Here is a 57,081-nt window from a genome sequence, read left to right on the forward strand (position 1 = left end):
TTTTAGTTATATGTATACATTACGCTTTGAAACTGTATGTTTCCAAGAAGTAATATGTTCATCGGCGCTTTTAGCCCTTCGGCATGAATTGGAACCTAAGGATCGAATGACGTCGGACGTTAAACCGCACCAGACTTCATCGTCCGTGAGCCAAAGCGCTGTGACCAACCCTCGGCCGGGTCGTGCGTGCTGCTACACTATCGATGAGGGTTATCTGCTGCCTACACTGCTGAGCGCGTTTCAACTTCGACGCGAACTCTCCGCGGGGGTCGCGGATGTCGTCATTCTTTGCTTCGGTTCGGCGAGCGACGCGACACGGGCCGCTGCGGAACTCTGCCAGACGCAGGGGGTAGCTTTTCGGCTCGTCCCTAGAGGTGTCCTCGAAGGCAATCCAATGACATGCGCACGGTTTTTTCTTTTTGAACTTTTGAACGGGGAATACCAGGATATACTTTATGTTGACGGTGACACCCAGGTTGCCGGCTCCCTGGAACCGCTTCTCACTTATCCCTTGGTCGATGGCCGTATCTTGGCTGTTCCCGATCCGATGGCGGTGATGATCGCAAGCTCCGAAGGGGTCTGGCCTGCCCGGCGTGCCTACTTCCGGAAGATCGGTATCTCCGACAGCGCACAGAAGCGATATTTCAACGCCGGGGTGATGCGGTTCCATATGTCTGATTGGGATGCGGTCAGCCGCGAAGGCATGGACCTGTACCGTCGCGAAGAAGCGTCTTTGATTTTCCGCGATCAGGATGCACTAAATCTTATTGTAGGCGATCGCTGCGATCTCGTTTCCTTCCGCTGGAACTTCCCGCCGTTCTTTCTGAATTTCGGAGCTGAGCGTTCGATCGGCCCGCGACTGTATCATTTCATGTCGAACCCGCGTCCTTGGCAGGGGGCCTTCCTACCGTGGGGATCCACTTGGCATACCCCCTATGCAACGCTTGCGGCGAGCCACCCCGATCTTGCCGGAACCCTGCGTCCGCTGCGCGGGGCTCGATATGGTCGATACGTAGTTCAGCAGCGCTTGAAGCGCTTTCAGGAATCCCGTGTCTGGGGCAGGCCCGAGGTTCGCGCAAGGATCGACGCCATGGAGGCACGCGCCGCCGTTTAAGGGTCGATAAAATAGGCGTTTGCTGCCCCGCCATTCTCTACCGGGATAGGCGGTAACCGGTAGTTTTGCGAGACCCGCCCTCATGTGTTCCCACCCAGACAGGTTCTGGATTTGCGCCATAGCTGCGGGTCTTTTTAAGATCATACATTCGGGCCACCCCCGTGAACAAATCGATGTGAAGCGTCGGTCCACCGCCGAGACTCTCTTTTTTACCCTTTCGCTTGTTCGATCCAATGCGTCGGGTTTGCGCCCGAGTTAGCCCAGATCGAAGACAGGGATTTCACCATGTCGCGTCTCGCTCTCGTTGCCACGTTGTCTTTCTTGGTCGCTGCTGCCTCGTCCGTGGCCGGGGGTGCGCAGGCCAATGAGTACCGGCTCGGCCCCCAGGACAAACTCGAAATTCGGGTTCACGATCTGCGAACTGGAACTGGCGAGGCTCACCAGTGGGGGGCGTTCGACGGTGAGTTCGTTGTCGACACTGCAGGGAACCTGTCGCTGCCCCTTCTTGGGGAGGTTCAGGCAGGGGGCGGGACGGTCGCCGACCTTGCCCGAGCCATCGCCGCCCGCGTTCAGTCGAAAGTCGGCTTGGCCCAGCTCCCCTCGGCCGCCGTCCAGGTGGTGAAATACCGGCCGTTCTACATCACGGGCGCCGTCGACAAGCCGGGGGAATACGAGTACCGCCCAGGGCTCACTGTGCTGCAGGCGGCCAGCATCGCGGGCGGTCTCATGCGCCCCCGTGACGGCGCCCTTCTGGGGTTCGAGCGCGACGCCCTCACCCAACGGGGCGATCTGCGAATGCTCGCGGCGGACCGGCAGGGATTGCTAATTCGACAAGCGCGCCTTTCCGCTGAGATCGCCGAGGCGGACACCGTCACCTACCCGGCCGAGACGCGGACGGCTGGCACCGGCCTCGACGCTGTCCGCGCCATCCGGGAGGAGACGTTGCTGTTCGAGGCGCGTCGCGCCGCATTGAAGGCGCAGGTCGGCGCATTCGCGAAGGCCAAAACGCTTCTGATGCAGGAACTGACATCCCTCGATAGCAAGGACGAAGCGCTGTCGCGGCAGATCGACCTGATCCGCAAGGAACTCACGCAGGTCACCGGTCTCGTCACCAAGGGTCTCGCGGTCGCCCCGCGCCAGTTCGCCGTTGAACAAAGTGTCGCGGCCTACGAGAGCAACCGCATTGACATCCAGGTCGGGCGTCTCCGGGCACAACAGGACTTATCCAGGATCGAGCGCGAGAGCCTCGATCTCCAAGCCAAACGCCGCAATGAAGCGCTGACCGAAGCGGGCGAGGTCCGCGCGAAGCTCGCCACGGTGAATGAGCGAATCGAGACGGCTACAAACCTGATCTATCAGGCTGAGGTGCGCTCACCCATGTCCGTCACCGATCTCGGCGGTGGTGAGCAGCCAATCTATGCGTTGACCCGGCGCGGCGGAGGCGAAATCGAGACGCGGATCGTCTCCGAGGGCGACACCGTCGACCCCGGTGACGTGGTGCGGATTACCGTGCCGCGCCGGGCCACCCCTCCCGCGGCCGGCAACGCACAGGCCGACGCCGAGATTCGGTGACGAATGCTGAAGAAGAGTGATCGTATGAGCGTTTTTCTGGCCTTTGGCCGCCATCTTCCGCGGGCCTCCGCGCTTGTGCTCGGTTGGATCCTTAGCACCGTCGCGGTTGGCGCAGCCCCCCTCGACCTGACGGATTTCGTCGTCACGTTCGAAGACGATTTTCGCTACCTCGACGTGTCGGCTGACGGGCCCGGCACACGCTGGACGGCGCACACACCCTGGAACGGGGATTTCGGCGACGCGCGCTTTGCTAATCCGGGCCCCCTCGGTCCGTTCGCGGCCGGTCCGGACGGATTGACGATCACGGCGCGAAAAGGAGAGGACGGTCGCTGGCATTCGGGTCTACTCTGTTCGGTCGATAAGGATGGCCCCAAGCAGACGGGGTTCTCGCAACAATACGGATACTTTGAAATCCGAACGCAGCTTCCGGATGGGCCGGGCGTATGGCCGGCCTTCTGGCTAGTCGGTAAGAACAAGGAAAAATCTTCCGCCGAGATTGACGTGTTCGAGTATTACGGCGCGTTTCCGAAGGGCTTCCACACCGTTCAGCATATTTGGGAGAACGGCAAGGATCGGCTCGGTCTCCAGCGCCTTACAGAGGTCGAGGCAGGCTTCTTTACGTCGAAGTTCAATACCTTCGGCGTGCTTATCGCACCTGACCGGACACGGTTTTATCTCAATCGTGAGGAAATCTGGGACACGCCAACCCAGCCAGAATACCACCAACCAATGTACGTCCTCCTCAACCTTGCGCTCGGTGGGGGCTGGCCGATAAAGGACCTCAAGTCACCCGCCGTCATGAAGGTCGACTACGTCCGTGTGTGGCGGGACAAGCGGTTGCCGCTTGGGCCGACATCGGGCCCCGAGCTCGCTCGGTGAAATTACGGCTCCCCACCGACGGACGCCGACTGTTCGCCTTGAACGCGGCGGCCGGGGGCGTTACGGGCCTGGCGAAAATCGGTATCCAGCTCGCCCTGCTGCCCATCATGGCGCGCCTGCTCGGACCGGAGGAGTACGGACTCTACGCCCTCGCCCTGCCGACAGTAGCGTTTTTTACGGTGCTGGCGGATGGCGGAATCGGGCTGTCCCTCGCCCGCGAGCGCGAAGCATCGACCCTTGTCTGGTCCACGGCGTTCTGGTTGCTGCTCGGAACCTGCAGCGTCATCGCCGCCATCGTCACGAGCCTTGGCTTCGTCCTTGGGGCCGTCTCGGACCAGCCGCGCCTTCCCGGCATTGTCGCGCTGCTGTCAGTAAGTTTTCTGCTCATGGCGATCTCCGCCCTGCCGGCGGCGCGGCTGGTGCGGCGGGGCAACCTTGTTCTCCACTCCATCGGGGATATCGTCTCGACGACGGTGGGCGCCGGGGTTGCGGTGGTACTCGCGGTGAAGGGTGCGGGCGCCTGGAGTCTCGCTGCCCAGTATCTCGTCGGCTTCGTCGTCCGGGCCGTGATCTTCAACGCCGCCGCCTTCGAGCGTCCGACCCTGGTCTTTGACTTCTCCGCGATTTGGCCGCACGTGACCACGGGCGGATCGGTCATCGGCAGCCGCCTAGCGGAGTTCGTCGGGCGTGCCATTGAGAACCTTCTTTACGGCCAGACCTTCGGCCCCGCCGCGTTGGGTGCCTATACTCTGGCCAACCAGATCCCCCGCTTCCTGTGCGAGGCCGCTGGTAACCCGATCTGGGGGGCGCTTTACGCGCATGCGGTGCGCGAGGACCCACGCGAGGTCGAGCCGATGCATGCACGGCTGACCCACCTGCTCGCGCTGATCCTTTTTCCGGCGGCGGCGCTGCTGACCGCTTCGGCACCCCAGGTGTTCCTCATTGCGTTCGGGCCCAAATGGATCGGCGCGACGGGTCTGATCCAGATCCTCCTGCCGTTCTACGCGCTCAATGCGGTGGCGTCGCAATGCGGCGCCGTTCTCCTAGCCAACGGCCGGGGGGGTGCGATGTTCTGGACCCTGAGCGGTCTCAGCGCCGGGCGCCTCCTCGCGGTGCTCGCCGGTCCGTGGATCGGTGTATATGCCGTGGCAGCCGGAGTGGGGGCTGCCAACGTCGCCTACGCCATCGCAATGTTCGTCGCCTTGGGCCGGACGACGGGTTCCAGTCCGATGCCGCTGCTAAAAAGCCTGATCGTTCCGATTCTCGCCAGTGTCGTCGCCGCCCTGGTCTATCTCGGGACGATCGACGGGCAATCCGTCTCCCTTGCGCGGACCGCCCTATCGCTGACGGCCGGAGCGGCCGCGTATCTCGCGGTGCTGCTGGCCCTCGAATACCGGGAGCTCAGGGCGATGGCCTCCACGCTGCGACGCCTGACCGCGCGCAAAACCTGAATTACCCCACGGGTCGGATCAAGTCGAAGCCGCATCGCCAGAACTAGGTGTACGGTCCCGGTATGAGGTGTGACGGATCGAGCCTGAAGCGATCGGGCTCTTTCGTCCAGGTGTTCAGGATGAACTCGGTGGGCGTCAAGCCGCGCAGCTTCTTGAGCCTGCGGGCATGGTTGTCGGCTTCGATGAACAGATGTAGATGCGTTCGCAGCTGAGCATGGCTGTAGTAGTGGTAGCGTTTGACCGTCGCGTCTTTGATCGTACGGTTCATTCGTTCGACTTGCCCGTTGGTCCAAAGGTGGTTCACCTTGGTCAGATGGTACTTAATGTCATGCTCGTCGCAAACACGATCGAAGATGTGCTGACTGTCGTAGATATCCCGCTGGCGTGACGTGAACTGAATGCCGTTGTCCGCGAGCACAGTGTGGATGCGGTAAGGCATCGTTTCGATGAAGTCGCGGAGGAACTGAGCGGCTTCCATCTTGCCGGCGCTCTCGACCAACCGCACGAAGACGGATTTTCTGATTCGGTCGATGGCCACGAACAGCCTGAGCTTGCCCTCAGCGGTGCTGACCTCGGCGAGGTCGATCTGGACGTAGCCGATGGCGCAACTCGCAAAGCGCTGCTTCTTGGGTTTGTCGCCGTCGATCTCGGGCAGGCGGCTGATACCGTGCCGTTCCAGACAGCGATGCAGCGAGGACAGGGTCAGGTGCGGGATCGTCGGTTGCAGACCATAGAGGCAGTCGTCGAGCGGGAGCAGCGCGTGCCGTCGGAAAGCGACGATGATCGCCTCCTCCTGAAGCGTGAGCACGGTGGAGCGCGGCTCTTTGGGTGCCATCCGGGCATCCGCCGTCGTCGCCCGTTTGCGCCACTTCTGCACCGTTGTCGGACTGACGCCTTAGCGCCGGGCCAGCGCCCTTACGCTCTCTTCACGGAGCCGGATCGCGCGACGGACTGCCTTCGTCGTGGTGGCGCTTCCATGGAGAATTTGGCCCATAGTGCGTCCCTCCACTCCGGCGTGTAGAGTGCCCCATCAAACCCTGGGATTAAACATCTAGCCAACCGAAAACGCCTAAATTGAGTCGCTTGACAGCTGCCTGCGGACGTAATGCCTGAACGTCTCGTGGTGCCTATCGCTGGCGTACGCGCGTGAGTACATCGAGCAATAGACGCGCCACTATAACTAAGATCGACCTCATACGGCTCCGGGCGAGCCTGACGCAACGAGCTTTTGCCAATCCAGCTGTCACAGACTGAGATTTTTGTAGCGCGTGAACCATAAAACAGGGTAAAATCAAGCTCAATCTTGTATTCATTTCGTACGCGTCCGGTGATGGCCGCGCTGGACGGCATCGCGGACTCGGCTGAAGCCTGACCTTAATGCTGGCGTTAAGGTCAGCGGGTTGGGGCAATGCGGGTCGAAGTGCTGGAGGGGGCCGAACGACGGCGGCGCTGGTCGTTCGAGGACAAGGTTCGGATCGTCGAAGACTCGTACGAGGCCGGGGTGTCGGTGTGTTCGGTGGCGCGCCGGCACGGAATCGCCCAGGGCCTGCTGTTCACGTGGCGACGCCAGGCTCGGCAAGGCCGTTTGGGCGGGGACGATCAGGCCCCGGTCTTCGTGCCCGTCGCGATCACCCCGGAGCCGTCGCCGGCAGTTCCGGCTCTACAGTTGGATGATCCTGGTGTTCAGGCCCAGCCCCGTCGAGCGCGGCGCAAGACCGGGATCATGGAGATCGATCTCGGCGGTGGTCGGCGTCTCAAGGTCGACCGGGATGTCGATGCCGCGGCGCTGCGACGAGTACTCGATGCCCTGGAGGGCCGATGATCCCGCTACCGGCCAACGTCCGGGTGTGGCTGGCAACCGGCGACACCGACATGCGCAAAGGCTTTTTCAGCTTGGGGATGATCGTCCAGGAGACGCTGAGGCGCGACCCTCATTGCGGGCACCTGTTCGTCTTCCGCGGCCGGCGCGGCGACCTGATTAAGGTGATCTGGCACGATGGCCAGGGCGCGTGCCTGTACACCAAACGGCTCGACCGCGGCCGTTTTCTGTGGCCGTCGGTGGCGGACGGAGCCGTGACGATCTCGACGGCGCAACTCGGCTATCTGCTCTCGGGCATCGACTGGCGGATGCCTCAGGAGAGCTGGCGTCCGAGCGCTGTCGGCTGAGGATAACGCGTTACAAAGGCTGAGCAATATTCTCTTCTACCAGGGTGCTGAACGCGCCCGAGCCGCCACCGCTTCCCACCGATCTCGCTGCCGCCCACGCCATGATCCTGGCTGAGCGGGCGGCGCGGCTCGTGTCCGAGATCGCGGTCGAACGGCTGAAGCTGGAGGTCGCCCGGCTGCGACGGGAGCGCTTCGGGGCCTCCTCGGAACGCAGCGCCCGGATCGACCAGCTCGAACTCGTCCTGGAGGATCTGGAGGAGACGCTGGCCGAAACGGACGCGCAGGCGACGAGTGAGCCTGAGGCGCGCACCACCCCGACGTCCTCCCGGGGCAAGCCCGCCCGCCGACCCCTGCCCGAGCATCTGTTGCGCGAGCGTATCGTCCATCCCGGCCCGACGACCTGCGCCTGCTGTGGCGGGGCACGCCTGCGCCCTCTCGGCGAAGACGTCACCGAGACCCTGGAGCGGATCCCGGCGCGCTGGGTGGTGATCCAGCACGTGCGCGAGCGCTTCTCCTGCAGCGACTGCGAGACCATCGCGCAGACCCCGGCTCCCTTCCACCCGATCCCGCGGGGCCGGGCCGGGCCGAACCTCCTGGCCGAGGTGATGATGGCCAAGTTCGGCCTTCACCTGCCGCTGCATCGCCAGAGCCAGCGCTTTGCCCATGAAGGCGTGCCGATCGACGTCTCGACCCTGACCGGCTGGGTCGGTGCCGTCACCACCGCCCTGTCGCCCCTGGTCGCCCGGATCGAGGCCCATGTCCGGCGAGCCGACCGCCTCCATCTCGACGACACGCCGGTGCCGGTCCTGGCCAAGGGCAAGACCCGCACGGGCCGGCTCTGGACGGTGGTACGCGATGACCGCCCCTTCGGCGGCCCCGAGCCGCCGGCCGCAGCCTACTTCTACTCCCCCGACCGCTCCGGCGCGCATGCCGAGACTTGGCTCGGCGACTTCCACGGCATCGTGCAGGCGGACGCCTTCTCGGGGTTCGGCCGGCTGTACGAGCCCGGTCGCAAGCCGGGCCCAATCCGCGAGGCGGCCTGCTGGGCCCATGCCCGACGCAAGTTCTTCGAGCTGGCCGAGCTGAGGAAGGCTCCGATCGCCATCGAGGCGGTTACGCGGATTGATGCGATCTTCGCCATCGAGCGCGCCGCTAACGGTCTTGCTCCCGATGAACGCCGCGCGCACCGCCGCACCCGCTCGGCTGCCCTCGTCACCGACCTGGAGGCGTGGTTGCGGGAGAACCGCGCCAAGCTCTCGGCCAAGGCTCCCACAGCAGCGGCGATCGACTACCTGCTCAAGCGCTGGACCGCCTTCGCCCGGTTCCTCGACGATGGACGCATCTGCCTGTCGAACAATGCCGCCGAACGCTCAATCCGTCCCATCGCGGTGGGCCGCCGCAATTGGACCTTCGCCGGATCGGACACGGGCGGCCATCGCGCCGCGGCGCTCTACACCTTGATCGAAACCGCCAAGCTCAACGGCATCGACCCGCAGGCGTGGCTCGCCGACGTACTCGCGCGGCTACCCGACCATCCCGCCCGGCGCATCGACGATCTGCTGCCGTGGAACTGGACCCCATCTCGGCTCCATCAGATCGCCGCCTGACACCCCGCCAGGACCACGACCGCGGCCTTCACCGAAGGCGTACTTCATTTCACCTTCGGAACAACATGTAAGGGCGGATCAACCCCTTCTGTCCCAAATTTCAGAATACCGGAAAAAATTAGTCCCGCCGTTTTCCATAAGGCCGGCGCCAAGGGTTCATTTCCTTTGCCATCCAGTAGCCGATGCGGACGTAGGCGCGGGCAATCATGAAGAGGCGGCAGATGCCGGTCGGTGGGCTGGTGTTGCTCATGGTTGACTCCTTAACGCGACTGCATCAAGCGCGAGCTAAAATATTGATACGAATCGATTCACCGATGACTTTTCGTTTGGCTCATCCACAGGACGCCGATTTTCCGTTTCTCGGATTCGAGGCAAGAACCATGCGAGTTGTTCCACAGTCGCACGTGCACGTCCAAAAGGGTGCCACCACGTGTTGTGTTGCCAGCCTGCTGCGCCACCATCCACAACCCGAAGCGCCGGCCCGAAAGACTAATAAGGTTCGGGTTTTTAGACATAGATTTAGGCAGAAGCACGATGGCGTCCTTTTGTACTTTGAAGAATTAATTACAAGTAGTCCAAGCTCCGTTCGATTGACTCGGTTTTGGGATTCCTGTTGGCCGGTGAACTTGCTCGGGTCTGTGGTTTGGAGGCGGACATGGCCCATATTGCTGATTTCCTGAGTGTCGCAGAACTGGGCCGGCGGGCTCGCACTTGGGAGGATGCCTGCGCCACCCTGCACTACCATGCGATCTGGCTTCTGACGCAGAGCAAACCCTTGGCCGAAGTCGCGGCCACGACCGGGTTCGTACCGCGGTGGCTGGAGCAACTGGCGCAGCGCTACAACCAGTTTGGGCCCGACGCGCAGGGTGATAGGCGTCGCCGCAACGGCACGGCCCCCGCGCCTGCCGACCCCCGAACTCCTGGACAAGCTGCGCGCCCGCCTCACCGAGCTGCGGCTCGATGGCGGAACTTAGAGTACTCCCAAGATCGCTCTGTGGATGGCGGCCGAACTCGGGGTGGTCTCGGTCTATCCGCAACGCGCCTGGGAAGCTTTGCGGGCGATCGGCTGGTCGTTCCAGGCGCCGCGCCCTAGGAACCCGGCTGTCGCCGGCCCCGAGGCACTTACCCATTTTCAAAAAAAACTCGCCGCGACCCTCGCTGAAGAAGAAGCCCGCCATCCCGGCCGATCGGTCGCGCATTTTTCACGGACGGGCACCGCATCGGGCTGAAGCCGGTGACACGCCGGGTTTGGGCCCCACGGGGACAGCGGCCCATCGCCCTCGGTCACCACCGCTACGAGTGGCTCTACGTCACCGCCTTCGTGGCAACTGCCACGGATGAGAGCCACTGGTATGTCGGCATCGGCGTATCCGAGCCGCTCTTCGAGGCTCCCCTGGCGCTGTTCGCCCGCGAGGCCGGCGCGGGCGAACGGTACCCGTGATCTTGCTTCTCGACAGCGCCGGCTGCCACACCGAGCCAGGATTGCGGGTGCGCGAGGGTATACGGTTGGTTTACATGCCGCCCTACACACCTGAGCTACAACCCGCCGAACATCTCTGGCGGCTCGTCGACGAACCCATCGTCAACCGGCACTTCGACCGTCTGAACGAAGTCCAGAAGCGCATCGAGCAACGCTGCCGAGACCTCGAAGCCGATTCCAAAACCGTGCGCGACAACACCCTCTTCCATTGATGGCCACAAATACGACTCCGAGCTAATCAATCAGAGATGGTATTATACCCTCTCCCTTTGAGTCGAGGCAAGAGATGGTCTGGAGATCGAATGGGCATGGGCAATCCACGACCTCACCAGTCAATCGCTGGTTTTGCGATCCATTCCAGCGTATGCCACCTGCTCTGGGGCTCGCAGCGGGAGGTGTTGTAGCGGATGCCATCGACCGTAGGTTGGGTATCCTCATCGTTAGTGCCAGTTACGTCAAAGTTAGTGCCAGTTAGGTCAAACGTAAAACGGTAGGACTTTTTCCCTACCGCTGCGTTGTGGCTGGTCCGCCCCAATACTAAGATCAAATAAGGTTCCATCCTGCCTCGATTTTTCCAACGAGGTGGATCTGCGCTTCTGAGCTCGCCGATATTTGAACAGCAACATCGGCGTACGACGCTCCGTGCTGTAGAGATTCCATCCAAAACTCCAAACCACTGACGTCGGGTGCTCGGCCTAGCGCGTTGCTGTAAAGGCTTGAAACAAATGTCGCATCGCTTACGCCCAAGAGTTTGACCTGCGCCTCGCGTGAGGCCAAAAATTGCTGCGCGATGCTGGTGAGAGAAGTGCCGTGCTGAACCTCGCTCGTCCATCCAACAAGGCCGGCAGCATCGGGTGCTCGGTCTAGGATGCCATAGTAAAGACGCGCTGCAGCGGCGGCATTCGCATCGGGCACGAACACGCCCGTGTCGAAAGCGCCTTGGATGTTGGCGAGGTGCTCAGGCGAGAGGGCAAAGCCTAACGCCACATCCGCTCGGGAGACTCCCTGAGCGAGCGTGTCTATCCAACTCTGCAAACCAGCTACGTCCGAATGCCGGTGCAGGCTCGCTTCGTACATGTGCTCGACGAATGCCGCATTGTCGAGTGTACCAACCCAAGCCTGTCCTTCCAGTGAGCTTAGGAATTGCCGAGCAACGTCTTTGAGTGTGAGTCCATGGCCCACAGCATTCGTCCACGCGGCAAGGCCAAGGGCGTCGGCTGGACGGCCTAGGAGGGCATCGTAGAGAGCGTAGACCTCGCCGGCTGCGCTGTGCACATCGTGCGTAACCGTTCCGAAATACGGACGGTTTTGAGACTGGTTTTGGGTATCAATGGGCACGGCTAAATTGTCCGTGCTAAAGCTGATGGATGTTGTTACAGACAGTAACGCTGGGATTGCGCTGGTGTCCTGAACGGTGAAGGCGTGGGCGCCGGTACTCATCAGCGAGATCTGGCTGCCGAAGACAGCTGCGTCGTTATAGGTGGCGCTATCGATGTAGAGGTTGCGGTCGGTGCTGGCGGTTCCGTCGTAGGCATCGTTGAGGAAGTTGATGCTAACCTCGTGGCTGCCTTTGGCCCAGTCGCCATTTATCGTGATCGTATCCGACTGGTTGGCCCCGTGGGAGGCATGAGCCGTCAGGGTGCCGCCGACCTGTTTGCCGTCTAACGAGACGGTGTACTGCGCGTCACCATGGTAAGCGTCCTCGCTAATTTTTAGCATCAGCTTGTCTGACCCAGAGCCAATGGTCAACGTGACCGGCGTCGAGACCGGGGTAGCAGGAGTTGCAGAGCCTGTACTGGTAGCGCCGTACAGCCCCGGATCGTGTCCGTCGGGAGCGGAGACGGCGCCCTGGGTCACGGCGACCGCGCCGGGGGCCTTGGAGTAAGCCCGAATGTAGTCGATCTTCATCGTGATTGGGACGCTGGCCGCGTCGGCATCTTCCTGTGTGGCCAGGTTGGCTAGAAGATACATCGGCCCAGTCATATCGCTCGGTGTCGCCTGCGAGCCAACGAACTGACCATCGACGAAGAAGCTGATCTTGTCCTTCTGCCAATCCATCCCGTAGGTGTGGTAGCCACTGGACTGGGCCGTCTCGCTGTAGACCTGCCGGTTCTGCTGCCAGGGTATGTTGGGGGTCTGGTCGGTGGTGTGAATCGTGCTGTAGACGCCATTGTTGTTGGCGCCGTAATGCTCGACCACGTCGAGTTCCTGCCAGCCCGGGAGCTTGTTGGGATTGGCGGCTGGCTTATCGGGCAGGAGCCAGAATGCGTCCCAGCCACCCTTCGCGTCGGCGAGATCGGCGCGCATTTCGAAGTACCCGTAGGTCTGCGAGAACTTACCCTGCGTGGTGATCAGCCCGGACTCCCAGCTGCCGGGATAGCCTGATGGAGTCTTGTCGGGGACGGCCGTGATGGCGAGCGCACCGCCCTGGACCCGGAACGGGTCGTAACCGGAGGCGGGGTCAACGAACGACGAACGCCCGAACCCGATGTCGGAGTTGGCGTCGAAGCGCCAGTTGGAGCGGATATCAGTCCAGGTCGTGCCAGCACCGGTTTGCGAGATGCTGCGCGCGTTAAATTCGTCGGTAAACGTCAACTTGTAGCCGGCCAGATCAAGCATTGCCAATTGCGCCCCAAATTTAGCGCGACAGTGGACGAAACGAGTTAAAATTCTTTGTACCTTTTAGAGCGTATCATCGCCTAAGAGCGCCTAACAAAACGGCATCGAGCGGGGTTTTCAGCTTTGGTTTGACAAGGCCAGACCGCTGCTCCCCGACGATCTCTAGAATGAGATCACTCCGCTCCTTCCGCCGCCTTGACCCGTCCGAATGACCCTGACCCACCAAATTGGTCCACGCTGTGCGCAAGTTTTTCGGGCATCAACCCTGAAAGAGGGTGGATGCCATGCCTCGCAAACGCTTCACGAACGAACAGATCGCCTTTGCCCTGCGGCAGGCGGAGAACGGCGCGACGGTGGACGAGGTCTGCCGGAAGATGGGCGTATCCGAGTCGACCTTTTATCGCTGGAAGAAGCAGTTCGTCGGCATGGGCGTGCCGGAGATCCGACGATCTCGAGCAATTTGAGGACGAGAACAGCAAGCTGAAGCGGCTGGTCGCCGACCTGACGCTGGACCGCTCCATGCTGCAGGACGTCCTCAAGCGAAAGTGGTGAGGCCCGCCGCTCGCCGTGAGGTCGCTGGTCACCTGCAGGTGGCCTACGGGATCAGCAAGCGTCGGGCCTGTCTGGCAACCGGCTTCGGCCGTTCGTCCCAGCGCTACAGTTCGAAGCCGAGCATTCTCAGTCTCAAGGCTCTTCATCCGTCGAACCTGATCTGACTTCAGCCCGCCAAACTCACGCCGCCACCGGTAGTATGTCACTGAACTGACGCCGAGCGCGCGGATCGCATCGGCCACGCTCTGGCCCTGTGAGATCAGCACATCCGCCTGCCGTAGCTTGGCAACGATCTCCTCGGGCTTCGGGTGCTTTGCCATCTTGTCCTTCCTCCAGGCTCAAAAGCCATACCAAAGGGCGGACCACCTCAATGGGGACGGACCAAGCTCGTGAAGGGCCATGCGGCCGCCCGCCTCGGTCAGACAGCAACCGGCATGCCCACGCTCGATCCGCTCCCATTCTAGCTGGTGAATTGGTTCGAGGGTCTCGACGGGGTGCGGCTCAGAAAGGTGGCGTCCGCCTCGATCCCGGTCTGTAGGACGGAGGAAAATCCAGCCACGGAGCGGAGTAAATCTAGGCCATTCGAGCTTCACCAAGCCCGCAGAACCCATCTTCAAAACCGTTTCCAGAGCAAACATTTACGCCGATGCCGCACTCGAAGTACGGCTTTCAAAGTCGACAAGCCTCGGGCGGTTTGGCGGCCTGGATTTGCACCGCCCTCTACAGAAAGGCGTGACGCTTCAACGCCGATCCACACCAACTGGTATGTGAGGCTGACTGCTCTTAGTTGCACGCAAGGATTGTACTTTTAGCAGGGCTTGTGCGTGTATTCAGAAGTGCATAACATCCTTTTGTCGGAGAACAGCTAAGTGATTGGAACTGCTGCGCTTGCTCGGCGGATTATCGAGTCCTGCCGGGCCCACCACCATTTCCCGACGAAATCGCCCCCACCGCACACCGCGCACCGCCCTTGGAACTCAAGGGATGTGCACCCCTCGCCCCCCGAGCGCGAGATGACGACGTACCCGGACACGACGGCACCCGCCTCCTGACTGAGACCCTGCCCACGCGTGCGGGAATGTTGGTGACGCGACTGGCCGCTTCCACGCCGACCGCCGTGTCGGGCCGCGGGCGGTTATCGCCGCGGCGGCCGCCCGATGCCGGGACCGGACAAGGGCCGGACCCGCTTGTCGGGAGCCGCCAAGGCGGTCCTTGGCAAGGCCTGCCTCGAGTCAGCGCCCGCCAGACCGACGACATCGGCGGTGCGTTCAGAAGTCGACCGTGGCGGAGACGAGGACGGTTCGGGGCGTGCCCTGGCTCAGGATGCCGCGGCCGGTGGACGCCCAGTAGTTGTTGCCGGTCACGTTCACGACGTTGGCCCGCAGGGTCAGGGGGCGGTCGCTCAGGGTCGTGGCGTAGCGCACGCCGAGGTCGAGGGTGGCCCAGTCGGGGATCTTCTGGCTGTTGGCGAGGTCGTAGTATTGCGAACTCGTGTAGATCACCCGGCCGGTCAGGCTGAGGCCCGGTGCGAGGGCGGGCGGCAGGTCGACCTCGCCGTAGAGGTTGAGTTGCATGCTCGGCACGCCGACGGCGACCTTGCCGACATTCGCGGGGGACTGGGCGGCGACCTGCACGCCGTCGAGGAGACTGACGCCGCCGAGGATGCGCACGCCCGGGACCGGTTCACCGAACACGGTGAGTTCGACGCCGTCGTTGCGCTGGCGCCCGTCCACGGAGAACACCAGGGTGCGCGGGTCGGTGAAGCCGAACGGCTGCTCGATGCGGAAGGCGGCGAAGCCCACGCCGACGGTGCCGAAATCGTACTTGGCGCCGATCTCGGTCTGGCGCGACACGGCGGCCGGGAAGGCGGCCGAGGCGTTGACCGCGTTAACCGGTGGGGCGGGGGAGGTCAGGCCCTCAATGTAGTTGCCGTAAACCGACAGGCGCTCGAGGGGTTTGACCACGAGGCCGAAGCCCGGCGAGAAGGCGCCGCTGTCGCTCGCTCCCGTCCGCAGGCCCGTGGTCGGGCTGATCGACTTCACGTCGATGTCCTGCCAGCGCCCGCCCAGGGTGAGGAGCACCCGGTCGTCGAAGAACGACAGGGTATCGGCGATGGCGAGGCTGCGGTTGATCCGCATGGCGGTGGTCGGGGTCAGGCGCGACAGGGCGGCGGGCGAGCGCGGCGCGGCGATCACCGGATCGTAGAGGTTCGACACGATGGTCGGGCCGACAGTGACGCCGGGAACCTGGGACAGGTCCTGCCAGAACCCCACGGCGGCGATGCCGAAGCTGTGCTTGACCGGGCCGGTCTCGACGGTGCCGCGCAGGCCCACCTCCGCCGTCTCGTTGGGGATGCGGAACGGGATGAAGGAAATCGGGTCGCGATAGTCGCCGCGCGCGTTGAAGATCTGCAGCACGCCGCCGAAATATTCCTGCCGGAAGTTCGCCATGCCGTAGGCGGCGTAGGCGGTCAGGTTCTCGGTCAGATCGTACTCGACTCGGAAGGCGGCCGACTTGTTGCTGCTGGTCCGGTACTCCCACGGCTGATGCTGGTTCAGGGTGAGGTCGGGCGCGCGGGGAATCGGGAAGCCCGACAGCACCGAGCGGTTGCGCAGGGGCGAGGTGAAATCGAGCTGCTGGTAGCCGAGATCGGCACTCGCCCGCAGGCGGTCGCCGCGATAGTCAAGGGCGAGGGCGGCGACGCCGAAGCGCAGGCTCTGGTTGTCGATGGGGGTGTCGCCGTTGTTGAGCGCGCCGTTGAAGCGGATGCCCCATTCCTTGTTGTCGCCGAAGCGCCGGCTGACATCGACGGCCTTGTAGATCTGTGCGTCGGACGAATAGCCAACGGTGACGCGGTTCAGGGGCTCGTCGCCCGCGCGCTTCGGGATCAGGTTGATCACGCCGCCGATGTTGCCGAAGGGCGGGATGCCCGAGAGCAGGGTCGAGGGTCCGCGCAGGACCTCGACGCGCTCGATGGGCTCGATGGCGGGATTGAAGGCGTCGGCCACGCCGAAGAGGCCGTTGAAGCCGATGTCCTGGGCGAAGACCGGGAAGCCCCGGATGAAGAAGCCGAGGATGCCGCTGAAGGCCGGGACGTTGGTGCGGATCGAGGGATCGTTGTTGACCACGTCTTGGACGTTGCGGGCCTGCTGATCCCGGATCAGCTTCTCCGTGTAGCTCGTGCTGCTGAACGGCTGGTCGAAGACGTTGCGGTTGCCGAGGAAGCCGAGCCGGGAGCCCGACGCCACCGCGCCGCCGGCATAGGGCGGCGGCGGCGGGCCGACGACGGCGTTGGGGTTCGCCGGCGCGCGGCCCCCGGTGCCGCTGCCCTGGACCGAGAGTTCGTCGAGCCGGACCGCCTCCTGGGCCGGCGCCATGCCGGGGGCGGCAACGACGGCGGCCGCGAACAGGCTGGCGGCGGCTCCGAACCGGCGTTCCGTACGGCGGGGTGCCGTTGAGATCTTTGGCATCGGACGACTCCGGCGGCGACGCGAACACGCTGCATTCCCTCGGAATGCGACCAGGAGGCGAGCATTCGAATGCCCCGCCTCCGCGGGTTTCATCGTCGAAGATCGACGCGGCGGCAAGGTCAGATCCGGCTGTATAGCTTCTTATGAAAAGCATCGTTGCTGGATCGGCACATCTATACATTATAATAATTCCAGGAATATGGGATATTTTATTCTTTGGTTCGGGTCGATCCGGCAAACTTATGCCAGCCCTCGCGGCGCGCCTTCGCGATCCGTCCCCTCCGGCGCCCTGAGATTCAGAATCGCCTCGGTGAAAATGGACCATCGAAGAGCGACCGATGAACGACGAACAAGAAATCGTAATTTTTGGTTCTGTTCTAAAACATTCACGGTGTTCATTTGAATTTTTCCAATGATATAGCTTTATAATTTTGAATTTTATCCGGGTATGATCTTGATAAGCGCCGCGGATGTCCTCAATCAGCGCCGATGCCGACCGGTCGGAGCGCACGAAGAGTCCGATCTCTTCACGCGCTCCCTCTCGGACACAGGACAGCAACGGAGCAGCAGCGATGATGCCGAATGCCGGACCGCCCGTCGGACAGACGCCGCTCGTGGCCCTGGATCGCCTGTTCCCGCCCGAGATCGTGCCGGTCTTCGCCAAGCTCGAGATGCTCAACCTCGGGGGCAGCGTGAAGGACCGCACCGCCAGCCACATGGTGGCCGAGGCCGTCGCGGCCGGTCGGATCACGGCCGGGAGCCATCTGGTCGAGAGTTCCTCGGGCAACCTCGCCGTCGCCCTGGCGATGATCTGCAGCCGCCATGGGCTGCCGTTCACCGCCGTGGTGGATCCCAAGATCGCGCCGGCCAACCGGCACCTCATCGAGGTCTTCGGCGGCCGGATCGACATGGTCACGCGAGCCGATGCCCAGGGCGGCTACCTCCAGACCCGGGTCCGGCGCGTCGCGGAACTGGTCGAGACCCTGCCCGGCGCGGTTTGGCTCAACCAGTACGCCAATCCCGACAACTGGCGGGCGCATTATCACGGGCTCGGCGCCGAGATCGTGCGGGAAATGCCGGCGGCCCCCACCCATGTGGTCGCGGCCGTGAGCACCTGCGGCACCCTCATGGGGCTGGCCCGGCGCCTGCGCGAGCGCTGGCCCGAGATCGAGGTCGTCGCCGTGGACATCGAGGGCTCGGTGATCTTCGGGGCCCAGGGCGGCTCCCGCGACATTCCGGGGATCGGCGCGAGCCGCGTGCCCGAGCAATTGTCCCTGCCCGAGGTCGACGCCGTGATCACCGCCACCGACTGGGAATCCACCCTCGGCTGCCGCCGTCTCGTGGCGAGCCAAGGCATCCTCGCCGGCGGCTCCTCGGGCACGGTGGTGGCGGCCATCGCCAAGCTGATTCCGACCCTGCCGGCCGGCTCGCGCATCGTCACCCTGCTGCCGGACCGGGGCGAGCGCTACCTCGACACGGTCTACGCCGAGGATTGGCCGGCCCCCGAGCGCCGCGTCACCCGGCCCTTCGCCGCCTCCTACCGCCGCCTCAGCCGGCGCGCCGCCGCCTGATCGCGCGGAGCGCATCCCCGGCCCGACGCCTCCGCCGGGACCGCCCGCCCACGCCCATCCCCGTCCCCCCGCAACGGAATGCTCCGATGGCAGCAGCGACCCTGCGCTACCTCTCGCGCTCCGACATCGCCGGCCTCGGCGGCGACCGGTCCGATCTCTACATGGAGGCCGTGGAGGCGGGGTTCCGCTTGCACGCCGCCGGCGATTTCGTGCAGCCGCTCAAGCCCTACCTGCGCAGCCCGCGCACGGACCACATCGCCGACCGCATCATCGCCATGCCGGCCTGGATCGGCGGCGCGCAGCCCATGGCCGGCCTGAAGTGGATCGGCTCGAAGCACGACAACCCGTCCGCCCGCGGCCTGCCGCGCGCCAGCGCGGTCATCGTGCTCAACGATCCCGAGACGAACTATCCCATCGCCGTGATGGAGGCCGGCCTGATCAGCGCCATGCGCACCGCCGCCGTGACCGGGCTCGCCATCCGCCACCTCGCGCGCGACGGTTTCACCGAGGCCGCCATCATCGGCTGCGGCCCCATCGGCGAGCGTCAGGCCGCGATGCTGGCCGAGCAGTTCCCGAGCCTGATGCGCCTGCGCCTGTTCGACCTGCGCCCGGAGGCCGCCGAGGACCTGTCGGCCCGCATCCGGGACCGGTTCCCGCACCTCGCCGTCACCCTCGCGCCGAGCGCCGAGGCCGCCGTGCGCGGGGCGCCCGTGGTGATCACCTGCACGGTGACGGACAAGCCCTACCTACCCTTCGCCTGGCTCGCGCGCGGCACGCTGCTCGCCAACGTCTCGATCATGGATGTCGAGCGCGCGGTCTTCCTCCAGGTCGACAAGGTGGTGGTCGACGATTGGGACCAGTCGAACCGCGAGAAGAAGATCATCAACCTCCTCGTGGAGGCGGGCGAGTTCTCCCGCGAACGCCTGCATGCCGAGCTCGGCGAGATCGTCGTCGGCCGGAAGCCCGGCCGGGAGACGGACGACGAGATCATCCTGCTCAACCCCATGGGTATGGCCATCGACGACATCGCCTGCGCCCACGCGATCCTGGCCCGTGCCGAGGCCGCGCAGGCCGGCATTCTGCTGCCGCTGTTCTAGGGGGCACGGTGCTGGCATTTCTCGACCACCGGCCGAATTTCGCGCGCGACCTCCTCACCGAGACCTTCGATGCCCTCTGGATCGAGGATATCGGCGGCCTCCGGACGCGGGCCGCCCTCGGCGACCCTCGGGGCGCGGACGGCGCGCGGGACTACGCCCTGGTCCTCGGGGCCGGGCACCTACGGGCGCGGATGGTGCCGGACGGCTGGCGCCGGGGCCTTCGCCTCGCCGGACCGGTCCGCTACGAGACGGCCGACGGCGCGCGGAACCTCGACGCGGCCGATCTCCTCGCCCGCATCCTCGCATTCGTCCCCGATCTGCCCGAAGGTAGCGCCCGGCGCACCGTCGCGCAGGGCCGCGCCATCCTCGACGGAGCTGCCCTCTGGATCGATACGGCCGAGGCGCTGGAGACCGCGGCGCTCGGCGGATCGGCCCTTGCCGGATCGACTTTGGCCTTCGAGCGCCTCGCGGCGTGGCGCGACCGGCCGTTCCATCCCCTCGGGCGCGCCCGCCACGGGTTCAGCCCCGACGAGGCCGTCGCCTACGGCGCCGAGCACGGCCGCCTCTTCCCCCTCGACTGGTACGCCGTCGCGCGCGGTCGCGTCGCCGCGGCGCCCGGTGCCGATCCGGCCGGCCCGGCCTCCGCCCTGCTGGAACCGGGCCAGCGCGCGCATCTCGACGCCGAACTCGGCCGGCGCGGCCTCGACACCACGCACGTTCCCCTGCCGGTGCATCCCTGGCAGGCGGTGCACATCCTGCCGGCGCGGTTCGCCGACGAGCTCGCCGACGGCCGGTTCGTCCCGCTGACCTTTCAGGGGCCGCTGGCCGCCGCCACCTCGTCGCTGCGGACCCTGGCGTTCCCGGCGCGGCCGGGCCTGCACCTGAAACTGCCCCTGGACGTGCAGACCCTCGGGGTCCGGCGCACCCTGCCGCCGCAATCCCTGCACAACGGCCTGCACGGCGCCGGTCTGCTCGCCGCCGGCCGCGCCCGCGACCCGTGGTTCGCCCGCCACGTGGCCCTGGCCGACGAGGCCGCGTTCTGGCACGTCACGCAGCCCGACGGCGACCTCTACGCGAACCGCCCGGCCCAGCTCGGCTGCGCCATCCGGCGCCTGCCGACGGAGGGCGCCGTGCCGGTGCCGCTCGCGACCTTCGCCGTGGCGCCACTGGGCGGCCTGCCACCGGTGGTGCGCGCCCTCGGCCTCGGGGCCGCCGATCTGCCCGTGCTGTTCTCCGACCTCGCCGACCTCGTCGTCGGCACCGCCCTCGGCGGGGCCTGCCTCGGGTTCGTGCCGGAACTGCACGGGCAGAACGCCCTCGTGCTGATGGCCGGCGGGGTGCCGGCGCGCCTGCTGCTGCGCGACCACGACACCGTGCGCTGCGCCCCCGCCTGGCTCGACGAGGCCGGCCTGCCGGTGCCGGCCTACCTGATCACCGATCCGGTGCGGAACACCCTGCTCCTGCGCCGGCCGGAGGATCTCCTCGCCTACGTGCAGACGCTGGCCATCGATGTCGCCCTGCGGGCCGTAGCCGAAACCTTCGCGGCGGCCGGTGCCGGATTCACCCTGCGGGCGGCCCGCACCATCCTGATCGCCACGGTGGAGCGGGTGCTGGCGCGGGCGGACATCCCGGCACCGCGCCGCGACGGGATCGCCGCGCGGATGCTCGGGTGCGAGACCGCCCCGTTCAAGGCGGTGCTGGCGCCGCTCCTCGCCGCCGGCACCCTCGGCACCGCAATGCCGAGCCACGTCGGCACCGCGCCGAACCCGCTCTGGCGCGGGAGCCCGCCATGAGCGGTCCGGCGCCGGGCGCCGCCGCCCTCCTCGCCCTGCAGGTTCTGGTGACGGCAGTGCCCCTGGCGCTGCTGCCCTTCCTCGGCCTCACCGTCGCGCGGATGAGCGCGTCGCCCGCCCTCTGGACCGCCCTGGCGCTCGCCGCCCCGGCCGTCACCACCCTGGCCCTGACGCCGGTCTGGACGCGGCTCGCCCACCGCGCCTCCCTCGGGAGCCTGCTGCTGTGGACCGGCGCCGTGAGCGGGTTGAGCTGCGCGATGATCGCCGTGGCGGAGCATCCAGCCCTCCTCGTCCTCGCCCGTCTGATGCAGGGGGCGGCGGGGGGCGGCGTCGTCCTGGCCCTGGCGTTCCGCGCCACCGGCCGGACCTCGGGCGCGGGCTTCACCCGGATGCAGCAGGCATCGGCCGCCGGATGCCTCGTCGGGCCGATACTCGGCGGATTCGCCTTCGAGTGTGATCGCTTCGGCGCGCTGATGCTCCTCGGCGGCGGGCTGACTGTCCTCGCAGCGCTCCTGGCCGCCCCGGCCCTCCGTGCCGTGCCGCCGGAGCCCGCCGCCGCGGAGGGGGCCGGGCGGATGCGCGGCGGGCCGCTCCTGTTCGCCGGCATGTGCGGAAGTGCGGGCGCCTTCGCCTTCGTGGCGTACTTCCCCGCCTGGGCGACGGCGCACGATCCCGCGCTCTACACCCCCGGCCTCATCGGCGGCCTGCACAGCCTGAGCTGGCTCGCCGCCCTGCTGATCCTCCCCGCCTGGGGCCGGGGCATCGACGCCGTGGCGCCGGTGCCGGCCCTGGCGCTCGCCCTCGTCGGGGCCGGGCTCGCCTTCGCGGCCATCCCCCTCGGCCCCGGCCTTTCCGCGATCGTCGCCCTGCGCCTGGCCCAGGGGGCCCTGTACGCGGGCCAGGCCCCGGCCCTGTTCGCCGCCATGGACACCGCCGGCCCCGGCCGCGTCGCCGGCATCGCCCGGGCGCGGGCCAGCCTCACCGTCGGCCAGCTCGTCGGCCCGCTGGCGGGCGGGCTCGTGCTCGCCCCGTTCGGTCCCGGCGGCGCCCTGTGGGCGGCGGCCGGCCTGTCCCTCGCCGGTGCCGTGGGCCTCCTCGCCGCGCACACCCGTCCGATCCCATCAGCCCGGAGCCGTGCCCGATGACGCAGCCCCTCAACGAACCGCGCCCGGACCCCGTCGCCGCCACCTGGGCCCGGCTCGGTCTCGAACGCCTCCTCAACACCTGGCTCCGCGAAGCGGGCGATGGCCCCGACCCCGTCGGGGGCGAGATCCGGGTGATTCCCATCTGCGCGGACACCGTCCTGGCGCCGTGCCTGCGCGCGTCGCCGGGCGGGTTCCATGCCTGGGGCCCCTTGCGCCTGCGGGCGGCGGACGGGCGCACGACGCCCCTCGACAACCCGGCCGACCTCGCCCGCCGCATGATCGACGCCCTCGTCCCCGAGGCGACGCCCGTGCGCGAGGCGACGAAGCGCCGGGTCCTCGACGGGCTGGAGCGCGCCCGTTCCCATGCCGCTGCCTGCGCCAACCGCGCCGCCGACCGCACCCCCGCCGGGCTGGAGCAGAGCCTCTGGCACGGTCACCCGTTCCACCCGCTGGCGAAGAGCGTCGACGGCTTCACGGACGCCGACGCGGCGGCCTACGCGCCCGAGCGGGGGGCGGCCTTCGCCCTGCGGTGGTTCCTCGCCGATCCCGATCTCGTCGCGGGCCAGTGGCGCGAGGCCGGGGCGGAAGCGGCGACGCAGGAGGCCCTGACCGCCCTGTCCGGCCTGTCGCCCGAACGGATCGCCGGCCGCGTGCTCATCCCGAGCCATCCCTGGCAGGCGGCCCGGCTCGCCGCCGACCCGACGGTGACGGCCCTCATCGCCGAAGGCCGCCTAGAACTGACTCCGCCAGGCGGTGCGCCGGTGCGCCCGACCTCTTCGGTCCGCACGGTGTTCAGCGAAACGGCGAACCTGTTCCTCAAACTGCCCATCGCCGCGCGGATCACCAACTTCGCGCGCACCAACAGCCGCGAGCACCTGGCGCGCAGCCTCGCCGCCGCCCGCGCCCTCCGGGCCGTCGCGGGCGCGGTGGCGGAGGCCGGCCTCGACATCCTCAGCGAGCACGGAGCCCTCGCCCTCGACCGTCCGGAGCTGGAGGCCGTCACCGGCGTCCTGGTGCGCGAGGGCCCATCGCGAACGGCCTTCGTGGTCGCCGGCCTCCTCGAACCCTCGCCGCGGGACGGCCGGCCGATCCTCGCGGAGATGGGCTGCGACCTCACCGGTCCGGCGGCGGCCGCGGCCTGGATCGCGGCTTATGCCCGCGTCGCGATCCTGCCGCCCCTCCGCCTGTTCGCCGCCACCGGCATCGGCCTGGAGGCGCATGCGCAGAACAGCCTCCTCGCCCTGGCGGACGGGCTACCGGCCCGCCTCGTGGTGCGTGACCTCGAAGGCGTGAGCATCGATGCCGCGACCTTCGCCCGCGCCGCCCCCGGTCACGCCCTCGATCCGACGGTGCGCTACACGGGGGAAGCGGCATGGGCGCGCCTCGTCTACTACCTCGTGGTCAATCAGGTCGCCCACGTAGTCGCCACGGTGGCGCGCGCCGCCGGGATCGACGAGGCCCCGCTGTGGACAGGCCTCGGCCGGACCCTCGCGACGGCGGACGAATCCCCGGAGGTCCGTGCGCTCATCGACCGCCTCCTCGGCGCCGAGACCCTGCCGGCCAAGGCCAACCTCGCGAGCTGCCTCGCCGGGCGCGGCGAGCGCCCGGACTACGTGGATCTCAGAAATCCCCTGCGTGCCGGCATCCGCGCGCGGTCCCGCCCGGGCGAGACGGCTTGCGCCATTACGTGGGACAAGGCTTGGGACGGGGCCTGGGACGAGGCCGGCCGGCGCGTCGCCGGTCAGTTGCTCGGCGCCCTCCTGCACGAGGATCTGCTGCCCGGTTCCGTCGTCCGGCTCGCCGGACCCGATGCGGCCCTCGCGGTGAGCCTCGCGCCGTCCGGCACCGGACGCCGCTACCGGGCCCGTGCCCGCCGCATGCACGCCTACGGGCGGGTGCTCATCGAGCCTGGCAGCCTCGCGACGGAGGACGGCCCGGTGACGCGGGCCGCCGCCTTCCTCGAAGACCTCCTGCCCGACCTGCCGGGCGGGGCCGCCGACTACGCCCGCTTCGCCGACGAGCTTGCCCGGACCCAGCACAACCACGCCGACGCCCTGCTTCACGGCGCCGGCCGGACCCTCGCCGATCTTCCCTACGACGACCTCGAAGGCGCGCTGCCGGACGGCCATCGCTACCATCCCTGCTTCAAGTCCCGCATCGGCTTCAGCCCCGCCGACAACCGCGCCTTCGGCCCCGAATTCGGCGCGCCGATCCATCCGGTCTGGATCGCCGCCCACCGGTCGATCGCGAAGGCGACGGCGATGGGCGTGCCGGACGGGCAGGACGCGGATCTCATCGCCCTCAGCCTCGACGCGGAGACCCGCGCGGCCTTCGCCGCCCGGATCACCGAGCGCGGCGGGCGGCCTCGGGACTACCACCTGGTGCCGGTCCATCCCTGGCAATGGCAGCGGCTGGGGGAGGCCGCGACGGCGCCCCTGCGCCGCGACGGCACGCTCGTTCCCCTCGGGCCCGCCCGCCACGCCTATTCTGCCCAGCAGTCGATCCGCACCCTCGCCGACCGCACGGCGCCCCATGCGCCGACGCTGAAGCTTGCGCTCTCCATCCGCAACACCTCCACGGCCCGGACCCTCGCGCCCCACACGGTGCTCAACGCCCCCATCGTCAGCGCCTGGCTGGAGGCGGTGAGGGCGGGGGACCCGTTCCTACGGGGCTCGGGCACGATCCTGCTCGCCGAGCGCATGGGCGTCGCGGTGACGGTGCCGCCCGAGGCCGATCGCGACGGCGCCCTGCGCGGCGCCCTCTCGGCGATCTGGCGCGATCCCGTCGCCCCCCATCTCGGCACCGAGGCGGCGGTACCGTTCACCGCGCTCACCCACCGCGACGGGGCGGCCCCGCTGATCGCGGACTGGATCGCCCGGCATGGCGCCGAACCCTGGGTCGACGCCCTGCTGCGGGCAGCGCTCCTGCCGGTGATGCACCTCCTGCTGGCGCAGGGCATCGCCGTGGAAAGCCACCAGCAGAACATGGTGCTGCTCCACCGCGACGGCTGGCCGACCCGCGTCGCCCTCAAGGATTTTCACGATGGGGTCCGGTTCGTGCCCGAGCTCCTGGCCGGCCCGCGCCCGCTGCTCGTGCCGACGCCGGCCGAGCACGCCCGGGTCAACGCCAATTCCTACGTCGAGGCGCGGGACGTGGAGGATGTGCGCGACTTCGTCCTCGACGCCCTCCTGGGCGTGAACCTCGCGGAACTCGGCTGGTGCCTCGACCTCTGGTTCGGCTACCCCGAAATGCGGTTCTGGGACCGGATCGTCGACGCCCTGCGCCTCCATTGCGACGCCTGGCCGGCGGCGCGGGCGGGCGCCCTGCGCTACCGCATCGCCGCCGAGACCGTCGTGGTGGAGGATCTCGCCCGGCGCCGCCTCGATCCGGCCGGGGCCGCCGGGCGCCGGCGCCCCAACCCCCTGGCGCCCCTCGCCCGGAGCCTCCCGGCATGAGCGCGCGCCTGCGCCTGCGGCGCTGCCTCGATGCCGAACGACCGGCCGGGGGCCTGTTCGTGTCGATCCCGGCGCCCGAGATCGTCGAGATCGCCGCCGTGGCGGGGTTCGACTTCGTCCTCGTCGACCTCGAACACACCCTCATCGACGGCGCCGCCCTGGACCATCTCCTGGCCGCCGCCGACCGGGCCGGACTCAGCGCCCTGGTGCGGGTGCCGGACGCGCGCTCGGAACGGATTCTCCAGTGCCTCGATGCGGGGGCCGCCGGCATCGTCGTGCCGCGCGTCGGGGGCGTCGCCGACGCCGAGGCCGCCGTGGCCCGCGCGCGCTACGCCCCGCGCGGCCGGCGCGGGGTCAATGCCGGACGCCTCGGCCGCTACGGCGATTGCGACCTGCCCGACCTCGCGGCGCGCCTCGACCGCGAGACCCTGGTGATCGCCATGATCGAGGACCCGGACGGACTCGCCGCGGCCGGCGCCATCGCCCGCCTCGACGGGATCGACGGACTGATTCTCGGGGCGGCCGACTACGCCCAGACCATCGGCCGGCCCTGGCAGACCCGTGCCCCGGCGGTGATGGCGGCCGGGACGGAACTCGCGGAGGAGTGCCGGGCCGCCGGCACCCACGCCTTCGCCATCGCGCGCGACGCGTCCGACCTGCCCCGCCTGCGCGCCGAGGGCCACCGCGGCCTCGTCCTCGCCAACGACCGTGGCCTCCTGCGCCGAGCCCTCGCCGAGACCCATCGCGCCTGGCGCGAAACGGAGCCGTCCGCGCCATGACCCCGTACCGTCCGACCCCCGCCCAGATCGCCGCCGCCACCGGAGGCGAGGCCCCGGCCTGCGCCTTCCTGCACGACCTCGACGCCCTGCGGCGCCAGGTCGATGCCCTGCGCCGGCCCCTGCCGGCGGCGGTGGATTTCTTCTACGCCGTGAAAGCCAACAACGACCCGCGCATCCTGCGCACCCTGGCACCCCGTGTCAGCGGGTTCGAGGTCGCCTCCGCCGGCGAGGTCCTGCGGGTGCGCGAGGCCGTCGGCGCGCAGGCCCGCATCGTCATGGGCGGGCCGGCCCGGACCGCGGACGACATCCGCCTCCTCCTCGCCAACGGCGTCGAACGCCTGCACGTGGAGAGCCCCCACATGCTGCGCCTCGCCGATGCGGTGGCCCGGCAGGCGGGCGCGATCCTGCCGGTGCTGCTGCGGGTGAACCTCACCGGTCCGGTGCCGGGCGCCACCCTGACCATGGGCGGGGCCGCGACGCAATTCGGGATCGAGCAGGGGATGATCCCGCAGGCCATCGAGATCCTGCGCGATTGCCCGGGTCTGCGTTTCGAGGGGTTCCACTTCCACACGGTCTCGAACGACCGGGACGCCGCCGGCCACGCCGCTCTCTGCGCCGCGCAGCTGGGCCTCGCCCGCGATTGGGCGGCGACGCACGGCCTCGACCTGCGGATCGTCAACCTCGGCGGCGGCTGGGGCGTGGACTACGCCAACCCCGCCTGGCGCTTCGACACGGAGGCCTTCGCCCGGGCGCTGTTTCCCCTCGGGGTCGGCGCGCCGCGCGTGCAGTTCGAGTGCGGACGGATCGTGGCGGCCTATCACGCCGCCTACCTGTGCGAGATCGTCGACCTCAAGCGGTCGCACGGGCGCGCCTTCGCCCTCCTGCGCGGCGGCACCCATCATTTCCGCCTGCCGAGCTCCTGGGGGCACGACCATCCCTTCGTCGTCGTGCCCCGCGACGCCTGGCCCCATCCCTGGCCCCGGCCGGAAATCGCGGGGGAACGGCTGACCCTGGCCGGCGAATTGTGCACGCCCAAGGATATCCTCGCCCGCGACGTGCCGGTGGAGCGGGTCCGGATCGGCGACCGCGTCTGCTTCCTCATGGCCGGTGCCTATGGCTGGGACATCTCCCACCACGACTTCCTCCGCCACGCCCACCCGGACCGCCACTTCTTCGACGCCACCGACCGGCGGGGACACGCCGCATGACCGACCCGGACCTCATCCTGATCCCCCCTTCGGACCTGCGCCCGACGGAGGCGTTTCACCCCGATCGGGTCCGTGCGGTGATCGCCCTCATCGTCGCGGGGCAGGCCTGGACGCAGCCCATTTGCGTCGAGCGCGCGTCGCTGGCGATCCTCGACGGGCACCATCGCCACGCCGCCGCGCTGCAGCTCGGACTTGCCCGCGTCCCCGTGCGGATGTTCGATTACGAGCGCGTCGAACTCGGCTCGTGGCGCCACGATTGGTGCCCGACCCGCCTGGAGGTGCTGCGGCGCGCCCGCGACGGCGACCTGTATCCGCCGAAGACCACGCGCCATACCTTCACGGCCGGGGAAACGATCTCCATCGCACTCGCTCGCCTGACCTGACGGGCGCGCCGGTCTCGGACCGAGGATGACGCGTGCCCGCGCCTCCGATCCGGGCGCAGGGGCTTCAGCCCGAAGCGCTCGGGCAGGGGCAAAGCTCTCGGGCAGGGGCAAAGCTCTCGGGCAGGGAAAGGAGTTCGTCGGGCGCGATGCCTTGCCCAAACCCCGGGACGATGAAATCCTCGCCGGACCGAAGACCGATCCCCGGCGGATATCCGTGCAAGCCCGAACGTCCGATCCCCCTAGAGGAGGCGGCCGCGAGGCCGAATCAGCCATGCGCCGTCACCGCCACGCCAAGATCGTCGCCACCGTCGGCCCCGCCAGTTCGGCGCCCGACAAACTCCGGGCCCTGTTCCTCGCCGGCGTCGACACCTTCCGCCTGAACTTCAGCCACGGCGTCCAGGCCGATCACGCCGCGGTCCACGCCGCGATCCGCGCCCTCGAACGGGAAGTCGGCCGCCCCATCGGCATCCTGCAGGACCTGCAGGGTCCCAAGATCCGCATCGGGACGCTCGAAGGCGGCCGCCTCGACCTCGTCACCGGCGAGACCGTGCGCTTCGTCCTCGACGGCAGCGACGGGGATCGCCGGTCGATCCCCCTCCACCACCCCGAGATCTTCGCAGCCGTCGTGCCGGGCCAGGATCTGCTCATCGACGACGGCCGCGTGCGGGTTCGCGTCGTCGGCCTCGAGGCCGGAGCGATCGAGGCCGAGGTGATCAACGGCGGCCCGATCTCGAACCGGAAGGGCGTCAACCTGCCGGGCACCCTGCTCGACCTGTCGCCGCTCACGGCGAAGGATCGCGCCGACCTCGCCTTCGGCCTCGACCTCGGGGTCGACTGGGTGGCTCTCTCCTTCGTCCAGAAGCCCTCGGACGTGATCGAGGCCCGCGCCCTCATCGGCGACCGGGCCGGCATCATGTCGAAGATCGAGAAGCCGCAGGCCCTGGAGCGCATCGACGACATCATCCGGCTCTCCGACGCCGTGATGGTGGCGCGCGGCGACCTCGGCGTCGAGATCCCGCACGAGGACGTGCCCGGCCGCCAGAAGGAACTCATCCGCGCCTGCCGACTCGCGGTGAAGCCCGTGATCGTCGCGACCCAGATGCTCGACTCCATGGTCGGCGCCCCCGCGCCCACCCGCGCCGAGGCGTCCGACGTCGCCACTGCGATCTACGACGGCGCGGACGCCGTCATGCTGTCGGCGGAATCGGCGACGGGACTCTATCCCGTCGAGGCCGTCTCGATGATGGACCGCATCATCCGCAGCGTGGAGGGACACAAGCTCTACCGCTCCATCGTCGCCGCCTCGCAGCCGGGCGAGGAGGAGACGCCGCCGCACGCCGTCGCCACCGCGACGGCGGTGCTCGCCGAAGCCGTCCATGCCAGCGCCATCGTCACCTACACGACGAGCGGGACGACGGCGGCACGGGTGGCCCGCAAGCGTCCGGCCGTGCCGATCCTGGCCCTGACGCCGAACGTCGCGACCGCGCGGCGGTTGAGCCTGCTCTGGGGCACCCATCCGGTCCACACGGACGACGTCGATTCCTACGAGGAGATGACGGCCAAGGCCGCCCAGCATGCGCGCGACGAGGGCTTCGCCAAGCCCAACGACATGATCGTCACCACCGCGGGTATCCCGTTCCACACGGTCGGCAACACCAACAACATCCGGGTCATCCAAATCTGACCGGCCGCCGGGACTGCGGTCACCCCGATCGCCGTCCGCCAGGATTTCCGCTCCGTCGGCGGGATGCGGCTTGCGCTTTGGCATCGACACCCGGACGGTATCGATCCATCCAGCCTTTGAGTTCAACGCGCCCTCCTGCCCGCGCGCAGCTTCGGCCTGCACAGGGTCCTGAGAGCATGGACCACCACCCGGTCGGCGACGCCTGAAGCCGAAGGGGGCTCCGGGGCAGGGCCCTCGGGGGGCCTTCGAGCCGACCCGCGACATGGTGCATCCGCCGAGGGGTGCGCCCGTGTCCATCCGCGCGTAAGACGGTCGCCTCACGGAATGGATGCCTCGTCGATGATGCCCGGAAGGCCGAAACCCATGCGGATTACACTGATCGTCCTGGGCCTATGGGCCGGCGGCCTCGGCGTCACGGCCCAGGCACAGGGTCTCGCGCGCGGAGCGCAGGATGGCGCCGAGCGCGGCGGCAACATCGCCGGTCCCCTGGGGGCGGCCGTGGGAAGTGCCATCGGGGGTGCCGTCGGAACGGCCAACGAGATTCTCGGGATCGACCGGCGGGAGCGTTTCCGCATCTACACGCGCGGGGAGCGGCGGCCGTCCTTCGCCCATGCGGGGGCCGTCCGGGTCGGGACCGTGCTGCCGGAGGGTGGCGTCGTCTACTACGACGTGCCGCCCGAATTCGCCCTGAAGGGCTACAACTACACGGTCGTCAACGACCTGCCGGTCCTCGTGGACCCGGCGACCCGCCGGATCGTCGAAGTGATCGACTGACCCCCGAGCTGCTACGACCGGCGAAGGCAAAATCCCGGGCGGCAGGATGCTGCCCGAGTGATTGGGATCGACGATGCGGCCCCGGATACCCGGAGCCGCCCGTGGATGGCTCAGCGGTCGCGGCGCTCGCGCCGTTCCATGCGCTCCTCGCGCCGTTCCATCCGGTCCTCGCGACGGTCCGGATCGACGCCGAGCACGCCGCCGACCGTTCCAGTGGCGGCACCGACCGCACCGCCGACGATGCCGCCGACGGGTCCGGCGGCCCGGTTCCCGTCCTCGACGCCCCGCTCCGCACCCCGGATGGTGCCCTGGGCCTGGGCCGTTGCGGACAGGGCCAAGGGCGACAGGACGAGGGTGGCTGCAACGATGAAGGTCTTCATGGATGGCTCCGTGATATCGGGTTCAAAAGTCCCCCGGCGCAGCGCGTCGGTGGGAACAGCTCGCCGGGTCAACGAACGAGAGCCGGATTGGTCGCAACATTCCTCCCTCTTCGGTCCGCGCCTGCCCTGAGGGTGCCTCCGGCGAGCCCCGAGTCCGGACCGTTCCGCCCCGGCCGGGATGCGCGCTGGCCGCTTCGAGGCGCACCCCCGTCTTCGTCGTGACCCTATCGTTTTCGCGGTGGCGACAGGCGGCGCTGCTGAACCGAGGCCGGGCCGGGCCGTGCGGGCGACAGGAATTCCAGTTCGCCCGGATGACCTTCGAGCAGCCTCAGCCTCCGAGCCCCGGATTCATCGGGCGGAATGATCTCGACATGAATTCGTCGGGCCTGGGCCCGCCGGACCGGGGGCCGTCGCGACAGTAGCCAGAGGCAACCACAGGCGATCAGGCACAGGATCGCCAGACACGTCGCGTTCCAGTTCGGTCTGTCCTGGACCATCAGCACGACGAGACCGCAGAAAGCCAAGATTGCGGCAAGGTTTTTCGTCGTAAGATGGTCCCCGGTCATACCGTACGATTGGACGGATCTTTCGACATCCCGTGAAACAACTCGATCAACTCGTCCGTATCGCGCCGTTTTCCATGAATCTGGCGCCTCATGCGCGTGGTTTCTTCCGCTTTCCCGCAAGGCGGCTGGACGGGCCGGCAACGACCGGTCCGGCCTTTCATGCGAAATCGATCGCACCAAAGCTTGGAATGCACGGATAACTGTCGTACAATAAGGACCAATACAATATAATTACTGTGAAACGATAAGATCGAAGCAGACATAACCACAAAACGATCCTCGGAAGAAAGAAATCACTCACGGTCCGGATCTCGCTCCCGCGGGTCCGGCACAGGGAGACGACACCATGGTTCAGGGCGATCAGGTCGTGTTCGCGAGGCTCGACGTGGCGGAGGTGCTGGGCATCTGGCGCCATGCCACGGGGCGGGTCGTCGGCATCCATCCCGCGCGGGGCGAGCCCCTCGCCGTCGATGTGGAGTTCGCCGGGCACGGCGTCCTCGTCGGCTACATCGCTTCGCTGTTCACGCGGGTCGCCTGAACGGCCGCCCATCCGCCACAGCCCCCATCGCAGGATTGGATCGAATGACGAGCGCCCTCCAGGCCGGCATCGCCCGCCCCGGCTTCACGCGGCCGCCCCTGCGCAACACCAGCCACACCACCGCGGAAGCCGAGGTCTGGCGGGCCATGCGGGCGGAAGCGGAGGCGGCCATCGTCGAGGAGCCGCTCTATGCCGGCATCCTCCAGGCGACGATCCTGGATCAGCCCAGCCTCTCCCACGCCTTCGCGTATCGCCTCGCCCACCGCCTCGGCGACGGCGACCTCGCGCGCCTGTCCATGCGCGATCTCTGCCTCTCCGCCTTCGAGGCGGACCCGCATGCCGGGGCGCACGCGGTGCGCGACCTCGTCGCCATCCGGGAGCGTGATCCGACCTGCCGGCGCTACCTCGACCCGTTCCTGTTCTACAAGGGTCTGGCGGCCCTGGAAGGCTACCGGGTCGCCCACTGGCTCTGGCACCAGGGCCGGGCGACCCTGAGCCTCCACGTCCAGAGCCGGATCTCGGAGGTGTTCGGCGCCGACATCCATCCGGCCGCGCGGATCGGCTCGGGGGTGTTCATCGACCACGCCACCGGCGTCGTCATCGGCGAGACCACGGTGATCGCCGACGACGTCTCGATCCTGCAATCGGTGACGCTGGGCGGCAACGGCAAGGAGAGCGGCGACCGCCACCCGAAGATCGAGCGCGGCGTGCTGCTCAGCGTCGGTGCCAAGGTGCTCGGCAACATCCGGGTGGGGGAGGGCGCGAAGGTCGCGGCGGCGGCCGTGGTGCTGCACGACGTGCCCGCCCACACCACCGTGGCGGGCGTGCCCGCGCGGGTGGTGTCGCGGATCACGACCGCCGAAGACCCGGCCATGAGCATGGATCAGTTCTTCGGCGACGGAATCTGAAAGAATTTTCCGGCGGAGCCCTTCTACGAAACACACCGGGCCCAGGCGGATCTTCTCTCAAGGCATTCTGAAAGAAACCGATCCAGGCGCAAACCGGCAAAGACGATCGATGTGTTCCATGAATCTCCTTGAATACAGAAATTCGTTTCGTTGACCCGGCCGAACTCTGGAAGCTAAACCGGGGCCGCTTCCGAAACGAATGTTCTTCGGATCGGCAAGTAAAACCAATCGAGCAAAACCAATCCAGCCACTAAGCGGGCGCGGTTCCGATGCGACCCATGTCGCGTCGCGGCCGCCCCATGCCCTCGCCGGAACACGGAGACGAAATCAATGAGTGGACCAGGTCTGAGCGTGAGCGCCTCCGCGGCACGTAATCTCGCCACCGCGACCGTCACCTCGGTCCAGAACGCGGCCAACACCCCGCGCTGGTTCCACCGCCTGCTGCCCTTCGTCGACGTCGCCGGCGGCGTCTACCGGGTCAACCGCCGCGCCGTCGTGCTGGCCAAGCCCGGCCGCATCGAACTCACCGCCGACGGTCAGGAGAAGGGTGGCGCCCGCACCGTGCGCCCGGCCTCCCTGCGCCGCATCCCCCTGTTCAGCCGGCTCGGCGACGCCGAGCTCTCGGCCCTGGCCTCCCGATTCACGGCCTCGCAGCACAAGGCCGGCGACGTCATCGCCGAGGAAGGGTCCTCGGATCGCAGCCTCACGGTGGTGGCCGACGGCACCGTCGAACTCACCCTGTCCGGCCCGTTCAAGGGTCGCCTGCGCCAGGGTCTGGCCACGGGCGGCGACTATTTCGGCGACGGCGACCTCGTCGGCGAGAACACGCCGGCCCCGGCCGTGAAGGCGCTGTCGGCAGTGACTCTGCTCACCCTCGACCGGGCCGCCATCGAGGACGAGGGCGTCCGCTCGCGCATCACCCAGTACGTGGAGGAGCGTGACCGGCTGAAGGGCCACACCAATTCCCACGGCGAGCAGGGCATCGAGTTGCTCGCGGTCCATACCGGCGAGCCGCGCCTGCCCACCACCTTCGTGGATTACGAGGAGGACCCGCGCGAGTACCACCTCTCGACGATCCAGACGATCCTCCACACCCACACCCGCGTCACCGATCTCTACTCCAACGAGATCGACCAGCTCCGCGAGCAGATCCGCCTCACGGTCGATGCCGTGAAGGAGCGGGAAGAGTGGGAGCTGTTCAACAATTCCGAGTTCGGCCTGCTCCACGAGGTCAGCCAGCGCCAGCGCATCCCCACCCGCGGCGGCCCGCCCACCCCGGACGACCTCGACGAGCTCCTGACCCTGGTCTGGAAGAAGCCCGCCTTCTTCGTCGCCCATCCCCGCGCCATCGCGGCGTTCGGCCGGGAGGCGACCCGGCGCGGGGTGCCGCCGGTGGTGATCCACCTGTTCGGCTCGCCCTTCCTCACCTGGCGTGGCGTGCCCATCGTGCCGAGCGACAAGCTGCCCATCGACATCGATCCGGTGACGGGGGCCCAGACCACCTCGATCCTGCTCCTGCGCGTCGGCGAGCACGAGCAGGGCGTGGTCGGCCTGCAAAAATCCGGCGTCACCGGCGAGATCGAGACCGGCCTGTCGGTGCGCTACATGGGCACCAACGACCACTCCATCGCGTCGCACCTCGTGACCCGCTACTTCTCCGCCGCCGTCCTGGTGGAGGATGCCATCGCGCGCCTCGATAACGTGCTCCTGGGCAATTACCATGACTACGCCTGACGCGCCGTCCGTCGGCTTCCCCACGGGCGTGTTCGGCGATGCGGCGCATTCCGATCTCGTCGGGCGCCTCGCCCGCGAGATCTACGGTCAGGGGCAGGCGGCGTCCGCGCCCCTCACCCCAAACCTGCCGCAGACCCCGCAAGTACCGCAGGCCCTGGAGAACCTTCCCCAGGGCTTCGGCCACCCCCTGGTGCCCAAGGCGGATCCGGCTACGCCCTCGATTCCCTCCGGTCCGGCGCCGTCGGGTCTCCAGCCCGATGCCGCGAAGCTCGGGGCGCGCTCGTTCGGCGCGCCGCCGGTGGGCCTGCCGGGCCCGACCGGGCCGGGCTTCGCCCAGCCGCCGGGCTTCGCCCAGCCCTCGGCGTTTCCGTCCGTCCATCCCGAGGCCGGGAGCCCGGGGCGGGCCCTGCCCGAGTTCTTCGTGCCGAGGGTGCCCGAGGTGGCCACCGCCATCCCGGGCGGGGTCGACCTCCACCGCACGATCGCCGAGGACCATCCGCGCGCCAACGGCTTCGCCCACGGCCTCGCCCCGTCGCTAATTCCGGCGTCGCCCGGCAGCCACGGCAAGGACGAGGCCCAGGAGACCTTTTCGCGCACGGGCCGGCTCTCTCCGGACGCGGCCCGCCGGGAATCACCCCTCGAACAGGAGTCCCCCCATAAGATCGAGATCGCCGACGAGCCGTTCTCGCAGGGCGAATACTACTTCCTCGCCGACCGCAGCCGGCCGGGCAGCGCGTCGCCCCGGGTGGAGCCGAGCCACGGCCAGGGTCACGGGCACGCGCCGCATGTCGCGACGCAAGGGGCGAGCCCCGTGGCAGCGCCCTTCGACGTGGAGCGCGTCCGCAAGGACTTCCCGGCGCTGCACCAGAGCATCAACGGCCATCCCCTGGTCTGGCTCGACAACGCGGCGACCACGCACAAACCGCAGAGCGTCATCGACGCCACGTCGGCGTTCTACGCCCGCCACAACTCCAACATCCACCGGGCCGCCCACACCCTGGCGGCGCGCTCCACGGACCTGTTCGAGGGCGGCCGCGAAAAGGTGCGGCGCTTCCTCAACGCGCCCTCCAAGGACGACATCGTCTTCCTGCGCGGCACCACGGAGGCGATTAACCTCGTGGCCAATTCGTATGGCCGCGCCAATGTCGGTCCGGGGGACGAGATCGTCGTCACCCAGATCGAGCACCACGCCAATATCGTGCCCTGGCAGCTCCTGACCCAGGCCACCGGCGCCACCCTGCGGGTGATCCCCGTCGACGACCGCGGCGAACTCATCTTCGAGCAGTTCGCCGCCCTGCTCTCGGGCCGCACCAAGATCGTCTCGGTGACCCACGTCGCCAACGCCCTCGGCACCATCAACCCCGTGGCGGAGATCATCGCACTCGCCCATGCCTACGGGGTTCCGGTGCTGGTGGACGCGGCCCAATCCTCGCCGCACATCCCCCTTGATGTGCAGGCACTCGACGCCGACTTCCTCGTCTTCTCCGGCCACAAGGTGTTCGGCCCCACCGGCATCGGCGCCCTCTACGGCAAGACGCATCTGCTGGAGGCGATGCCGCCGTGGCAGGGCGGCGGCCACATGATCGAGGACGTCACGTTCTCGAAGACCGTCTACAAGGGCGCGCCGGAGAAATTCGAGGCGGGCACGCCCGACATCGCCGGGGCCGTGGGTCTCGGCGCGGCGCTGGACTACCTCGAAAGCGTCGGCCTGCCCGGCATCGCAGCCTACGAGCACGACCTCCTCGAATATGCGCAGGCCGGCCTCGCCGAGGTGAAGGGCCTGCGCCTCATCGGCACCGCCCGGCAGAAGGCCAGCGTGATGTCCTTCGTCGTCGACGGGCACGCGAACGAGGCGGTGGCCCACCACCTCGACGCCCGCGGCATCGCCGTGCGCTCGGGCCATCACTGCGCCCTGCCGGCCCTGCGCCGGTTCGGCGTCGATCAGTCGGTGCGGGCGTCGCTCGCCTTCTACAACACCCGCCACGACGTCGATGTGTTCCTGAAGGCGCTGCATTCCCTGCCGCGCCGCTGAGCCCCCAACCGGCGGCGGCCCGCGGGCCGCCGCGATGAATGAGCGAGCGTCCCATGCGTCATCTCAAATCCGTTCCGCGCCGCACGTTTCTGGCCGCTGCCTGCGGTGCCCTCGCGCTCCTGGCGGCGCCGTGCCTGGCCCTGGCCGCCGAGGTGAAGGAGGTCCGCCTCGACTGGGCGACCTACAACCCGGTGAGTCTCGTCCTGAAGGAGAGGGGCTTCCTCGAAGAGGCCCTGAGGGACAAGGGCATCGGCGTGCGCTGGGTGCAGTCCCTCGGCTCCAACAAGGCGCTGGAGTTTCTCAACGGCGGCGCCATCGATGTCGGGTCCTCGGCCGGAGCCGCCGCCCTGCTCGCGCGGATCAACGGCAATCCGGTGAAAGCCGTCTACGCCTTCTCGCAGCCCGAATGGACGGCCCTGGTCACCCGCAAGGATAGCGGCATCGCCAAGCCCGCGGACCTCAAGGGCAAGCGCATCGCGGTCACCCGCGGCACCGATCCGCACATCTTCCTCATCCGCGCCCTCCAGGGCGCCGGCCTGACGGAGAAGGACGCCAAGCTCGTCCTGCTGCAGCATGCCGACGGACGCACGGCCCTGGAGCGCGGCGACGTCGATGCCTGGGCCGGCCTCGACCCGATGATGGCGGCCGCCGAGATCGAGGGCGGCAACGTCCTGTTCTTCCGCGATGCCGCCGCCAACACCTGGGGCGTCCTCGACGTGCGCGAGGACTTCGCCCGGGATCATCCGGAGCTCGTCCGCACGGTCATCGCCGCCTACGAGCGCGCCCGCACCTACGCCCTCGCCAATCCGGCCGCCGTCCAGCAGGCCCTGGTCACCGCCACCAAGCTGCCCGACGCCGTCATCGCCCGGCAATTGACGCGGACCGATCTGAGCCAGCCCATCATCGGACCGGTCCAGGCGGAGAGTATCCGCGCCGCCGGCCTCGCCCTGCAGCAGGCGGGCGTCATCCCGGCCGAAACGGACGTGACGGCCGCCGTCGATGGCCTCATCGACACGCGCTTCTCGCCCGCAGCGGCGCAGCGCTGAGCATGGCCTCGGGGCTGGCCGGCGCGGCGGATGCGGACACCCGGGACGCGCCCGCGTCGGGGTCCGGACCCATCGTCCGTGGGGATCGCGCCGCCCGCGCCCTGCTGGCGCTGGTCCTCCCGCTCTGCCTGGTGATCGGGTGGGAACTGGCCGTCCGGGCCGGCCTCGCCCAGGGCCGCCTCGTGCCGCCGCCGAGCCGGGTCCTCGCCACCCTGGCGGCCCTCGCCGCGTCGGGCGAACTCCGGGTTCACGTCGAGGCCACGCTCCTGCGCGTTGCCTCCGGCTTTGCCCTCGGGGCGAGCCTCGGCATTCTGCTCGGTGCCGTGACCGGGACCCTGCCGCTGGCGCGCCACCTCCTCGATCCGGCGTTCCAGGCCCTGCGGGCGGTGCCGTCGCTCGCCTGGGTGCCGCTGTTCATCCTCTGGCTCGGCATCCTGGAGACGCCCAAGGTGGTGCTCATCGCCGTGGGCGTGTTCTTTCCGGTTTATGTCGGCGTGTCGGGGGCCATCGCCGCCGTCGACCGCAAGCTGGTGGAGGTCGGGCGCATCTTCCGCCTGTCGAAACCGGCCCTGGCCCGGCGCATCCTGCTCCCGGCAATCCTGCCCGCGACCATCGTGGCCCTCCGCACCGGCCTCGGCCTCGGCTTCCTGTTCGTGGTGGCGGCCGAGCTGATGGGGGCGTCCGAAGGACTTGGCTATCTCCTTGTGGACGGTCAGCAATTCGGCAAGCCGGAGCAGATCCTGGCCGCGATCCTCGCCTTCGCAATCCTCGGCAAGGCGGCCGACACGGTGCTCGTCGTCCTCACCCGGCCGCTCCTGCGCTGGCAGGACGTGGCGCGCGACATCCTCTGAGGCCGCGATGCTCACCTTCCGGAACGTGTCCAAGACCTACGCGGACGGAACGCGGGCGCTGGCCGGCATCACCCTGTCGGTGGCGCCGGGCGAGATCCTCGCCCTCGTGGGCGGCTCGGGCTGTGGGAAGACCACGCTCCTGCGCCTCGCCGCCGGCCTCGATACGGCGAGCGGTGGGGCGATCCACCTCGACGGCGAGGCGCTCGACCGGCCCCATCCCGGCGTTGGGCTCGTGTTCCAGGAACCGCGCCTGCTGCCCTGGCTCACCGTGGCGCAGAATGTCGGCTTCGGCCTCGCCGGGCACGGCGCCCCGGAGCGGCGCGCACGGGTCGCGCACGCCCTCGACCGGGTCGGCCTCGCGGAACATGCCGACCGCTGGCCGCGCGACCTGTCCGGCGGCCAGCAGCAGCGCGCCGCCATCGCCCGCGCCTTCGTGGCGCAACCGAAGGTGCTCCTCCTCGACGAGCCGTTCTCGGCCCTCGACGCGGTGACGCGGCAGGATCTCCACGGCCATCTGCTCGGCCTCTGGGCGGAGACGCGGCCGACCATCGTCCTCGTCACTCACGATGTCGGCGAATCGGCCGTGCTGGCCGACCGGGCCGTGGTCCTGCGCCCGAAGCCGGGTCGCATCCACGCGATCTTCGACATCGCGACGCCCCGGCCGGACGATCCGGAGGCCAATGCGGCGGCGACCCGCCAGCTCAGGGCGGCCCTCGGCGCCTCCCTGCGGGAGAACGCGTGAGGGCAAGCGTCCTACGGGTCGGGCGGGGCGTCGGCGTTGCCCTCGGCCCGGTCGCGGTAGGTGGCGGCGCGGCCGAGCAGGATCAGGGTGACGGGCGTGGTCACCGTGAGGAACAGGCCGATCAGGAGGTCGCGCAGGACCAGTCGTCCCTCCGTCACCGAGAAGAACACCACCGAGGCCGCGACGATCAGGGCCATGCCGAGGGTCGCCCCGAGGGTGGGGGCGTGGACGCGCTCGTAGAAGGTCCGCAGGCGGATGAGGCCGGCGGCGCCCGTGAGCGAGAAGCCGGCGCCCGTGAGCGCCAGGGCGACCACGAGCCAGGCGCCCCAGGCGGGCAGATCGACGCCGGTCACTGGATCACCTCGCCCTGCATCAGGAACTTCGCCAGCGCCAGGGTCGCGGCGAATCCGAGCAGGCCGATGACCAGGGCGGCCTCGAAATAGAGCCCGCTGCCCGTGCGCATCCCGTGCACCACGATGGCGAGCATGCCGTTGAGGTAGAGCGTGTCGAGGCCGAGCACGCGGTCCTGCGCGCGCGGACCGCGCAGGACTCGCCAGGCGGCGAGCGTCATGGCGAGGACCAGCATGGCCTGAGCCAGTCCCAGGCCATAGGTGAGGACGAGCGTCGGGCTCACGAAAAGACCTCCATCAACGGGCGCTCGTAGCGATCCTTGACCCGGCGAACCCACGCGTCACCGTCGGTCAGGTCGAGGACGTGGAGGAGCAGGCGGCCGGTGTTCGACTCGTACTGGATCCACAGGGTGCCGGGCGTCGCCGTGAGGATGATCGACAGCACGGCGAGGCCGTAGGGGCTGCGCAGGTCGAGGGGGATCGAGACGAAGCCGGTGCGGCGGGTCCCCCGACGCAGGCCCAAAATCACCTTGGCGACGTCGATGTTGGACTGCACCACATCGACGAGGACGTGCCCCGCGAGTCCCAGGATCACCCCCGGCGCCCGCACGCGCACGGCTTCGGGGCGCAGGGCCCGCATGACGAAGGGCACGAGCCATCCGACGGTCACCGCGAGAAGCCCCGTCGCCGGCGTCAGAGGCGAGTTCAGCAGCACCCACATCGCGAAAAGGCCGAGGGAGAGCAGGGGGTAGGGCAGGAGCCGGTTCATGGGGTGCCCCCATCGAGGACCGCGCGGACATAGGCGGCGGACTGCGCCAGCCACTCCACCGTGCGGTCGGTGTAGGCGAGCCCCGCCCCGCCCCACAGGGTGAGGCCGAGGCAGACGGCCAGCAGACCCGCCAGCGCGGCGAATTCGAGCCGGCCGATCACCGGGTCGGGACCGTCGTGCGGCACCCAGAACCCCTGGATGCCGAGGCGCACCAGGGGCATCAGGGTGCCGAGGCTGGAAAGGGTCAAGACGAGGACGAAGCCCCAGGCCAGGGGCGTCATCGCCCCGCCCGCCAGCCCCGAGAACATCGCGAGCTTGCCGATGAAGCCGGCGAGCGGCGGCAGGCCGGCGAGCATCAGGGTGCAGAGCAGGAAGCCGCCGCCGACGATCGCCACGGCCGCCGGGATCGCGCGGCCGGTCTCGGTGGCGCCGTCGTCGTCGAAGGGGTCGTGGTACTCGTCGGCGAACACGGCGAGGGAGGCGGCGGCCGGGTCGCGGCCGCGCTGGAGGATCTCGCCCAGCAGGAACAGCGCGCCTGCCGCCAGGGTCGAACCGACGAGGTAGAACAGGGCCCCCGACAGGGCGGCTGGGCTGCCGGTGCCGAGGGCGGCGAGCACGGTGCCGGACGAGATCATCACCGCGTAGGAAGCCGCCCGCGTGAGGTCGCGCGCGGCGAGGATCCCGATGGTGCCGTAAGCGACGGTCGCGAGCCCGCCGGCGAACAGCCAGCCCTGGCCGAACCCCGCCGAGGCGCCGGTGCCGAAGAGCAGCAGGCTCAGGCGCACGACGACGTAGAGACCGACCTTGCTGAGGATCGCCAGGATGGCGGCGGCGGGTGCGCTCGCGGCGGAATAGGTCGGGGCCAGCCAGAACCCGAGGGGCCAGGCGCTGCACTTGATGAGGAAGGCGATGCCGAGCACCGCGCATCCGGCCTCGAACAGCCCGGCCTCGGCGCCCGCGGGAGCGGACAGGCGCCGGGCGAGGTCGGCCATGTTAAGGGTGCCCATGGTGCCGTAGATCAGGCTGACGCCGACGAGGAAGAACAGCGACGCGATGAGGTTCACGGCGATGTAGGTGAGCCCGGCCCTGACCCGCGTCTCGCCGGAGCCGTGCAGCACCAGGCCGTAGGAGGCGGCCAGCATCACCTCGAAGAACACGAACAGGTTGAAGAGGTCGCCGGTGAGGAAGGCACCGTTCACCCCCATCAGCAGCAGCAGGAACAGGGCGTGGAAGCGCGGTCCCGCCCGGTCCCAGCGGGCGACGGCGAAGACGAGGGCGGCCAGGGCGAGAACGCCCGTCAGCACCAGCATGAGCGCCGAGAGCCGGTCGGCGACGAGGACGATGCCGTAGGGGGCAGCCCAGTTGCCCAGGCGGTAGACCTGGGGGGCCTCCATCGCCCCGCGCGCCAGGAGGAGGGCGGTGACGAGGAGCACCGTGGTCGTGGCGAGGCTGATGGCCGCCTTGAGGCCGCTGCGGCGCTCGTCGAGCAGCAGCATCAGGCCCGACGCCGCGATGGGCAGCACGACGGGCAGGACGATGAGGTGGTCGGCTCCCGAACTCATGCGCCGGGCTCGCGGCCATCGACGTGATCGCTGCCGGTGATGCCCCGGGCGGCGAGGAGGACGACGAGGAACAGGGCGGTCAGCGCGAAGCTGATGACGAGGGCGGTGAGCACCAGGGCCTGGGGCACCGGGTCGGCGATCCGTGCCGCATCGGCGCCGGCTTGAAGGACCGGCGGGGCACCCACCGTCAGGCGGCCCATGGCGAAGATGAACAGGTTCACCGCATAGGTCAGCAGCGACAGTCCGAGGACCACCTGGAAGGTGCGTGGCCGCAGGAGCAGCCAGACGCCCGAGGCGGCGAACAGACCGATCCCCAGGGACAGGACAATCTCCATCAGCGCTTCGTCTCCATGCAGGCTTCCGTCTCCATCTCGGCCGCCGCCTCGCGGGCGCGGCGCAGGGATTGCCGCGCCAGGGCGACAAGCATGAGCACGCTGGCCCCGACGACGAGGACGACGACGCCGAGATCGAAGGCCACGGCGCTGGCCAGGGGGATTTTCCCCAGGACCGGCACGTCGGCGTACTGGAAGGCGGCGGTGAGGAACGGGCGGCCGAACAGCCAGGGCACGGCGCCGGCCAGGACGGCGACGAGGAGGCCGAAGCCGATCCACGCGATCGGCTGGATGCGCAGGCGCACTTCGACCCATTGGGCGCCGTGGGCCATGTACTGGAGCACGAAGGCGATGGTGAGCGCGATGCCGGCCGCGAATCCGCCGCCGGGCCAGTCGTGCCCGCGCAGGAAGAGGTGCAGGGCCAGCACGCAGATGAACGGGAACAGCCAGGTGATCACCACGCCGGGGATCAGCATGGCGTCGGCGGCGGTGTCGCCGACGCTGCGATCCTCGTGGGCGCGATCGGCGGCCTCCTGCCTGAGTTGCTGCTTCGGACGCTCCAAGCTGTCGGCGGCCGGGCGGAACCGGCGGAGCAGAGCGAAGACCGTAAGACCGACGATTCCGAGGACGCAGATCTCGCCCATGGTGTCGAAGGCGCGGAAATCCACCAGCAGGACGTTGACGACGTTGCGACCGCCGGCCTGGGGATAGGCTTCGTCGATGAACCAGCGGGCGATCCCCTCGGGGGCCGGCCGGGTCATCACCGCGTAGGCGAGGGTGGCGAGCCCCGTCCCGACGGCCCCCGCGACGGCGAAGTCGGTGAAGCGGCGGCGGCGCGCGCGGCGGTGCTCGGCGGCCGGCGCGGGAATCGCCGCGTCGCGCTTGGGCAGCCAGCGCAGGCCGAGCAGCAGCAGCACCGTGGTGACGATCTCAACGAGGAGCTGGGTGACGGCGAGATCGGGCGCCGACAGCCAGACGAAGGTGAGGCTGCCGACGAGGCCCGCCCCGCCCGTGAGGATCACGGCCGACAGGCGGTGGTACTTGGCGCGCTCGGCCGCGCCCACGGCGCAGGCGCCGCCCACCAGCCACAGGAGCGCGAAGGCGGGATCGATCCCGGAGAGGTCGGGGACGGACATCGGCGGAAGGCCGCGCGCGAGGACGGCCGACAGGCCGGCGATGAGGGCGACGAGGAACAGGGTGCGCAGCTGCACCTGAACCCGCGTCGCCCCGAGGCTCCGCTCGAGCCAGCGGGCCGCGTGGACGAGGCCGGTCATGGCGCGCTCGAACATCCAGCCGCCGTCGAGGCGGTGCAGGAGCCAGGGGCCGCCGCGGGGGTTGGTGTTGATGCGCCGGCCGAACGCGAGGTAGAGGCCGACACCGCCGGCGAGCGCCCCCATGCTGAGGGCGAGGGGCGCGTTGAAGCCGTGCCAGATGGCGAGGTCGTAGGCCGGGCCGGCTTCGCCGAACACGGCGCGCGACGCCGTCTCCAGGGCCGGCCCGATGGTGAGGTTCGGGACGAGGCCGACACTGATGCAGGCCAGGACCAGGATCTCGATGGGCAGGCGCATCCAGCGCTCCGGCTCGTGCGGCGCCTTCGGCAGGTCGTGGGGCGGCGCCCCGAAGAAGGTCTGGCGGATGAAGCGCAGGGAATAGAGCACCGTGAAGGCGGAGGCCACGGTCGCCAGCACCGGCAGGGCGAGCTGGAGCGGGTGGTCGCCGACGTTGTCGACGGCCTCCGACAGGAACATCTCCTTCGACAGGAAGCCGTTGAGCAGGGGCACGCCGGCCATGGCGGCGGCGGCGACCATGGCGAGGGTCGCGGTGTAGGGCATGGCCCGCCACAGGCCGCTGAGGCGGCGCATGTCGCGGGTCCCGGTCTCGTGGTCGATGATGCCGGCCGCCATGAACAGCGACGCCTTGAAGGTGGCGTGGTTCACCGTGTGGAAGATCGCCGCGACCACGGCCAGCGGCGAGTTGAGGCCGAGCAGAAGCGTGATCAGCCCGAGGTGGCTGATGGTGGAATAGGCGAGCAGGCCCTTGAGGTCGTGCTGGAAGATCGCGCTCCAGGCGCCGACCAGCATCGTCGCCATGCCGGCGGTGCCGACGATCCAGTACCAGGCGTCGGTCTCGGCCAGCACCGGCCAGAAGCGGATCATCAGGAAGATGCCGGCCTTCACCATGGTGGCGGAATGCAGGTAGGCGCTGATCGGCGTCGGTGCCGCCATGGCGCGGGGCAGCCAGATGTGGAACGGGAACTGCGCCGATTTCGTCAGGGCCGCCGCCAGGACCAGGACGAGGGCGGGCAGGTAGAGCGGACTCGTCCGGATGGCATCGCCGGATGCCAGGACCACGGCGAGATCGTAGCTGCCGACGATGCGGCCGACGAGCACCATGCCGACGAGGAGGCACAGGCCGCCGAAGGCCGTGATGGTCAGGGCCATGCGGGCACCGTCCCGCGCCGCGCGGTTGTCGTACCAGTAACCGATGAGCAGGAACGAAAAGACGCTCGTGAGCTCCCAGAACACCACGAGCTGAATCAGGTTGCCGGCCAGCACGATGCCGAGCATCGCCCCGACGAAGGCGAGGAAGAACGAGAACAGGCGCGGGACGGGGTCCCGCGCCGACATGTAGTAGCGCGCGTAGAGCACCACGAGGGCGCCGATGGCGAGGACGAGGACGGCGAACAGCCAGGCCAACCCGTCGAGCCGGAGCGTGAACGCGACGCCCAGCGAGGGCAGCCAATCGATGGTCTGCACCACCGGCGCGGCGCCGACGCGCGGAGAGAGCGCACCGACGCAGGCGAGGCTCGCGAGCGTGACGAAACCGGCCAGCAGGGCGGCGGCGTTGCGCGCGTCCCGGGGCAGCAGGGCCGCCGCCACGCTGCCGAGGAAGGGCAGGAGCGCGGCCGCAACGAGGAGGGGCTCGGCAGGCATCAGGGGCAGGGGCCTCGAAAACGGGGTCCGGCCGCGTGCTCTGGACGATTTTTCGCAGTTTGTCGCCCCGGCATCCCCGACGGGGCCCCGATGAACCGGACCGCACGCCCGAGCATTGACACGTCGAGGCCTGCGTCACGGCCCCCTGGAGTCACCCATGACGGCCCCCTGGAGTCACCCATGAAAACCTATCGGTGGAGCGCCGTGCTCCTCGCCGCCTCCCTGTGCGGGCCGGGCACCCTGGCCCTGAGCGCATCCGCGCGGGCCGCCGAGGACGCCGGTGCAAGCCGGGAGTCCCGGTTCCCGACTGCTCCGGCGCCGGGCACCATGCGGGTCTCCAAGATCATCGGGGTCGGCGTCATCGGCATGGATCACGTCCGCGTCGGCACCATCGAGGACGTGCTTCTCGCGGCCGATGGCCGGATCGAGACCGTCGTGATCGGCGTCGGCGGCTTCCTCGGCCTCGGCGAGAAGTACGTCGCGGTCCCCTTCGACCTGCTGGCCTGGAACGTCGGCGACGTGCCCCTGACGGCGGGACCGACCTCCGTCGCCACCCCACGGAACGCCGCGACCACGGCCGAGGCCGCCCAGGCCGGCCCGCAGACGATGCCGGGCAGCGACACCACCCGCGACGTCCTCGGCGCCGTCGAAGACAAGCACAGCGGCCGGGTCACCGACGCGACCGGATCGACGGAGGCGCAGAAGCCCACGGGCGAACGGGCGACCGTGCTGGCCGGCGCTTCGGGCAACGCACCCGTCCGGGCCGAACTGCGGCTGACGAAGGCGGAACTCGCCGCCGCCCCCGCCTTCCGATTCGACGGAAAGCAACCGTGAGGACCGCGCGATGAACAAGGTTCTGGCCGCCCTCTTCCTGATCGGGGCTGCAGGCGACGCCCTCGCCCAGGCGATGAACCCGGCGCCGCCGATCCCGGAGACCGGGCCGGCGGGCTCCAATTCCGCCGCCAACACCCTCTCGTCGATGGACTTCAACTGGGTCTGGGCCAGCCTCGTCGTCATCGGTCTCGGCACCGCGCTCTGGTACCTCGTGCGACGCCGGGCGCGGTGAGGGTCACGGGGCGCGAACGGCCCCGGCACTCGGGAAGAACAGCTGCTCGCCGCCGATCCTGTAGGCGGCGATGGAGGCCTGCCCCTCCGGCGAGACGAGCCAGTCGATGAAGGCCTGCCCCTCCTTCACCTTCACGGCGCGGTGCTTGTCCGCGTCGACCAGCATCACGCCGTAGGGATTGAACAGGCGCTTGTCGCCCTCGACCAGGATGGCGAGATCGCCCCGGTTCTTGAACGCGAGCCAAGTGCCGCGATCGGCCAGGAGGTAGGCGTCGAGGGCGGAGGCCGTGTTCAGGGCCGGCCCCATGCCCTGGCCGACGTCGCGGTACCATTCGCCCTTCACGGCGGCCAAATCGATCCCGGCCTCCTTCCAGGCCCGCAGCTCGGCGCTGTGGGTGCCGGAGCGGTCGCCCCGCGACACGAACGGCGCCTTGGCCGCCGCCACCTTCCGGAGGGCTGCGGTGATGTCGGTGCCCTTGGCGCCGGCCGGGTCGCCCTTGGGGCCCACCAGCACAAAGTCGTTGTACATCACGTCGAAGCGCGCCTTGGCGAAGCCCTGCGCCACGAAGGCGTCCTCCGCCGGCCGGTCGTGGACGAGGACCACGTCGGCATCGCCCCGGCGCGCCGCGTCGAGGGCCTGGCCGGTGCCGAGGGCCACCACCTTCACGGCGATGCCGGTCTTCGCCGCGAAGGCGGGCAGGATGTGCTTGAACAGGCCGGACTGCTCCGTCGAGGTGGTGGAGGCCACGACGATGGAGGCCGGCTCGGCGCTCACGGGGGAAGTCCCCAGAAGTACGAGAAGTCCGAGGGTCAGGAAGCCGCGGCGAGGGAAATCCAAGGCAGTTCTCCATCGAAATAGGCACGCGCTTCGGGCGTACGCGAGGACAGGAGGGTGGTGCGGGTCGGGCCGTGCTCGACGGCGCGGCCGCGCGCGAGGACGATCACGTCGGCGGCGAGCCGCGCGACCTGCGCGAGGTTGTGCGACACGAGCACGACCTTGGTGCCCACCGCCGCCATCTCGGCGATGAGCGCTTCCACGAGGTCGGTTGCGCCGGGATCGAGGTTCGCCGTCGGTTCGTCTAGGAGCAGGAGATCGGGGCGGGCCGCCCAGGCCCGGGCGAGGGCGAGGCGCTGCTGCTCGCCGCCGGAAAAGCGCGTGGCCGGGTCGCCGGCCCGGTGGGCGAGGCCGACCCGGGCCAGGGCCGCGCGGGTGCGCTCCCCGCGCTCGGCCCGGGGCAGTCCGAGGCGCGCGAGGCCCAGGGCCACGTTGGCGGCGGCGCTCGCCCGGATGAGGGCGGGCTTCTGGAACACGAAGGCCCGGCGCGCCGCACCCGGCACCCGCAGGCTGCCGCTCGTCGGGACGAGGAGGCCGTCGATCACCCGCAGGGTCGCGCTCTTGCCCGCCCCGTTGGGACCGACGAGGGCGGTGATGCCGCCGGGCGGGATCGCGAGGCTCAGGTCATCGAGGATCGTGGTGCCGTTCAGGATCAGGCGGATGTCCGTGAGGGTGATGCCCGCCATCCCGCTCACCCGTAGGCGCGGGCGGCGTGGCCGCGCAGGAGGGCGGCCACCGCATTCACCGCGATGACGAGGGCGATGAGGACGAGCCCGAGGGCCAGGGCGAGGCTGAGATCGCCCTTCTGGGTCTCCAGGGAGATCGCCGTCGTCATGGTGCGGGTGTGCCCGTCGATGTTGCCGCCCACCACCAGTACGGCGCCGATCTCGGAGATCGCCCGCCCGAACGCGGCCAGCGCCGTCGTGACCAGCGAGAAGCGGGTGTCGTAGATCAGCACCCATGCCCGGCGCGGCGCCGACAGGCCGAGGGAGCGCAGCTGCTCGCCGAGATGGTCCTCGGCATCGGCGATCACCTGCCGGGTGAGGGCCGCCACCAGGGGGGTGGCGAGCACCGCCTGCGCCGCCACCATGGCGCCGGGGGTGAACAGCAGGCCCAGCGGCCCGAACGGTCCCGAGCGCGACAGGACGAGGTAGAGCACCAGCCCGACGATCACCGGCGGCAGCCCCATGAACGCGTTGAGCAGCCCGACGATCGCGGGCCGTCCCCGGAACCGCGCGACGGCGAGGAACGCGCCCAGGGGGATGCCCAGGAGCAAGCCGATGGCGACGGCCGACAGGCTGACGCGCAGGGACAGCCACGCGATGGCGACGACATCGCGGTCGAGGGTCGCCAGCCGTGAAAACGTCTCGTGGAGGGTCTCGGTCATGCGGGCCGGATGCGGAGGGTCCGCTGCGATGCTACGCCCGGCCGGACAAGATCAATAGGCAGCCTACTTCCTATGTGCCGGACCCAGACGATCGATGACGCGCAGGGCTACCAGAGCGTGGCATGCGGATAGTACGCGAGGGTGTCGCCGGGCGCGACGCCGATGGCCTCGTCCGGCAGTTCGGCGAGGCCGTCGCTCCCGGTCAGCGACGTGAGGAGGCCGGCGCCCTCGCGGGGGAAGTTGCGCGCTTCCATCACGCCGTCGGGACCGGGCGCCACGGTGACGCGGACGAATTCCCGGCGCCCCGTCTTCTTGCGATAGGTGAAGGCGGCACGCATCCTCTGGGGAACCACCGGCACGGCGCTTTCGCCGCTTAGGCGCGCGAGCAGGGGACGCACCACGAACAGCAGGGTTACATAGACCGCGACGGGATTGCCCGGCAGGCCGACGAACGGGGTGCCGTTCACGAGGCCCATGGCGACGGGGCGGCCGGGCTTGATGGCGAGGCGCCAGAACAGGAGCTGGCCGACCGCCTCCACGGCGGTGCGGATATGGTCTTCCTCGCCCGTCGAGACGCCGCCCGAGGTGAGGATGAGGTCGTGGTCGCGGGCGGCGTCCGCGAGGCGCGCGGCCAAGGCCCCGGGTTCGTCGCGCAGGATGCCGAGATCGTCCACCTCGACCCCAAGGCGGGCGAGGAGGGCGGCCAGCATCACCCGGTTGGAATCATGGATGGCGCCGACCCCGAGGGGGGCGCCCGGCTCGGCCAGCTCGTCCCCGGTGGAGAACAGGGCGACGCGCAGGCGGGTGCGGACGGGCAGCTGCGCATGGCCGGTGGCGGCGGCGAGCGCCACATCCTGCGGCACGAGTCGGCGGCCCGCGGCGATGATGCGCTCCCCACGCGCGACATCCTCGCCCGCGGCCCGGGCGTTGGCCCCGCGCTTCAGTCCCTGCGGCAGCAGGACCACGTCGCCGTCGCGGCGCACGTCCTCCTGCATGAACACGGTGTCGGCGCCGGGCGGCAGGGCGGCGCCGGTGAATATCCGGACGGCGCCGCCGGGGGTGTCGATACCGTCCGGCACGGCCCCCGCCGGAAGCCGGCCCCGGACGGGCAGGCGGGTCTCGCCATTCGCCTCCAGATCGGCGTATCGCACGGCGTAGCCGTCGACGGCGGAATTCGCGAACGGCGGAACGTCGTGGCCGGCCACGACGTCCTCGGCCGCCACCCGCCCGTCGGCCCGGGCGAGGGGCACCCACTCGGTCCCGGCCAGGACGGGCAGGCGCGCGGTGATGAGGCTCGCCGCGTCCTCGATCCGCATCAGGGCCCCGCCGAAGGCGAAGCAATCGTCACTCAGCTGCGCCATGTCGCCTCCCGAGCCTGTCCAGGGTCGCAGCAAAGGGTTCGGAACTGGCGAGGACGAGGTCGGCGATGGCCGCGATCGCGTCGAGGTCCACCACCGGTACGCCCGCCTCGGGGAAGACCGTATCGCTCGCGACCCCGACGATGCGCGGATCGCCGGGATGGAGCGGCGGCCGGCCGTTGGCGGCGCGGTGAACCTCGAGCTTGGCGTGCGCCTCGCGCTTGAAGCCCTCGACGAGGACGAGGTCGCACGGCGAGAGCTTTTTGAGGAGATCGGCCAACGTGGCTTCGCCCTCGTCCGCCACCTCGTGGATCTGGACCCAGCGCCGGGCGGACGAGACGATGACCTCGCCGGCCCCCGCCTCGCGGTGGCGGTGGGAATCCTTGCCCGGCTGGTCCACATCGAACTCGTGATGGGCGTGCTTGAGGGTCGCCACCCGCAGCCCGCGCGCCACGAGGGCCGGGATCAGCCGCGTCAGCAGGGTGGTCTTGCCGGCTCCGCTCCAGCCGGCGAGGCCGATGATCCGGGGCGCGGTCATGGAGTTTCTCCGACGCGGAAGCCGAGGTCGCGGAGCGCCGCGCGGGTCGGTTCCTCGGCGAGCACGTCGAGGAAGGCCGCGAGCGCCGGCGTATCGCGCTTGTCCGCCGCGTAGGCGAAGTCGTAGCGCTCTTCCGTGAGCGGCAGGAAGCCGAGGCCGTAGGCGCGGGCCACGGTGGAGATGGCGACGCCCCAGTCGGCCCGCCCCTGCGCCACCGCCGCCGCCACGGCGTTGTGCGAGCGCGGCTGGTTCCAGAACCCGGCGGGCCGGCTCCCCCGCAGGAGATCGTCGACGAGCGCGCGGGTGCCGGAGCCGACATTGCGGTTGACCATCACGGCCTCGGGGACGGCGAGCGCGGCGGCCACCGCCGCCCCGGCCTCGCGATCCGCGAACAGGGGATCGCCGCGCCGGAACACCACCCCCTGGAGACGTCCCCAACCGGGGGCGAGGCGGAAGCCCTCGGCGAGGAAGGGGCTGTTGTAGAGGCCGGTCCCGGGGTCGAGGAGGTGGAGGGCGGCGAGATCGCATTCGCCGCGCTGGAGGGCGGCGAGCCCCCCGGCGGAACCGACCCAGAGGGTGCGGGCCCGCAAGCCCCGTTCGGCCAGGAGACCGACGACGCGGTCGAGGCCGACGCAGTGGCTGCCGATCAGGGTGAGGTCGGGCGGGCGCACGCCCGCCCCGAGCCGGGTGACGGACACGGTCTCGCCGGCCTCGACGCCCGAGCGCGCGGCGGGGACGGCGAAGAAGCCGTCGGCCTGGGAGAACGCCGTGACGGAGCCCGACCCCTTCGACAGGGCCAAGGCGACCATCCCGCCGGGCGTCTCGGCCAGGGACGCCATCACGAATTCCGTCCGCCCGAGTTCGGAGGCTACGCGCTGCGGCAGCACGGCCGCGACGGCCTCGTCCTCCCGCGGCGGCAGGCCCGCCATGGCGCGGATGAGGGGCACGACGAAATCGTGGAACGTGAACATGGCCGAGGTCGGGAAGCCCGGCAGCACGATGATGGGCTTGCCCTCCGCCACGGCGAGGCACAGGGGCTTGCCCGGCTTGAGGGCGACGCCGTGGACGAGGATGCCGGGGGACCCGAGATCCTTCAGGATGCGGTGGGAGACGTCACCCGCCCCCTTCGAGGTGCCCCCCGAGAGGATGACGATGTCGGTCTCGGCGAGCGCCCGGTGCAGGGCCTCCCGCAGGGCGGCCGCGTCGTCCGGGACGATGCCCAGCGGCACGGACTCGCCGCCGTTCTCGGTGACGGCGGCGGCGACGATCGGCCCGTTGGAATCGTAGATCGCTCCGGGGGGGAGGGGCGCGCCGACGGCGACGAGCTCGTCGCCCGTCGAAAGCACCGCCACGCGGGGCCGGCGCACCACCGGAACGCGGGCAAGGCCGCAGGCGGCCAGCATGCCGATTTCCCGAGCCGTGATCCGTAGACCCTTGCGCAGGACCGTCTCGCCGGCGGCCATGTCGGCCCCGGCATAACCGACGAACTGGCCCGGCCGCGCCGCCTGGACGAGGTCGATGGCGAGCGCTTCACCCTGGAACTCCGTCTGCTCGACCATCACCACGGCGTCGGCGCCGCGCGGGATGACGCCGCCGGTGGCGATGGGGGTGGCGGTGCCCTCGGCCACGGCGAGGCGCGGCGCGACGCCGCAGGCGAGGATTTCGGGGTTGAGGATCAGGCGCCGGGGGCTCGCGGAACGCGAGCCCTGCGTGTCCGTGGCCCGCACGGCGAAGCCGTCCACCAAGGCCCGGTCGAAGGGCGGCACGTCGATGGGGGAAGCGACATCCCCGGCCAGGACACGGCCCAGGGCTTCGGCGAGGGCGACTGACTCGGACGGCAGGGTCCTGTGGGGCACCGCCGCCCGGAAGCGCGCCGACGCCTCCTCGCGGCTCACCACGGTCAGGAACTGCTCCTGCCGGGCCGCCGCCGCGAGGCGTTCGCGGAAAGGAAGATCGCGCTCCGTCATCGTCACAGCGGCAGGGTCCCGAGTCTGGTGCCCTCCGAATAACCCTCCCGCTCCGGCGGCACCAGGATGGCCGCATCCGCCTCGGCGAGGTGCGACAGGGGAAGGTCCGCCCCGCCGAGGGGCTCGAGGCCATCGGCGTGGCGGTGCACGAACACCACGTCGCTAATGCCGATGGTGGCGGTGACCTTGCGCAGCAGCGTGCCGCCCTCGGGCTCGGACACGCGAACGCCGGACAACGCCGCCAGCAGGGGACGCCCGAGGGTGAGGAACACCGCGAGCGCCGCCTCGGGGCGGCCCGGCAGCAGCAGGATGGGACGGCCCCCGGCGCGGCCGAAGGCGGCGGTCTCACCCGGGCGGAGCGCGATGCCGTGGGCCAGGACCTCGCCGGCCAGGGTTAGGGCGGCGACGGCGTGGTCGGTCCGACCGGGACCGGTGCCGCCGAGGACCAGCACGGCATCGGCCCGCGCCGCACGGATCGCGTCGGCGATGCCGTCGAGGGTGTCGGGCGCGTCGATGCGCTCCCCCAACTCGACGCCCTCGCGGGCGATCAGGACCGAGAGCGTATCGGTCGAGGGCGTCGCGGCGGCGATGAGGGCGACGCGCGGGACGCGCACGGCGATGGACTCGACGCCGGCCGCCGCCAGGGCGAGGAGATGGCGCGGAGCGACACGCATGCCGGCGGCGAGGAGGCGGGTGCCGGCCGCGACGTCTTCGCCCCGTTGGCGGACGCCGTCGCCGGGGGGAGCGTCAGCGACGATCGCCCGGCCCTCCAGGGCTTCGGGCGGGAGCACGGTGTCGGGCCCCTCGGGAAGGTGTTCCCCCGTCTCGACCCAGACCGGCGGAGCGCTCGGAAGGATCGGCGAATAGGCCGAGGCCCCGGTGACGGCATCGGCTCGCACCGCCCAGCCGTCGCGCAGGGCCGTGGGGCGTTCGGGCCAGCCGCGTTCGGCGATGATGTCACGGGCCGCCGCGAGGCCGAGGGCCTCACGGGGGGGCAGCTTGCGCTCCGCCACGGGCGAAACGCCCGCGATCAGGCCCGACACCGCGTCGGCCAGGGGCATCAGGGCGGCCGAAACGAACCGCGTCACGCCGGTCTCGCGAAGGCGCGCCGTCGGCCGATCCCGGCTTCCGTCAGGGCGAGGAACGTCATGCGCCATCGCATGCGGCATCCGTCCGCGTTGATCAAGCGCGGGCGGTCTTCCTACCCGGCGTGTTCGCGCGCGGCACAGGGCCCCAGGGTGGAGCTCGGGACAGGACCTACGCACCTCGTCTAAGGTCCAGCCGAACCGGCGCCGGGCCGGGGGACCGGACCTGGAGAGCGATGCGGCGCCTGCGTTTCGTGCGATCCGTCCTTGGAGTGTTCGGCCTGCTCGCCGTCCCCCTCGTAACCCCGCCGGCCCTGGCGCAGATGCGCGGCCATGGCGGCCCGGTGCGGGCGCTCGCCGTGGTGCCGGGCGGCGAGATCGCGATCTCGGGCGGGTTCGACCAGGCGGTGATCGTGTGGGGGATCGCGAACGGCACCGCGCTCAGCGTCCTGCGCTTCCACGAGGGCGCCGTGAATGCCGTCGCCCCCCTGCCCGATGGTGGATTCGCCACGGCCTCGGAGGATGGCCGCATCGCCCTGTGGCGGATCGGCCGGCCGGAGCCCGAGCGGACCTTTGCCGAGCATACCGGGCCGGTGGCCGGGCTCGCGGTGTCCCCGGACGGGCTCAGCCTCGCCTCGGCCTCCTGGGACGGAACCGCGCGGGTCCGGCCCCTGGCCGGCGGACCGGCGCGGGTGCTGGCGGGGCATGCGGGCCCCGTCAACGCCGTCGCCTTCCTGCCCGACGGCCGGATCGCCACGGCGGGCTACGACGCGACCCTGCGGATCTGGCCGACGGAGGACGCGCCACCCCGCGTCATCACACTGCCGACGCCGCTGAACGCCCTCGCGGTGGCCCGCGACGGCGAGATCGCCGTGGCAGGCGGGGATGCGATCGTGCGCTTCCTGCGCCCGGACGGTAGTGAGCGGACCGCCAGCGAGGTCGGGCCGAACCCGGTAATCGCGCTGGCGCTCTCGCCCGACGAGACCCGCCTCGCCGCCGCCACGGCGGGGGGCACCGTCGCGGTCATCGACCGCGCTACGGGTGCGATCCTGCGCCGCCTCGTCGGGCCCGGCCTGCCGGTCTGGTCCGTGGCCTGGCGCGGCGACGAGCTCGTCACCGGCGGGAGCGACCGGCTGGTCCGGCGCTGGAACGCCATGACCGGCGAGCCCATCGGTGCGCTCAGCCTGCCCCGCCCCGCCGACACCCTGGCGACCTTCCACGGGGATCGCGGCGCGGAGGTCTACCGTGCCTGCGTCGCCTGCCACGCCCTCAGGCCGGGGGACGGACCGCGCGCCGGCCCGAATCTCGCCGGCATCATCGGTCGCCGCATCGCGAGCGAGCCCGGCTACCGCTATTCCGAGGCGCTGAAATCCATGGACCTCGTCTGGGATGCCGCCGCCATCGCCCGCCTGTTCGAGGTCGGTCCGGCCCGCTACACGCCGGGCACGCGGATGCCCGAGCAGACCATCAACACCGCCGAGGACCGCGAGGCACTCGTGCGCTTCCTCGAAAAAGCGACGGCCCTGCCGTGAAGCGCCCCCGTCAGGGGTGCCGGATCATGTAGCGGGCGTCGGGTCCGTAGCCCGCGAGCTTTTTCGCGAGCGCCGGATCGCCCGTCGCCTCGCAAAACCCCTGCGCCGCCCAGAAGGCGGATGAGCCGTTCACGGCGACGAGGGCGATGGGCGTGGCGTTGGCATGCACGACGAGGTCGGCGACGGCCCGACGGGCATAACCATGGCCCACGGCGTCGGGATGCAGGCCGAGATCGTGGAGGTAGATCGCTCCCGCAGCGTCGAGGGTCTCCGGCAGGGGCCGGTCCAGAGGCGGAATGCGGCCGAGCGGCCAGGGATAGGCGACGCAATAGCCCCGGATCGCCCCGTTCTCGCGCGCTAGCACCCGGCACAGGGCGGGGCTTGCCCGGAGCCGTTCGGCGAAGCGCGCGGGCGCCTCGTAATGGTCAGGGAACAGGTCATCGGCGAGGGCGACGACGGCTTGCAGATCGCCCGGCATCATGGCGTGCCAGCGTAGGGCCTCCATCGGCCGCGCTCAGACCGCCTCGCCCCGCTCCGCCCGCTCGCGAAGGTAATCCTCCGTCGTGCGGGTGCGCGTCCGCTCCGGCCCGGCATGGGGGTCGAAACCCTGGTTCAGGGCGGATTCGACGCGGCAATCCTCGCACATCATCAGGGCGTTGATCCGCTCAGGGCCGCCGGACCCCGAAAACATCCAGTGGCGCTCGCGCAGCTTCTCGACGACCCGCTCGATGGTGCTGCGGGTGCCGAACGGCTTGGCGCACGCGATGCAGCAGAACGGCTCCTCCTCCTTCACGATGCGGCGCGGCGCGGTCCAGGCCTCGAAGTCGAGCCCGGGGCGGAGATCGATGACCGATTCCGGGCAGGTGGCGGCGCAGAGGCCGCACTGGACGCACAGGCTCTCCTCGAAGGCCAGCAGCGGCCGGTCGCTGCTGTCCGACAGGGCGTTTGTCGGGCAGGCGCCGACGCAGGCGAGGCAGAGGGTGCAGTCCTCGGTACGGAAGTCGAGGCCGCCGAAGGGGGCCCCCGCCGCGAGGGGCACGAAGGCCGTGGGCCGGGGCGCCACCTCGTACATCTCGCGGAAGGCGAAGCGCAGCACCTCGCGCTTGCCACCGACGGGCATGAACCGGCTCGGCCGTGACGACGCCGTGCCGGAGCGGACCTCCGCCAGGGCGGCCCCGAGGGCCTCGGGATCGTCGGTCTCGATCACGGAGACCACGGGCGTCCCAGCGCCGTATCCGAGGGCCTGGGCCAGGGTCTCGGCCAGGGCCACGCTCCGGTGGAGGCTGTCGAGGTCGTGATGGGGCCGCGCCCGGGCGAGCACGCGCACGCCGGAGGCGCCAAAGGCGAACAGGGCCGCCATGGCCTCGGGGCCGAGCTGCGTGATCTCGTTGAGCCGCACCGGCAACACATGGGCCGGCAGGCCGTCGCCGTGGCGGGCCAGCGCATCGATGAGCGGCTCGCCGTGATCGCCGTCGTGGAACAGGATCGTAGCACCCCGGCCCCCGGACTCCCCGTAGGCCAGCATCAGGCTCCGCAGGCGCCGCATCAGGGCATCGGCGGGGGGCAGGGCGTAGGCCGCCGCCCCCGTCGGGCACACGGCGGCGCAGTTGCCGCAGCCGGCGCAAATGTAGGGATCGATGGCCACGGTATCGCCCGCCGACGCGATGGCCCCCGTGGGGCAGACCTCGAGGCAGCGGGTGCAACCGGTGATGCGCGAACGCGAATGCGCGCAAAGATCAGCGTGGAAGGTGACGAACTTCGTCTTGTCGAAG

General features: G+C 69.5%; 50 protein-coding genes and 2 pseudogenes (1 of these 52 only partly in view). 31 read left to right on the forward strand and 21 right to left on the reverse strand.

Annotated features, from left to right (window positions below; all coding sequences use genetic code 11):
- The 4 genes from FV218_RS02755 to FV218_RS02770 all read left to right on the forward strand — a co-directional run.
- On the forward strand, positions 1–1,114 hold a 1,114-nt coding region (locus FV218_RS02755), incomplete at its 5' end, for a glycosyltransferase (RefSeq protein WP_147708618.1).
- Positions 1,115–1,399: 285 nt separating this feature from the next.
- Positions 1,400–2,686 carry a polysaccharide biosynthesis/export family protein gene (locus tag FV218_RS02760; RefSeq protein WP_147708619.1) on the forward strand — a complete coding sequence of 429 codons (1,287 nt, stop codon included), beginning with the start codon at positions 1,400–1,402 and terminating at the stop codon, positions 2,684–2,686.
- Between the two features lie 3 nt (positions 2,687–2,689).
- Entirely contained in the window at positions 2,690–3,565 is an 876-nt protein-coding gene (locus FV218_RS02765; protein ID WP_246684965.1) for a glycoside hydrolase family 16 protein, read from the forward strand.
- A 38-nt stretch (positions 3,566–3,603) separates the two neighbouring features.
- A complete protein-coding gene (locus tag FV218_RS02770) occupies positions 3,604–5,016 on the forward strand; it encodes an oligosaccharide flippase family protein (protein WP_147708621.1) in 1,413 nt (470 codons plus the stop codon).
- A gap of 43 nt (positions 5,017–5,059) precedes the next feature.
- Here FV218_RS02770 and FV218_RS02775 read toward each other — a convergent pair whose 3' ends face one another.
- On the reverse strand, positions 5,060–5,893 hold the full coding sequence (locus tag FV218_RS02775) for an integrase core domain-containing protein (protein WP_246684966.1): 834 nt from the start codon (positions 5,891–5,893) through the stop codon (positions 5,060–5,062).
- Positions 5,894–6,424: 531 nt separating this feature from the next.
- On the opposite strand from FV218_RS02775, the gene FV218_RS02780 reads away from it, so the two are divergent.
- From FV218_RS02780 to FV218_RS02790, 3 genes are all read left to right on the forward strand, one after another.
- Entirely contained in the window at positions 6,425–6,838 is a 414-nt protein-coding gene (locus FV218_RS02780; protein WP_147708622.1) for a transposase, read from the forward strand.
- Positions 6,835–7,182 carry an IS66 family insertion sequence element accessory protein TnpB gene (gene tnpB, locus FV218_RS02785; protein ID WP_147708623.1) on the forward strand — a complete coding sequence of 116 codons (348 nt, stop codon included), beginning with the start codon at positions 6,835–6,837 and terminating at the stop codon, positions 7,180–7,182. The genes FV218_RS02780 and tnpB overlap by 4 nt, the downstream gene beginning before the upstream one ends.
- Positions 7,183–7,283: 101 nt before the next feature.
- Complete coding sequence (locus FV218_RS02790; protein WP_147708687.1) at positions 7,284–8,789, forward strand: IS66 family transposase; 1,506 nt, start codon at positions 7,284–7,286, stop codon at positions 8,787–8,789.
- A gap of 118 nt (positions 8,790–8,907) precedes the next feature.
- On the opposite strand, the gene FV218_RS23375 is transcribed toward FV218_RS02790, so the two are convergent.
- Positions 8,908–9,039: a hypothetical protein gene (locus FV218_RS23375; protein ID WP_281407795.1), complete on the reverse strand. Its 132-nt coding sequence runs from the start codon at positions 9,037–9,039 to the stop codon at positions 8,908–8,910.
- A gap of 748 nt (positions 9,040–9,787) precedes the next feature.
- Between FV218_RS23375 and FV218_RS02795 the strand changes: the two genes are divergently transcribed.
- The 3 genes from FV218_RS02795 to FV218_RS02805 are packed head-to-tail and all read left to right on the forward strand — an operon-like array spanning position 9,788 to position 10,481.
- Positions 9,788–10,018, forward strand: coding sequence for a winged helix-turn-helix domain-containing protein (locus tag FV218_RS02795; protein WP_147708624.1), 231 nt, complete (start codon positions 9,788–9,790; stop codon positions 10,016–10,018).
- Positions 10,019–10,023: 5 nt separating this feature from the next.
- Positions 10,024–10,230, forward strand: coding sequence for a hypothetical protein (locus tag FV218_RS02800; RefSeq protein WP_147708625.1), 207 nt, complete (start codon positions 10,024–10,026; stop codon positions 10,228–10,230).
- Positions 10,227–10,481, forward strand: a complete 255-nt coding sequence (locus FV218_RS02805) for a transposase (RefSeq protein WP_187272948.1) — start codon at positions 10,227–10,229, stop codon at positions 10,479–10,481. Before FV218_RS02800 ends, FV218_RS02805 begins: the two co-directional genes overlap by 4 nt.
- Positions 10,482–10,812: 331 nt before the next feature.
- Here the strand turns inward: FV218_RS02805 and FV218_RS02810 are convergent, their stop codons facing one another.
- The gene (locus tag FV218_RS02810; RefSeq protein ID WP_147708627.1) at positions 10,813–12,888 is read right to left on the reverse strand and encodes a DUF4214 domain-containing protein; all 2,076 of its coding nucleotides are present in this window, start codon (positions 12,886–12,888) and stop codon (positions 10,813–10,815) included.
- Between the two features lie 284 nt (positions 12,889–13,172).
- Between FV218_RS02810 and FV218_RS02815 the strand changes: the two are divergent.
- A pseudogene (locus FV218_RS02815) lies at positions 13,173–13,547 on the forward strand (transposase); the annotation flags it as partial.
- A 3-nt stretch (positions 13,548–13,550) separates the two neighbouring features.
- On the opposite strand, the pseudogene FV218_RS02820 reads toward FV218_RS02815, so the two are convergent.
- Positions 13,551–13,760: pseudogene (locus tag FV218_RS02820) on the reverse strand (transposase); the annotation flags it as partial.
- 948 nt (positions 13,761–14,708) lie between these two features.
- Complete coding sequence (locus FV218_RS02825) at positions 14,709–16,910, reverse strand: TonB-dependent siderophore receptor (RefSeq protein ID WP_187272949.1); 2,202 nt, start codon at positions 16,908–16,910, stop codon at positions 14,709–14,711.
- A 572-nt stretch (positions 16,911–17,482) separates the two neighbouring features.
- Between FV218_RS02825 and sbnA the strand changes: the two genes are divergently transcribed.
- The 10 genes from sbnA (at position 17,483) to FV218_RS02875 (ending at position 30,799) form a co-directional block, all read left to right on the forward strand.
- Positions 17,483–18,481, forward strand: a complete 999-nt coding sequence (gene sbnA, locus FV218_RS02830) for a 2,3-diaminopropionate biosynthesis protein SbnA (protein WP_147708628.1) — start codon at positions 17,483–17,485, stop codon at positions 18,479–18,481.
- An 86-nt stretch (positions 18,482–18,567) separates the two neighbouring features.
- On the forward strand, positions 18,568–19,578 hold the full coding sequence (gene sbnB / locus FV218_RS02835; protein ID WP_147708629.1) for a 2,3-diaminopropionate biosynthesis protein SbnB: 1,011 nt from the start codon (positions 18,568–18,570) through the stop codon (positions 19,576–19,578).
- 8 nt (positions 19,579–19,586) lie between these two features.
- A complete protein-coding gene (locus tag FV218_RS02840) occupies positions 19,587–21,371 on the forward strand; it encodes an IucA/IucC family protein (protein WP_147708630.1) in 1,785 nt (594 codons plus the stop codon).
- Positions 21,368–22,516 (forward strand): MFS transporter, encoded by a 1,149-nt coding sequence (locus FV218_RS02845; protein WP_147708631.1) that lies wholly within the window; start codon positions 21,368–21,370, stop codon positions 22,514–22,516. The genes FV218_RS02840 and FV218_RS02845 overlap by 4 nt, the downstream gene beginning before the upstream one ends.
- Entirely contained in the window at positions 22,513–25,971 is a 3,459-nt protein-coding gene (locus tag FV218_RS02850) for an IucA/IucC family protein (protein WP_147708632.1), read from the forward strand. The genes FV218_RS02845 and FV218_RS02850 overlap by 4 nt, the downstream gene beginning before the upstream one ends.
- Entirely contained in the window at positions 25,968–26,750 is a 783-nt protein-coding gene (locus FV218_RS02855; RefSeq protein WP_147708633.1) for an aldolase/citrate lyase family protein, read from the forward strand. The genes FV218_RS02850 and FV218_RS02855 overlap by 4 nt, the downstream gene beginning before the upstream one ends.
- Positions 26,747–27,958, forward strand: coding sequence for a type III PLP-dependent enzyme (locus tag FV218_RS02860; protein WP_147708634.1), 1,212 nt, complete (start codon positions 26,747–26,749; stop codon positions 27,956–27,958). Before FV218_RS02855 ends, FV218_RS02860 begins: the two co-directional genes overlap by 4 nt.
- The gene (locus FV218_RS02865) at positions 27,955–28,341 is read left to right on the forward strand and encodes a ParB N-terminal domain-containing protein (RefSeq protein ID WP_147708635.1); all 387 of its coding nucleotides are present in this window, start codon (positions 27,955–27,957) and stop codon (positions 28,339–28,341) included. The genes FV218_RS02860 and FV218_RS02865 overlap by 4 nt, the downstream gene beginning before the upstream one ends.
- A 271-nt stretch (positions 28,342–28,612) precedes the next feature.
- Positions 28,613–30,025 (forward strand): pyruvate kinase, encoded by a 1,413-nt coding sequence (gene pyk / locus FV218_RS02870; RefSeq protein WP_147708636.1) that lies wholly within the window; start codon positions 28,613–28,615, stop codon positions 30,023–30,025.
- A gap of 363 nt (positions 30,026–30,388) precedes the next feature.
- Positions 30,389–30,799 carry a DUF1236 domain-containing protein gene (locus FV218_RS02875; protein ID WP_147708637.1) on the forward strand — a complete coding sequence of 137 codons (411 nt, stop codon included), beginning with the start codon at positions 30,389–30,391 and terminating at the stop codon, positions 30,797–30,799.
- 110 nt (positions 30,800–30,909) lie between these two features.
- On the opposite strand, the gene FV218_RS02880 is transcribed toward FV218_RS02875, so the two are convergent.
- On the reverse strand, positions 30,910–31,179 hold the full coding sequence (locus tag FV218_RS02880; RefSeq protein WP_056092222.1) for a hypothetical protein: 270 nt from the start codon (positions 31,177–31,179) through the stop codon (positions 30,910–30,912).
- Positions 31,180–32,091: 912 nt separating this feature from the next.
- On the opposite strand from FV218_RS02880, the gene FV218_RS02890 reads away from it, so the two are divergent.
- From FV218_RS02890 to FV218_RS02920, 7 genes are all read left to right on the forward strand, one after another.
- A complete protein-coding gene (locus FV218_RS02890; protein WP_056092219.1) occupies positions 32,092–32,283 on the forward strand; it encodes a hypothetical protein in 192 nt (63 codons plus the stop codon).
- A gap of 44 nt (positions 32,284–32,327) precedes the next feature.
- On the forward strand, positions 32,328–33,191 hold the full coding sequence (gene cysE / locus FV218_RS02895; protein ID WP_056092216.1) for a serine O-acetyltransferase: 864 nt from the start codon (positions 32,328–32,330) through the stop codon (positions 33,189–33,191).
- 330 nt (positions 33,192–33,521) lie between these two features.
- Positions 33,522–34,925 (forward strand): family 2B encapsulin nanocompartment shell protein, encoded by a 1,404-nt coding sequence (locus FV218_RS23380; protein WP_147708639.1) that lies wholly within the window; start codon positions 33,522–33,524, stop codon positions 34,923–34,925.
- Complete coding sequence (locus FV218_RS02905) at positions 34,912–36,957, forward strand: family 2A encapsulin nanocompartment cargo protein cysteine desulfurase (protein WP_147708640.1); 2,046 nt, start codon at positions 34,912–34,914, stop codon at positions 36,955–36,957. The genes FV218_RS23380 and FV218_RS02905 overlap by 14 nt, the downstream gene beginning before the upstream one ends.
- A 53-nt stretch (positions 36,958–37,010) precedes the next feature.
- Complete coding sequence (locus tag FV218_RS02910; RefSeq protein WP_147708641.1) at positions 37,011–38,003, forward strand: aliphatic sulfonate ABC transporter substrate-binding protein; 993 nt, start codon at positions 37,011–37,013, stop codon at positions 38,001–38,003.
- 2 nt (positions 38,004–38,005) lie between these two features.
- Positions 38,006–38,854, forward strand: coding sequence for an ABC transporter permease (locus FV218_RS02915; protein WP_147708642.1), 849 nt, complete (start codon positions 38,006–38,008; stop codon positions 38,852–38,854).
- Between the two features lie 7 nt (positions 38,855–38,861).
- Entirely contained in the window at positions 38,862–39,596 is a 735-nt protein-coding gene (locus FV218_RS02920) for an ABC transporter ATP-binding protein (RefSeq protein WP_147708643.1), read from the forward strand.
- Between the two features lie 11 nt (positions 39,597–39,607).
- Here FV218_RS02920 and mnhG read toward each other — a convergent pair whose 3' ends face one another.
- From mnhG to FV218_RS02950, 6 genes are read right to left on the reverse strand one after another with little or no spacing between them, the layout of a single operon-like run.
- Positions 39,608–39,949 (reverse strand): monovalent cation/H(+) antiporter subunit G, encoded by a 342-nt coding sequence (gene mnhG, locus FV218_RS02925; protein WP_147708644.1) that lies wholly within the window; start codon positions 39,947–39,949, stop codon positions 39,608–39,610.
- Positions 39,946–40,230, reverse strand: coding sequence for a K+/H+ antiporter subunit F (locus tag FV218_RS02930; RefSeq protein WP_056092197.1), 285 nt, complete (start codon positions 40,228–40,230; stop codon positions 39,946–39,948). Before FV218_RS02930 ends, mnhG begins: the two co-directional genes overlap by 4 nt.
- Complete coding sequence (locus FV218_RS02935) at positions 40,227–40,715, reverse strand: Na+/H+ antiporter subunit E (RefSeq protein WP_147708645.1); 489 nt, start codon at positions 40,713–40,715, stop codon at positions 40,227–40,229. Before FV218_RS02935 ends, FV218_RS02930 begins: the two co-directional genes overlap by 4 nt.
- Positions 40,712–42,277 carry a monovalent cation/H+ antiporter subunit D gene (locus FV218_RS02940; RefSeq protein ID WP_147708646.1) on the reverse strand — a complete coding sequence of 522 codons (1,566 nt, stop codon included), beginning with the start codon at positions 42,275–42,277 and terminating at the stop codon, positions 40,712–40,714. Before FV218_RS02940 ends, FV218_RS02935 begins: the two co-directional genes overlap by 4 nt.
- Positions 42,274–42,612, reverse strand: a complete 339-nt coding sequence (locus tag FV218_RS02945; RefSeq protein WP_147708647.1) for a Na+/H+ antiporter subunit C — start codon at positions 42,610–42,612, stop codon at positions 42,274–42,276. The genes FV218_RS02940 and FV218_RS02945 overlap by 4 nt, the downstream gene beginning before the upstream one ends.
- The gene (locus FV218_RS02950; RefSeq protein WP_147708648.1) at positions 42,612–45,542 is read right to left on the reverse strand and encodes a monovalent cation/H+ antiporter subunit A; all 2,931 of its coding nucleotides are present in this window, start codon (positions 45,540–45,542) and stop codon (positions 42,612–42,614) included. Before FV218_RS02950 ends, FV218_RS02945 begins: the two co-directional genes overlap by 1 nt.
- A gap of 180 nt (positions 45,543–45,722) precedes the next feature.
- Here FV218_RS02950 and FV218_RS02955 point away from each other — a divergent pair, with 180 nt between their 5' ends.
- Together FV218_RS02955 and FV218_RS02960 are read left to right on the forward strand one after the other, a co-directional pair.
- Positions 45,723–46,376, forward strand: coding sequence for a PRC-barrel domain-containing protein (locus FV218_RS02955; protein ID WP_147708649.1), 654 nt, complete (start codon positions 45,723–45,725; stop codon positions 46,374–46,376).
- 10 nt (positions 46,377–46,386) lie between these two features.
- On the forward strand, positions 46,387–46,608 hold the full coding sequence (locus FV218_RS02960) for a hypothetical protein (protein WP_147708650.1): 222 nt from the start codon (positions 46,387–46,389) through the stop codon (positions 46,606–46,608).
- Between the two features lie 3 nt (positions 46,609–46,611).
- Here the strand turns inward: FV218_RS02960 and FV218_RS02965 are convergent, their stop codons facing one another.
- From FV218_RS02965 to FV218_RS02995, 7 genes are all read right to left on the reverse strand, one after another.
- Complete coding sequence (locus FV218_RS02965) at positions 46,612–47,445, reverse strand: extracellular solute-binding protein (RefSeq protein ID WP_147708651.1); 834 nt, start codon at positions 47,443–47,445, stop codon at positions 46,612–46,614.
- On the reverse strand, positions 47,418–48,128 hold the full coding sequence (locus tag FV218_RS02970; protein WP_147708652.1) for an ATP-binding cassette domain-containing protein: 711 nt from the start codon (positions 48,126–48,128) through the stop codon (positions 47,418–47,420). Before FV218_RS02970 ends, FV218_RS02965 begins: the two co-directional genes overlap by 28 nt.
- Before the next feature lie 5 nt (positions 48,129–48,133).
- Positions 48,134–48,829: an ABC transporter permease gene (locus FV218_RS02975; protein ID WP_056092178.1), complete on the reverse strand. Its 696-nt coding sequence runs from the start codon at positions 48,827–48,829 to the stop codon at positions 48,134–48,136.
- A gap of 107 nt (positions 48,830–48,936) precedes the next feature.
- Positions 48,937–50,190, reverse strand: coding sequence for a gephyrin-like molybdotransferase Glp (glp, locus tag FV218_RS02980; RefSeq protein WP_147708653.1), 1,254 nt, complete (start codon positions 50,188–50,190; stop codon positions 48,937–48,939).
- The gene (gene mobB / locus FV218_RS02985) at positions 50,174–50,725 is read right to left on the reverse strand and encodes a molybdopterin-guanine dinucleotide biosynthesis protein B (protein ID WP_147708654.1); all 552 of its coding nucleotides are present in this window, start codon (positions 50,723–50,725) and stop codon (positions 50,174–50,176) included. Before mobB ends, glp begins: the two co-directional genes overlap by 17 nt.
- Positions 50,722–52,692, reverse strand: a complete 1,971-nt coding sequence (locus FV218_RS02990; RefSeq protein WP_147708655.1) for a molybdopterin biosynthesis protein — start codon at positions 52,690–52,692, stop codon at positions 50,722–50,724. The genes mobB and FV218_RS02990 overlap by 4 nt, the downstream gene beginning before the upstream one ends.
- A 2-nt stretch (positions 52,693–52,694) precedes the next feature.
- On the reverse strand, positions 52,695–53,780 hold the full coding sequence (locus FV218_RS02995; RefSeq protein WP_246684967.1) for a molybdopterin-binding protein: 1,086 nt from the start codon (positions 53,778–53,780) through the stop codon (positions 52,695–52,697).
- Positions 53,781–54,013: 233 nt separating this feature from the next.
- Between FV218_RS02995 and FV218_RS03000 the strand changes: the two genes are divergently transcribed.
- On the forward strand, positions 54,014–55,309 hold the full coding sequence (locus FV218_RS03000) for a c-type cytochrome (protein WP_147708656.1): 1,296 nt from the start codon (positions 54,014–54,016) through the stop codon (positions 55,307–55,309).
- Positions 55,310–55,319: 10 nt separating this feature from the next.
- Here FV218_RS03000 and FV218_RS03005 read toward each other — a convergent pair whose 3' ends face one another.
- Both FV218_RS03005 and FV218_RS03010 read right to left on the reverse strand, forming a co-directional pair.
- Complete coding sequence (locus FV218_RS03005) at positions 55,320–55,814, reverse strand: GNAT family N-acetyltransferase (protein ID WP_147708657.1); 495 nt, start codon at positions 55,812–55,814, stop codon at positions 55,320–55,322.
- Between the two features lie 9 nt (positions 55,815–55,823).
- A protein-coding gene (locus FV218_RS03010; RefSeq protein WP_056092165.1) for a 4Fe-4S binding protein crosses the window boundary here: on the reverse strand, positions 55,824–57,081 show its 3' portion. Its footprint extends 734 nt past the window's final position; the window shows 1,258 of its 1,992 coding nt (coding positions 735–1,992); the start codon falls outside the window, past its right edge; it ends in the stop codon at positions 55,824–55,826.

The organism is Methylobacterium sp. WL69 (assembly GCF_008039485.1).
Lineage (GTDB): Bacteria > Pseudomonadota > Alphaproteobacteria > Rhizobiales > Beijerinckiaceae > Methylobacterium.

Excerpts from the sequence above, each read along its gene's own strand:
- FV218_RS02760 (WP_147708619.1), top strand. The coding sequence starts at position 1,400 with ATGTCGCGTCTCGCTCTCGTTGCCACGTTGTCTTTCTTGGTCGCTGCT.
- FV218_RS02765 (WP_246684965.1), top strand. The coding sequence starts at position 2,690 with ATGCTGAAGAAGAGTGATCGTATGAGCGTTTTTCTGGCCTTTGGCCGC.
- FV218_RS02780 (WP_147708622.1), top strand. The coding sequence starts at position 6,425 with ATGCGGGTCGAAGTGCTGGAGGGGGCCGAACGACGGCGGCGCTGGTCG.
- tnpB (WP_147708623.1), top strand. The coding sequence starts at position 6,835 with ATGATCCCGCTACCGGCCAACGTCCGGGTGTGGCTGGCAACCGGCGAC.
- FV218_RS02790 (WP_147708687.1), top strand. The coding sequence starts at position 7,284 with ATGATCCTGGCTGAGCGGGCGGCGCGGCTCGTGTCCGAGATCGCGGTC.
- FV218_RS23375 (WP_281407795.1), bottom strand. The coding sequence starts at position 9,039 with ATGAGCAACACCAGCCCACCGACCGGCATCTGCCGCCTCTTCATGATT.
- FV218_RS02795 (WP_147708624.1), top strand. The coding sequence starts at position 9,788 with ATGGCGGCCGAACTCGGGGTGGTCTCGGTCTATCCGCAACGCGCCTGG.
- FV218_RS02810 (WP_147708627.1), bottom strand. The coding sequence starts at position 12,888 with ATGCTTGATCTGGCCGGCTACAAGTTGACGTTTACCGACGAATTTAAC.
- FV218_RS02825 (WP_187272949.1), bottom strand. The coding sequence starts at position 16,910 with ATGCCAAAGATCTCAACGGCACCCCGCCGTACGGAACGCCGGTTCGGA.
- sbnA (WP_147708628.1), top strand. The coding sequence starts at position 17,483 with ATGATGCCGAATGCCGGACCGCCCGTCGGACAGACGCCGCTCGTGGCC.
- sbnB (WP_147708629.1), top strand. The coding sequence starts at position 18,568 with ATGGCAGCAGCGACCCTGCGCTACCTCTCGCGCTCCGACATCGCCGGC.
- FV218_RS02845 (WP_147708631.1), top strand. The coding sequence starts at position 21,368 with ATGAGCGGTCCGGCGCCGGGCGCCGCCGCCCTCCTCGCCCTGCAGGTT.
- FV218_RS02850 (WP_147708632.1), top strand. The coding sequence starts at position 22,513 with ATGACGCAGCCCCTCAACGAACCGCGCCCGGACCCCGTCGCCGCCACC.
- FV218_RS02855 (WP_147708633.1), top strand. The coding sequence starts at position 25,968 with ATGAGCGCGCGCCTGCGCCTGCGGCGCTGCCTCGATGCCGAACGACCG.
- FV218_RS02860 (WP_147708634.1), top strand. The coding sequence starts at position 26,747 with ATGACCCCGTACCGTCCGACCCCCGCCCAGATCGCCGCCGCCACCGGA.
- FV218_RS02865 (WP_147708635.1), top strand. The coding sequence starts at position 27,955 with ATGACCGACCCGGACCTCATCCTGATCCCCCCTTCGGACCTGCGCCCG.
- pyk (WP_147708636.1), top strand. The coding sequence starts at position 28,613 with ATGCGCCGTCACCGCCACGCCAAGATCGTCGCCACCGTCGGCCCCGCC.
- FV218_RS02875 (WP_147708637.1), top strand. The coding sequence starts at position 30,389 with ATGCGGATTACACTGATCGTCCTGGGCCTATGGGCCGGCGGCCTCGGC.
- FV218_RS02880 (WP_056092222.1), bottom strand. The coding sequence starts at position 31,179 with ATGAAGACCTTCATCGTTGCAGCCACCCTCGTCCTGTCGCCCTTGGCC.
- FV218_RS02890 (WP_056092219.1), top strand. The coding sequence starts at position 32,092 with ATGGTTCAGGGCGATCAGGTCGTGTTCGCGAGGCTCGACGTGGCGGAG.
- cysE (WP_056092216.1), top strand. The coding sequence starts at position 32,328 with ATGACGAGCGCCCTCCAGGCCGGCATCGCCCGCCCCGGCTTCACGCGG.
- FV218_RS23380 (WP_147708639.1), top strand. The coding sequence starts at position 33,522 with ATGAGTGGACCAGGTCTGAGCGTGAGCGCCTCCGCGGCACGTAATCTC.
- FV218_RS02905 (WP_147708640.1), top strand. The coding sequence starts at position 34,912 with ATGACTACGCCTGACGCGCCGTCCGTCGGCTTCCCCACGGGCGTGTTC.
- FV218_RS02910 (WP_147708641.1), top strand. The coding sequence starts at position 37,011 with ATGCGTCATCTCAAATCCGTTCCGCGCCGCACGTTTCTGGCCGCTGCC.
- FV218_RS02915 (WP_147708642.1), top strand. The coding sequence starts at position 38,006 with ATGGCCTCGGGGCTGGCCGGCGCGGCGGATGCGGACACCCGGGACGCG.
- FV218_RS02920 (WP_147708643.1), top strand. The coding sequence starts at position 38,862 with ATGCTCACCTTCCGGAACGTGTCCAAGACCTACGCGGACGGAACGCGG.
- FV218_RS02935 (WP_147708645.1), bottom strand. The coding sequence starts at position 40,715 with ATGAACCGGCTCCTGCCCTACCCCCTGCTCTCCCTCGGCCTTTTCGCG.
- FV218_RS02940 (WP_147708646.1), bottom strand. The coding sequence starts at position 42,277 with ATGAGTTCGGGAGCCGACCACCTCATCGTCCTGCCCGTCGTGCTGCCC.
- FV218_RS02945 (WP_147708647.1), bottom strand. The coding sequence starts at position 42,612 with ATGGAGATTGTCCTGTCCCTGGGGATCGGTCTGTTCGCCGCCTCGGGC.
- FV218_RS02950 (WP_147708648.1), bottom strand. The coding sequence starts at position 45,542 with ATGCCTGCCGAGCCCCTCCTCGTTGCGGCCGCGCTCCTGCCCTTCCTC.
- FV218_RS02955 (WP_147708649.1), top strand. The coding sequence starts at position 45,723 with ATGAAAACCTATCGGTGGAGCGCCGTGCTCCTCGCCGCCTCCCTGTGC.
- FV218_RS02960 (WP_147708650.1), top strand. The coding sequence starts at position 46,387 with ATGAACAAGGTTCTGGCCGCCCTCTTCCTGATCGGGGCTGCAGGCGAC.
- FV218_RS02970 (WP_147708652.1), bottom strand. The coding sequence starts at position 48,128 with ATGGCGGGCATCACCCTCACGGACATCCGCCTGATCCTGAACGGCACC.
- FV218_RS02975 (WP_056092178.1), bottom strand. The coding sequence starts at position 48,829 with ATGACCGAGACCCTCCACGAGACGTTTTCACGGCTGGCGACCCTCGAC.
- glp (WP_147708653.1), bottom strand. The coding sequence starts at position 50,190 with ATGGCGCAGCTGAGTGACGATTGCTTCGCCTTCGGCGGGGCCCTGATG.
- mobB (WP_147708654.1), bottom strand. The coding sequence starts at position 50,725 with ATGACCGCGCCCCGGATCATCGGCCTCGCCGGCTGGAGCGGAGCCGGC.
- FV218_RS02990 (WP_147708655.1), bottom strand. The coding sequence starts at position 52,692 with ATGACGGAGCGCGATCTTCCTTTCCGCGAACGCCTCGCGGCGGCGGCC.
- FV218_RS03000 (WP_147708656.1), top strand. The coding sequence starts at position 54,014 with ATGCGGCGCCTGCGTTTCGTGCGATCCGTCCTTGGAGTGTTCGGCCTG.
- FV218_RS03005 (WP_147708657.1), bottom strand. The coding sequence starts at position 55,814 with ATGGAGGCCCTACGCTGGCACGCCATGATGCCGGGCGATCTGCAAGCC.